This window comes from Paenibacillus chibensis (assembly GCF_004001045.1).
GTDB classification, from domain to species: Bacteria; Bacillota; Bacilli; order Paenibacillales; family Paenibacillaceae; genus Paenibacillus_AQ; species Paenibacillus_AQ chibensis.
Genome location: NZ_BIMK01000043.1, coordinates 1 through 57,671 on the forward strand (window position 1 = coordinate 1; position 57,671 = coordinate 57,671).

Annotated in this window: 53 protein-coding genes and 1 riboswitch; of the genes, 11 read left to right on the forward strand and 42 right to left on the reverse strand. The window is 54.4% G+C overall.

Going from position 1 to position 57,671, the window contains the following annotated elements; genetic code table 11:
• Window positions 1-550 precede the first annotated feature (550 nt).
• Window positions 551-1,042, forward strand: a complete 492-nt coding sequence (locus PCH05_RS24595) for a hypothetical protein (RefSeq protein WP_164766792.1) — start codon at window positions 551-553, stop codon at window positions 1,040-1,042.
• Window positions 1,043-1,259: 217 nt separating this feature from the next.
• On the opposite strand, the gene PCH05_RS24600 is transcribed toward PCH05_RS24595, so the two are convergent.
• From PCH05_RS24600 to PCH05_RS24630, 7 genes are all read right to left on the reverse strand, one after another.
• The gene (locus PCH05_RS24600; protein ID WP_127606908.1) at window positions 1,260-1,613 is read right to left on the reverse strand and encodes a hypothetical protein; all 354 of its coding nucleotides are present in this window, start codon (window positions 1,611-1,613) and stop codon (window positions 1,260-1,262) included.
• Window positions 1,614-1,847: 234 nt separating this feature from the next.
• Complete coding sequence (locus PCH05_RS24605; protein ID WP_127606910.1) at window positions 1,848-2,261, reverse strand: NUDIX hydrolase; 414 nt, start codon at window positions 2,259-2,261, stop codon at window positions 1,848-1,850.
• Between the two features lie 516 nt (window positions 2,262-2,777).
• Window positions 2,778-3,383, reverse strand: a complete 606-nt coding sequence (locus PCH05_RS24610; protein WP_127606912.1) for a tyrosine-type recombinase/integrase — start codon at window positions 3,381-3,383, stop codon at window positions 2,778-2,780.
• Window positions 3,343-3,732, reverse strand: coding sequence for a hypothetical protein (locus tag PCH05_RS24615; RefSeq protein WP_127606914.1), 390 nt, complete (start codon window positions 3,730-3,732; stop codon window positions 3,343-3,345). Before PCH05_RS24615 ends, PCH05_RS24610 begins: the two co-directional genes overlap by 41 nt.
• 247 nt (window positions 3,733-3,979) lie before the next feature.
• On the reverse strand, window positions 3,980-5,518 hold the full coding sequence (locus PCH05_RS24620; protein ID WP_164766793.1) for a copper amine oxidase N-terminal domain-containing protein: 1,539 nt from the start codon (window positions 5,516-5,518) through the stop codon (window positions 3,980-3,982).
• 265 nt (window positions 5,519-5,783) lie between these two features.
• Window positions 5,784-6,299, reverse strand: coding sequence for a GNAT family N-acetyltransferase (locus tag PCH05_RS24625; RefSeq protein ID WP_127606918.1), 516 nt, complete (start codon window positions 6,297-6,299; stop codon window positions 5,784-5,786).
• Between the two features lie 175 nt (window positions 6,300-6,474).
• A complete protein-coding gene (locus tag PCH05_RS24630) occupies window positions 6,475-7,332 on the reverse strand; it encodes an SDR family oxidoreductase (RefSeq protein WP_127606920.1) in 858 nt (285 codons plus the stop codon).
• A 218-nt stretch (window positions 7,333-7,550) separates the two neighbouring features.
• Here PCH05_RS24630 and PCH05_RS24635 point away from each other — a divergent pair, with 218 nt between their 5' ends.
• From PCH05_RS24635 to PCH05_RS24645, 3 genes are all read left to right on the forward strand, one after another.
• Window positions 7,551-7,994 carry a DUF2231 domain-containing protein gene (locus PCH05_RS24635; protein WP_127606922.1) on the forward strand — a complete coding sequence of 148 codons (444 nt, stop codon included), beginning with the start codon at window positions 7,551-7,553 and terminating at the stop codon, window positions 7,992-7,994.
• Between the two features lie 179 nt (window positions 7,995-8,173).
• Window positions 8,174-8,908, forward strand: a complete 735-nt coding sequence (locus PCH05_RS24640) for an MBL fold metallo-hydrolase (protein ID WP_127606924.1) — start codon at window positions 8,174-8,176, stop codon at window positions 8,906-8,908.
• Window positions 8,909-9,051: 143 nt separating this feature from the next.
• Entirely contained in the window at window positions 9,052-10,143 is a 1,092-nt protein-coding gene (locus PCH05_RS24645; RefSeq protein ID WP_127606926.1) for a M24 family metallopeptidase, read from the forward strand.
• Window positions 10,144-10,250: 107 nt separating this feature from the next.
• Here the strand turns inward: PCH05_RS24645 and PCH05_RS24650 are convergent, their stop codons facing one another.
• From PCH05_RS24650 to PCH05_RS24710, 13 genes are all read right to left on the reverse strand, one after another.
• A complete protein-coding gene (locus PCH05_RS24650; RefSeq protein WP_127606928.1) occupies window positions 10,251-10,952 on the reverse strand; it encodes a queuosine precursor transporter in 702 nt (233 codons plus the stop codon).
• A 222-nt stretch (window positions 10,953-11,174) separates the two neighbouring features.
• On the reverse strand, window positions 11,175-12,569 hold the full coding sequence (locus PCH05_RS24655; RefSeq protein ID WP_127606930.1) for an L-cystine transporter: 1,395 nt from the start codon (window positions 12,567-12,569) through the stop codon (window positions 11,175-11,177).
• A gap of 323 nt (window positions 12,570-12,892) precedes the next feature.
• Window positions 12,893-14,485, reverse strand: a complete 1,593-nt coding sequence (locus PCH05_RS24660) for a cobyric acid synthase (RefSeq protein ID WP_246049940.1) — start codon at window positions 14,483-14,485, stop codon at window positions 12,893-12,895.
• Window positions 14,486-14,578: 93 nt separating this feature from the next.
• Window positions 14,579-15,388: an adenosylcobinamide-GDP ribazoletransferase gene (gene cobS, locus PCH05_RS24665; protein WP_127606932.1), complete on the reverse strand. Its 810-nt coding sequence runs from the start codon at window positions 15,386-15,388 to the stop codon at window positions 14,579-14,581.
• Window positions 15,385-15,942, reverse strand: a complete 558-nt coding sequence (gene cobU / locus PCH05_RS24670) for a bifunctional adenosylcobinamide kinase/adenosylcobinamide-phosphate guanylyltransferase (protein WP_127606934.1) — start codon at window positions 15,940-15,942, stop codon at window positions 15,385-15,387. The genes cobS and cobU overlap by 4 nt, the downstream gene beginning before the upstream one ends.
• Entirely contained in the window at window positions 15,939-17,009 is a 1,071-nt protein-coding gene (cobT, locus tag PCH05_RS24675; RefSeq protein WP_127606936.1) for a nicotinate-nucleotide--dimethylbenzimidazole phosphoribosyltransferase, read from the reverse strand. Before cobT ends, cobU begins: the two co-directional genes overlap by 4 nt.
• A gap of 38 nt (window positions 17,010-17,047) precedes the next feature.
• Entirely contained in the window at window positions 17,048-17,791 is a 744-nt protein-coding gene (locus PCH05_RS24680) for an ABC transporter ATP-binding protein (protein WP_127607009.1), read from the reverse strand.
• Between the two features lie 35 nt (window positions 17,792-17,826).
• On the reverse strand, window positions 17,827-18,873 hold the full coding sequence (locus PCH05_RS24685) for a FecCD family ABC transporter permease (RefSeq protein ID WP_127606938.1): 1,047 nt from the start codon (window positions 18,871-18,873) through the stop codon (window positions 17,827-17,829).
• Window positions 18,873-19,880, reverse strand: a complete 1,008-nt coding sequence (locus PCH05_RS24690; protein ID WP_127606941.1) for an ABC transporter substrate-binding protein — start codon at window positions 19,878-19,880, stop codon at window positions 18,873-18,875. Before PCH05_RS24690 ends, PCH05_RS24685 begins: the two co-directional genes overlap by 1 nt.
• Before the next feature lie 296 nt (window positions 19,881-20,176).
• Window positions 20,177-20,391: riboswitch (cobalamin riboswitch) on the reverse strand.
• A 143-nt stretch (window positions 20,392-20,534) separates the two neighbouring features.
• A complete protein-coding gene (locus PCH05_RS24695) occupies window positions 20,535-21,161 on the reverse strand; it encodes a histidine phosphatase family protein (RefSeq protein ID WP_164766794.1) in 627 nt (208 codons plus the stop codon).
• Complete coding sequence (cbiB, locus tag PCH05_RS24700) at window positions 21,152-22,117, reverse strand: adenosylcobinamide-phosphate synthase CbiB (protein ID WP_127607011.1); 966 nt, start codon at window positions 22,115-22,117, stop codon at window positions 21,152-21,154. Before cbiB ends, PCH05_RS24695 begins: the two co-directional genes overlap by 10 nt.
• Complete coding sequence (locus PCH05_RS24705) at window positions 22,114-22,836, reverse strand: adenosylcobinamide amidohydrolase (protein WP_246049941.1); 723 nt, start codon at window positions 22,834-22,836, stop codon at window positions 22,114-22,116. The genes cbiB and PCH05_RS24705 overlap by 4 nt, the downstream gene beginning before the upstream one ends.
• Before the next feature lie 61 nt (window positions 22,837-22,897).
• Window positions 22,898-24,001, reverse strand: coding sequence for a pyridoxal phosphate-dependent aminotransferase (locus PCH05_RS24710; RefSeq protein WP_127606945.1), 1,104 nt, complete (start codon window positions 23,999-24,001; stop codon window positions 22,898-22,900).
• Window positions 24,002-24,181: 180 nt separating this feature from the next.
• On the opposite strand from PCH05_RS24710, the gene lplA reads away from it, so the two are divergent.
• On the forward strand, window positions 24,182-25,186 hold the full coding sequence (gene lplA, locus PCH05_RS24715; protein ID WP_127606947.1) for a lipoate--protein ligase: 1,005 nt from the start codon (window positions 24,182-24,184) through the stop codon (window positions 25,184-25,186).
• 185 nt (window positions 25,187-25,371) lie between these two features.
• Complete coding sequence (locus tag PCH05_RS24720; protein WP_127606949.1) at window positions 25,372-26,316, forward strand: hypothetical protein; 945 nt, start codon at window positions 25,372-25,374, stop codon at window positions 26,314-26,316.
• 153 nt (window positions 26,317-26,469) lie between these two features.
• Here the strand turns inward: PCH05_RS24720 and PCH05_RS24725 are convergent, their stop codons facing one another.
• Window positions 26,470-26,730, reverse strand: coding sequence for a YqkE family protein (locus tag PCH05_RS24725; protein ID WP_127606951.1), 261 nt, complete (start codon window positions 26,728-26,730; stop codon window positions 26,470-26,472).
• A 137-nt stretch (window positions 26,731-26,867) separates the two neighbouring features.
• Here PCH05_RS24725 and PCH05_RS24730 point away from each other — a divergent pair, with 137 nt between their 5' ends.
• Both PCH05_RS24730 and PCH05_RS24735 read left to right on the forward strand, forming a co-directional pair.
• Entirely contained in the window at window positions 26,868-27,770 is a 903-nt protein-coding gene (locus PCH05_RS24730) for a DMT family transporter (RefSeq protein ID WP_127606953.1), read from the forward strand.
• 41 nt (window positions 27,771-27,811) lie between these two features.
• Window positions 27,812-28,609: a Cof-type HAD-IIB family hydrolase gene (locus tag PCH05_RS24735; protein ID WP_127606955.1), complete on the forward strand. Its 798-nt coding sequence runs from the start codon at window positions 27,812-27,814 to the stop codon at window positions 28,607-28,609.
• 68 nt (window positions 28,610-28,677) lie between these two features.
• Here the strand turns inward: PCH05_RS24735 and PCH05_RS24740 are convergent, their stop codons facing one another.
• The 7 genes from PCH05_RS24740 to cysT all read right to left on the reverse strand — a co-directional run bounded on the left by PCH05_RS24740 (window position 28,678) and on the right by cysT (window position 36,125).
• Window positions 28,678-30,186 (reverse strand): alpha-glucosidase/alpha-galactosidase, encoded by a 1,509-nt coding sequence (locus PCH05_RS24740; protein WP_127606957.1) that lies wholly within the window; start codon window positions 30,184-30,186, stop codon window positions 28,678-28,680.
• A gap of 123 nt (window positions 30,187-30,309) precedes the next feature.
• The gene (locus PCH05_RS24745; RefSeq protein WP_246049942.1) at window positions 30,310-31,272 is read right to left on the reverse strand and encodes an AraC family transcriptional regulator; all 963 of its coding nucleotides are present in this window, start codon (window positions 31,270-31,272) and stop codon (window positions 30,310-30,312) included.
• A gap of 29 nt (window positions 31,273-31,301) precedes the next feature.
• Window positions 31,302-32,072 (reverse strand): MBL fold metallo-hydrolase, encoded by a 771-nt coding sequence (locus PCH05_RS24750; protein ID WP_127606959.1) that lies wholly within the window; start codon window positions 32,070-32,072, stop codon window positions 31,302-31,304.
• A 274-nt stretch (window positions 32,073-32,346) separates the two neighbouring features.
• Window positions 32,347-33,414: a sulfate ABC transporter substrate-binding protein gene (locus tag PCH05_RS24755; RefSeq protein ID WP_127606961.1), complete on the reverse strand. Its 1,068-nt coding sequence runs from the start codon at window positions 33,412-33,414 to the stop codon at window positions 32,347-32,349.
• A gap of 34 nt (window positions 33,415-33,448) precedes the next feature.
• On the reverse strand, window positions 33,449-34,513 hold the full coding sequence (locus PCH05_RS24760; protein WP_127606963.1) for a sulfate/molybdate ABC transporter ATP-binding protein: 1,065 nt from the start codon (window positions 34,511-34,513) through the stop codon (window positions 33,449-33,451).
• A 2-nt stretch (window positions 34,514-34,515) separates the two neighbouring features.
• Entirely contained in the window at window positions 34,516-35,313 is a 798-nt protein-coding gene (locus tag PCH05_RS24765; protein WP_127606965.1) for a sulfate ABC transporter permease subunit, read from the reverse strand.
• The gene (cysT, locus tag PCH05_RS24770) at window positions 35,310-36,125 is read right to left on the reverse strand and encodes a sulfate ABC transporter permease subunit CysT (protein ID WP_127606967.1); all 816 of its coding nucleotides are present in this window, start codon (window positions 36,123-36,125) and stop codon (window positions 35,310-35,312) included. Before cysT ends, PCH05_RS24765 begins: the two co-directional genes overlap by 4 nt.
• Before the next feature lie 343 nt (window positions 36,126-36,468).
• Between cysT and PCH05_RS24775 the strand changes: the two genes are divergently transcribed.
• The gene (locus PCH05_RS24775; protein WP_127606969.1) at window positions 36,469-36,870 is read left to right on the forward strand and encodes a secondary thiamine-phosphate synthase enzyme YjbQ; all 402 of its coding nucleotides are present in this window, start codon (window positions 36,469-36,471) and stop codon (window positions 36,868-36,870) included.
• Window positions 36,871-37,023: 153 nt separating this feature from the next.
• Here the strand turns inward: PCH05_RS24775 and PCH05_RS24780 are convergent, their stop codons facing one another.
• From PCH05_RS24780 to PCH05_RS24790, 3 genes are all read right to left on the reverse strand, one after another.
• Window positions 37,024-37,608, reverse strand: coding sequence for a TetR/AcrR family transcriptional regulator (locus tag PCH05_RS24780; protein ID WP_127606971.1), 585 nt, complete (start codon window positions 37,606-37,608; stop codon window positions 37,024-37,026).
• A 5-nt stretch (window positions 37,609-37,613) separates the two neighbouring features.
• Entirely contained in the window at window positions 37,614-38,246 is a 633-nt protein-coding gene (locus PCH05_RS24785; protein WP_127606973.1) for a YigZ family protein, read from the reverse strand.
• Between the two features lie 101 nt (window positions 38,247-38,347).
• Complete coding sequence (locus PCH05_RS24790; protein ID WP_127606975.1) at window positions 38,348-39,703, reverse strand: glucose-6-phosphate isomerase; 1,356 nt, start codon at window positions 39,701-39,703, stop codon at window positions 38,348-38,350.
• 355 nt (window positions 39,704-40,058) lie between these two features.
• Here PCH05_RS24790 and PCH05_RS24795 point away from each other — a divergent pair, with 355 nt between their 5' ends.
• Window positions 40,059-40,958, forward strand: a complete 900-nt coding sequence (locus PCH05_RS24795) for an NAD(P)-dependent oxidoreductase (protein ID WP_127606977.1) — start codon at window positions 40,059-40,061, stop codon at window positions 40,956-40,958.
• Between the two features lie 195 nt (window positions 40,959-41,153).
• Here the strand turns inward: PCH05_RS24795 and ppnP are convergent, their stop codons facing one another.
• From ppnP to PCH05_RS24810, 3 genes are all read right to left on the reverse strand, one after another.
• Entirely contained in the window at window positions 41,154-41,471 is a 318-nt protein-coding gene (gene ppnP, locus PCH05_RS24800) for a pyrimidine/purine nucleoside phosphorylase (RefSeq protein ID WP_127606979.1), read from the reverse strand.
• Between the two features lie 54 nt (window positions 41,472-41,525).
• Window positions 41,526-43,568: a transketolase gene (gene tkt / locus PCH05_RS24805; RefSeq protein ID WP_127606981.1), complete on the reverse strand. Its 2,043-nt coding sequence runs from the start codon at window positions 43,566-43,568 to the stop codon at window positions 41,526-41,528.
• Window positions 43,569-43,727: 159 nt separating this feature from the next.
• Entirely contained in the window at window positions 43,728-43,922 is a 195-nt protein-coding gene (locus tag PCH05_RS24810) for a hypothetical protein (protein ID WP_127606983.1), read from the reverse strand.
• A 23-nt stretch (window positions 43,923-43,945) separates the two neighbouring features.
• On the opposite strand from PCH05_RS24810, the gene PCH05_RS24815 reads away from it, so the two are divergent.
• Complete coding sequence (locus PCH05_RS24815) at window positions 43,946-44,428, forward strand: hypothetical protein (RefSeq protein WP_127606985.1); 483 nt, start codon at window positions 43,946-43,948, stop codon at window positions 44,426-44,428.
• Between the two features lie 179 nt (window positions 44,429-44,607).
• On the opposite strand, the gene PCH05_RS24820 is transcribed toward PCH05_RS24815, so the two are convergent.
• The 8 genes from PCH05_RS24820 to PCH05_RS24855 form a co-directional block, all read right to left on the reverse strand.
• The gene (locus tag PCH05_RS24820) at window positions 44,608-47,544 is read right to left on the reverse strand and encodes a VWA domain-containing protein (protein ID WP_127606987.1); all 2,937 of its coding nucleotides are present in this window, start codon (window positions 47,542-47,544) and stop codon (window positions 44,608-44,610) included.
• Window positions 47,528-49,495 carry a vWA domain-containing protein gene (locus PCH05_RS24825; protein ID WP_127606989.1) on the reverse strand — a complete coding sequence of 656 codons (1,968 nt, stop codon included), beginning with the start codon at window positions 49,493-49,495 and terminating at the stop codon, window positions 47,528-47,530. Before PCH05_RS24825 ends, PCH05_RS24820 begins: the two co-directional genes overlap by 17 nt.
• 35 nt (window positions 49,496-49,530) lie before the next feature.
• Window positions 49,531-50,463, reverse strand: a complete 933-nt coding sequence (locus tag PCH05_RS24830; RefSeq protein WP_127606991.1) for a DUF58 domain-containing protein — start codon at window positions 50,461-50,463, stop codon at window positions 49,531-49,533.
• Window positions 50,460-51,449 (reverse strand): AAA family ATPase, encoded by a 990-nt coding sequence (locus tag PCH05_RS24835; RefSeq protein ID WP_127606993.1) that lies wholly within the window; start codon window positions 51,447-51,449, stop codon window positions 50,460-50,462. The genes PCH05_RS24830 and PCH05_RS24835 overlap by 4 nt, the downstream gene beginning before the upstream one ends.
• A 41-nt stretch (window positions 51,450-51,490) precedes the next feature.
• Window positions 51,491-53,164 carry a DUF8809 domain-containing protein gene (locus PCH05_RS24840; protein WP_127606995.1) on the reverse strand — a complete coding sequence of 558 codons (1,674 nt, stop codon included), beginning with the start codon at window positions 53,162-53,164 and terminating at the stop codon, window positions 51,491-51,493.
• A gap of 88 nt (window positions 53,165-53,252) precedes the next feature.
• Window positions 53,253-54,194, reverse strand: coding sequence for an ABC transporter permease (locus PCH05_RS24845; protein ID WP_127606998.1), 942 nt, complete (start codon window positions 54,192-54,194; stop codon window positions 53,253-53,255).
• Window positions 54,191-55,120, reverse strand: a complete 930-nt coding sequence (locus PCH05_RS24850; protein WP_127607000.1) for an ABC transporter ATP-binding protein — start codon at window positions 55,118-55,120, stop codon at window positions 54,191-54,193. The genes PCH05_RS24845 and PCH05_RS24850 overlap by 4 nt, the downstream gene beginning before the upstream one ends.
• Window positions 55,117-57,516: a DUF8725 domain-containing protein gene (locus PCH05_RS24855; protein WP_127607002.1), complete on the reverse strand. Its 2,400-nt coding sequence runs from the start codon at window positions 57,514-57,516 to the stop codon at window positions 55,117-55,119. The genes PCH05_RS24850 and PCH05_RS24855 overlap by 4 nt, the downstream gene beginning before the upstream one ends.
• Window positions 57,517-57,671 lie beyond the last annotated feature (155 nt).

Below are 57,671 nucleotides of genomic sequence, written 5' to 3' on the forward strand. Positions count from 1 at the left end.
ATAAAAATATTTGTCCCAAAGCATGATATGACTGATAACATCTTTCAATGACCATTTCCCTTCTGAAATGGGACTATTCCAATGTTCCTCATCTATAGTCTTTAACTCTTGTACAAAATCAATAAAGGTTTTGAATTCTTCTACCATTTCCAAAGAGGTCTTCGCCATGTACATTACTCCTTTGAGTTGTTTTTTATATCCTTTGCCCCAATTTCTTATAACGTTTCTTGTATCTACGAACCCGAGAGGCTTAAGGCGTGCACACGCCGGGTCCGACGGACTTAGCCACGCAGAGTTGTGAGCTGAATTCACTTCTTGCCTATTCCTCCTGCGAACCAAGAGCCGAACGGCTCGCAGTGTAGATATGTTGTTAAGCGAAGTTACTGACTTCATTGAATCACCAAGTATCTAATTCCTAGTTCAACATTATACATACTAATAGTGATATAATTATAAAAAAATCTTCGAGGATGATACCATGCCTATATCGATGTCAATAAAACTCCCTTATAAAAAAATCAACAAGAAAACCATAAATAAATTTTATCAATTGGCTACAAATTTAATGACTTTGCATGGAATCGATGATTACAATCAGATAATACAACAAGTAAGTATCAATAATGATAAGAGTATAATTTTTGATTTCAGTTCTTTCGATGATCTGAATAAGGAAATTTTATTGAAAGAAAGAATCACCTCTATTATCTACACATTCTATACAGCTAGAAATGATTCAATCATAAACAAACTAACATTTAGTCACTTTATAAATGAATTTACATTACTTGAGGTAGAAACTCATGAAAAATCCTTTGCTGAACAAATTTTACTTGAATTTAAAAATCAATTTAAAAATAATCATCAACTAGTTCAAGGCAAAAATAGTATTAGTAATGTAAGTATTTCACCTACTCACAATATGAAAGTTCTCGATACCAATAATAATTCAAAAACTAAATCTTCTAAATGGTTTCTAATAATCTCAACAACTATTACATTACTTGCAGGAATAGCTACTATCATCGAGTTGTTCTTATAATTTTTTTCATTATTTTCAGTAATTTCGCTTAACGTCTCTCGTATTCACGAACCCGAGAACCTTAAGGTCACGAAGTGACCGGCCGCGATGCGGTTAGGTTCGCAGGGTTGTCCGCTTGATTCAGCTTCCTCGAAAATGTCTCGGGCGGACCGAGCAGCCGCAAGGCTGCGATGCGTGAATACGATGTTATATGAAGTTACTGTCTCCTTCGGAATACTCACAAATGCTTCTTCAATTCAATGAAATCTCTATACTTATCATGGAGTTGAATTTTATTCATAATTGATTCTTTAGTGTTTTTATCAATTAGATCCGCCTCAAAGTTTAAGTTTTTATATCCATCAAGCATTTCTAGGATTGAGTAAATTACCTCTTCGATTATTTCAGTTTGTATTGATCGAAACTTCGATGCGCTGAATACTTCCCCGAGTTCTTCATAAGCCTCTTTATGTTCTGTCCATGTCATTTTTGAGTTTTTATCTAAGCTTGAAGTACTTAGGTCGACATAAGTTTCTTTGATATCTTCTAATTCTTGAAATAAGCTATTTAATTTGTCATTTATAACCGTCATAAGATCTCCCTATCTTGTCTTTCTTTATCAGCAGTAATTTCATATAACGTTCTTGTATTCACGACGTCCATTCCCCTTAGATAGCTCTTATCTTAGGGGAATGGATGTATCTGCCAGAATCTTCTTCTTCGATAATACTTCTTGGCAGATCTAGGGCCGAATGGCCCGCAGCGTGAATACTGTGTTATATGAAGTCTGAGCCTTCCATGATATGCCTCACAAAATATCTATACCTTAGTTATTAAATTCTATTAAAAATGGTTCTTGTTGGTTTATACAATATTCAATTTGTTCTTTAAAGCTCCTCCAAGTTATCTTTTTCAATGCAACTTCTATTGAAAAATAACCAATTTCATGACTTTCTTCCGAGGTTCTGAATTCACCACCGACGGGTCTTCCCAAAAATAAGGTGTTACAAACAGATGACTTAACATCCTGAAACATCCCACAAAATTTAATAATTTCAATATCTATTCCAGTTTCTTCTTTGGTCTCTCTTATAGCTGCAGAGGATATTGATTCGCCTTCCTCAACACGCCCCCCAGGAATCTCCCATCCTCTCTTGGGCCCATTTATCAATAAAATTTCATTATTATCGTTCAAAACAACCGCGGCAGCGGTCACTATATGCTTCGGAGAATTATCCATTTACTTTGCTCCCTTTCTTTAATAGATTTGCTCAGATTTCATATAACGTTTCTGTATTCACGACATCCGACAAAGTCGGATATGTCCGGCTGATTCATCTCCGGGGCTTCATAACTTCGGCCGGACCAAGGGCCGCAAGGCCCGACGCTTGAATATTATGTTCTCCGATGCTGCTGACTTCTTCGGACTACTCCCATTTACAGATTAAAAGGACCTTCTTGGAGATTACTTCGTTCATATTCGTTTTTTCATCAACGGAAGACATCCTCGAATTTGCTTCGTTCATATCGCTCTTCGTCAACGTAAGACATCCCCGAATCACTTCGTTCATATCGCTCTTCGTCAACAGAAGACATCCCGAATTTGCTTCATCCCTCTTGTTCAGCTTATTTAAATATTGTCTACAGCAGTTTCGGAGAACTCCCAATCCACGAATGTCGCAAATCCCACCCTTTCTCGGTAAAATGCGACATTCGTTTTTGTCTCTTACAGAGTATGTTATGCGAAGTTTCCATTTTATTCAATATCCTTCATCTCTTTCAATCGATCCAATGGGCTCTGGATTCGGCGGATATCTCTGATGCTCACATGTGTGTAGATCTCTGTCGTTTTGGAACTGGCATGGCCGAGCAGTTCCTGAATGTAGCGGATATCTGTTCCCGCTTCCAGCAGATGCGTTGCAAAGGAATGCCTCAGGGTATGCACCGTCGCCGGTTTTTGAATCCCCGCATGCTGCTTGGCTTTTTCAAACACGTGCTGAATGCTTCTCACGGTGATGGGCCTTCCGTCCGTTCCTCCTGGTAACAGCCATTCTCGGGGGCGCTCTGTCTGGATATACTCCTCCAGAAGCTTATATGCGGTTTGTGACAGCAGCGTGTACCGGTCCTTTCTCCCCTTGGCCTGGCGAACATGGATGATACCCCGCTCTGTATCCAGGTCCTGCACTCTCAATCGCACAACCTCACTGATCCGAAGACCCGCAGAGTAAATCAGTGTTAACGCTGCTCGATGCTTGATGTTCGTGACACTGCCGAGCAGCAGCGATACCTCGGAGGCCGAAAGAACGGCAGGGAGCTTTTTCTCACGTTTTGGCCTTGCCCACTCTTTTGGAAAATCGCAAATAGTCCCTTACATCCGGCATCAGCATGTTGTCGATATGTACTCCGGTGAGATGCATGCATCTTTCCAAATGTCCTACATATGCTTTTTCCGTACTTCCGCGGTACCCTTTCAATTTCAACGCATCCGTACATTTTTTCCGCCAGCGTCCGCCCTGAGGCGAGCACCTGCGCAGCTGCGGAAACTGCTCCTGCACGCAAGAATCCCTCCCAACCGGTAAGTCCACAAACCTTCTTACGAACGTATCGATGGTTCCCTCTGTTACCGGAATGCTCCACTGTTTGACGTCCGGATGCCACTTTCGCCCCTGAACGCTGCGCATATGCTCCACCCAATCCTTCTCAGGGGGCATAGTTACCCATAGCCTGCCCTCTGACGCTGTCCTTACTTTAATCTGTTTTCCGTCTATAATTCCTCTCCTTTTTTGAGCTGGAAGGTTAAACACATCTACATAGAATCTGACTAGAATGGTCACGATGCTCCTTCAACTTCGATTCCTAGAACATAGAGATCATATATTTGAGCTCCATGCCCACAAAAAAAAGAGACGGTTTCTCAACCGTCTCCAATACCTTCGGAAACATCACATGCCCTATTCATTAATCTCTTTCGATTGTTACGATTTGCTCTTTGGCATCCCAATTTCCTTGCGCTCCCAGGGCTTTTGTAATAAAGCGCATCGGCACGTAGGCGTAGCCGTCCAGATTTTGCACCGGCTGGCTGAGGGTCTCGGTAACGCCGTCGATGGACGCCTGATTGGAGCCCATTTTCAAGACGATTTTGGAGCCTGTCAGATCGTCGATCAGCGTTATGGATTTCGTCTTCGCGTCCCACAGCAGCTGAGCGTCGAGCTCATCGGCCACATATTTGACCGGCACCATCATGACGTTCTTCACGATGACCGGCTCATAGCCTGGATCATACAGCACGGTTGGATCTTCGTCCGTGTACATATAGAAGGATTTGCTCGTAATGTTCAGGTCATCCTTCAGCAAATGGTACAGATCGGATTGGCGGTCCAGGTGGCGCAGCACCTCGCCTGGTGTCGCCTCGCTTGCGCTGACATCCCACACGCCTTTGGACGTGTCTACGTTATGGATAGTCACCGGCTCGTTAATCTTCCAGGTCTCGGCTTCGGAATGCACCTTCACCTGCTTGATCGGCAGATCCTCGCTAGCCGGAAGCTGTACGGTCAGGTCCATGTTTTGCTTGCGGATGTTGAGCTTGCTGTCGAGCATGAAATCCATGGACAGCACGGTGTTTTTACTCAGCATGTCGCTCAGCTCAGGGGCTTCCCCGAGCAGTTCATCCACGTTCTTGTCATAATCCGGCAGGATTTCATCCAGCGCAGCCATCAGCTCATCCACGGCTTCATTGATGTTCTTTTCCTTTTCGGCTTGACTCGGCGCGGCGGTCTCTTCCTCAGGCGCTCCGGCATAAGCGGCAAACAGCGGATAGTACGCGTCATACAGACGGGTCACCAGTTGCTTTACCCCTTCCTTATCCTTGGAGAGACTTGTCAGGAAGCCTTTTGCCATGCCAACCAGCTCATCCCCGCGGATATCGATATGCAGCTTTTGCAGGGAAAGCGTCTCGCCGTTCACCTTTTCCGACACCGGACTGACCGAGATGGAAGAAGGATTCGGCGTATGCTTCAGCAGGAAGCCGAGCACGTCCTTGTACGTTTGAATCATGCTTTCGTTGTTCATATCGAGACCTGGCATCATCATGCCCAGATCCATGTTTTCCAGCTCCAGCGGCACGGATATCGGCTGCGTCATGCCATCGACCGCCAGGGTCATTGCCTTCTTGTCCATCGCCAGATGGAAAGGCAGCTTCTTGCCCTTCACCTGGACCGATCCTTCAAGCGATGCCGTGTTGGCATCCTGCATGGCGGCCTGATCGATCGTAAGAGACAATGAGTTCAGCAGCTCGATCGCCTTCTGGTCGTCTTCATTCAATTTCCCGTCTACCGGGACCAACTGCAGAGACAGCGTCTGCTTCGACATGGATGATTTGACATCCAGCGTGCTCAGCGCAGCTTTGCTGACATCCACGCCGCCAACGGCTTGACAGCCTGCAAGCAGCACCAGCAGCAGAGGCAGCACCGCGGTGATCCCCCATTTGAAACGCTTCATCATTATGTTCCTCCTTATGTATCCATGATGATTCATGGCTTTTCCATATCCCGGTAAAATATCCGGTTGAATATAGTATGCCAGTGCTTATCCGCTCATGTAAATACAATATTTAATAAATCTATATTTTCTGATAACCTGTGCTTTCCGCGCAAAAAAAAGCCTCCCCCGGCGCTGCTGCGGCAGTTCGCCTGGAGAGGGCTTGATTCCATGATATGCTGAGAGCTTCGGCATTTTTTCGTATAACCGATGGAGCAAAAATTTCTTATGCGGATGCCTCCACCCTTTTGCCAACGATGACCAGATCCCGCTCGATTCCATCCAGCTCGGCCACGCCGGGCAGAAAGCCCCAATCCTCAAATCCGTACTTTCGCAGCAGCTTCAGACTCGGATCATTATGTCCGAAAACAAAGCCGACAAGGCGCTTAATGCCCAGCTCCGGGCAGGCTGCAAATGCCTTTTCCAGCAAAATCCCGCCTACACCCTTGCCGCGGCAGGCTTCCGATACATAAATGCTGATCTCAGCCGTCGCGTTATACGCGGCCCGTCCGTAAAAGGACTGGAAGCTGAGCCAAGCCAGCGTCTCGCCTTCCGACTTCATGACCCACAGCGGCCGATGATGGCTGTTATGCTCATTGAACCAGCGCTGCCGGCTCTCCACCGTCACAGGCTCCAGGTCCGCGGTCACTTTTCTACCGTCAATCGTGGAGTTATAAATGGCTACAATGGCGGGCAAATCCTCCGTTTGTGCATCTTCGATCGTATAGCTGTCCAGTTTCATGATGCGTTCATTCCCCCTGCGGTGATCCGAATGGTTTTGTCTCTATTTTATCGAAAGAACGCCGGATGCGCTATCGGTCCTTGGCTCCACAGAAGGAAAAGTCCAAATATTATGTATAATCATCCTGCTGCAATAGCTCTCTGAAGCTTCCTTTCTCATTCGCTCACGCACCCGGTCACCTCAAAGAAAGACGATCCTCGATCCCTACCTGCTCGCAGCTCCACGACCATAACCGCTTGGCGTTCTCCTTGCTTTCGGCTTTAGCGGTGAGCTTTTGAGGTTTCTTCTTGTAAAAATACTGCCCGGTGACTCGCTCCATCTCGGGCGCCGTTGCCAGATAAACAGCCGTGTCCGCCCCCTGTTCTGGTGTCAAAAAGAACGGCTTCAGCATCGCCAGCACCGTTTTGCCGAATCCGGTATCGCGGTTGACGCCGATCTGGGTGCCGACAGCCCCCGGATGTACGCAGTTGGCCGTGACATTCGTGCCTGAGAGGCGAGCCGCCAGCTCCTTCGTGAACAGGATGTTCGCCAGCTTCGATTGGGCGTAGGCTTTGGCCGGATTGAATCCCCGCATCAGGAACGGATCGTCAAAATGGATGTTCCCTGCCTTATAGGCGCCCGAGGCGACGGTCACGACTCTACCTTGGGGAGAAGCAATCAGCGTATCCAGCAGCAGGTTCGTCAGCAGAAAATGCCCCAGATGATTGACCCCAAGGTCCATCTCGAAGCCATCGGCCGTTTCTTGCCGCTTGATCATCACGACGCCCGCATTGTTGAGAAGCACGTCCAGCCTGGAATAGCGCTCCTTAAAGGCATGCGCAAAATTCCGGATACTGGACAACTTGCCTAAATCGCAGAGCATCAGCCGGATCTGGTCCGATCCGCTTTGCCGGATGGCCTCCGCCAGCGCCGCTTGTCCTCGCTGTTCATGGCGGCATACCATGATCACCTCTGCACCCTGCTTGGCCAAAGCGACCGTTGAAGCAAGCCCCATCCCTGAATTGGCTCCTGTTACGACCACAACCTTCGACATCCTTATTCCTCCCGTCCCATATTCCATTTAAGGGTTCTACATGTAATTAAACATGTCCGTGTTACCAAATCAATTGTTTTATTTTTCAACATCATCTCCATATTTATCTTCATCTTTATGTTTATCTTCATCTTTATGTTTTCACAGCGAATTTTAATCTCGGACCCTTATGATCAGTTTCAAGAATCCGTTTCTTTTCAATCTTAGGAGGAATTTGAATGAGTATGCCCCTTCATCCCTTGATCGTCCATTTTCCCATTGCGTTATTGTTTCTGGCCGCGGTGGTACAGATTCTTGCCCTATGGCGCCCACGACTTTTTGACTGGCCGGCGGATGCTCTGCTGGGACTGGGGTTTATCAGCGGAATCATAGCCTACATGACAGGAGACGGCGGAGAAGATTATGCCAGATCCGTCTTTGGCGCAACCGGAGCCATGATTCACAAGCATGAAAGCATGGCTTTCGATGCCCTGGTGGTCTTCGGAGTGCTGCTTGCCCTCAAAGTACTGATGCGGCTGCCATGGGTGAAGAAGCGCTTTGACAAAGCACTGCGCTGGGTGGCTCCTCTGCTGCTGGTCATTTCATTGGCGGGGCTCGTACTCATTTATTTGACCGGACACTACGGCGGAGAGATCGTCTATCACGGCGGCACTGCGCAATAGGGCATGTTCTATTTAAAATGTTCAGCTGGCTTCTCCTTGTATTCCATATGAAACGCTAAACACCTGTCTGCACGTCGATGCAGTCAGGTGTTTTTATTTTTGCAGCCCGCGGCTTTATAATAGGTAAGAATAGAAATCCGAACCAGAGGAGGTGCACCGGATCTTCATCCGGATACCCTATGAAACTTGGACAACGAATCGCTTCGATTGAACTATATGCGCAGCCCGGTGCTGCCGAGCCTGCTTATCAGCCTGTGCTGCTGTGGGATGACAACGGCGCCACGCTGGTGGACACAGGCAATGTCGGTCAAATGGATCAGCTTACCCGGGCCGTGCAGGATGCCGGGCTTCAGCTATCTGATATTAAACGGATTATTATCACGCATCAGGATATTGACCATGTCGGCAATTTGGCCGCTTTAACGAAGGCCTTCCCGGAGATTGAGGTCTGGGCACATCCGGACGACATCCCCTATATCACGGGCGCAAAACGCATCATCAAAATGACGGACGAGCGATTGTCCCGCATGCCGGAAGAGGCAAGGAACCCGATCCTCGCACTGTTCGACCAGCTTCCCTCCATTCGCATCTCCCGGGAACTCCGGGACGGTGAAACGCTCGATATCCATGGAGGCATGCAAGTGATCCATACGCCGGGACACACGCCGGGACATATCTGCCTGTACCTGCCAGAGGACAAGCTCCTGCTTGCCGCAGATGAGCTGCGTGTGGTGGACGGCGAGCTCGTCGGCCCGGCAGAAGCCTTCACGCCGGATATGAAGGAAGCCGTACGAAGCATGCATAAGCTGGCCGGCCTTCCGCTCGACGAAGTATTCTGCTATCACGGCGGCCTATATGACAAGCATCCTGCCGCGCGGATCGCCGAGCTCATTCAAAGTCTGGAGCAGCAGTGAAATATGAAATGGACCCTTCAGGCATATGAAGCTTGGGTGGTATAATAGGATCTATCGATGTATTTCCGCCAGCGACGACAACGCCTTTGGTGGAAGTTTGACCCTTGAACGAACAACCTTGGTTTGGAAAGGAAGACCTGAATATGAGCAGCCGTATTGAACAATTGGAACAATCGATGAATGACCAGGGACTGGACAGCCTGCTGGTGACCGACCCCAAACATGTGTATTACCTGACCGGATTCGCAAGCGATCCGCATGAGCGTTTTCTTGGCCTCCTGCTGTCGCGCGGAGAAGAGCCGCTGCTGATCGTGCCCGCACTGGACGCCGAAGCTGCGAATGCAGCCTCCAGCGTTACAAAAATCGTTACGCACAGCGATACCGACAACCCTTACCAGCTGCTGCAGCAGCAGTTTAAAGGCAGCGTGGGAACACTTGGCATCGAAAAGGAGCAGCTCACCGTTGCACGCTACGAAGAGCTGTCCGCATCCGTATCGGCTGGGCAGTTTGCCGATATCGGGCCGCTGCTCCGCAGCATGCGCGTCAACAAATCCCCTGAAGAAATCAAACGCATGAAGCATGCGATGGAGCTCATCGAGGAAGTGCTCCGCCAAGGACTGAAAAGCGTGAAAACCGGCGTCACCGAAATCGAGATCGTGGCCGAGCTCGAGTATCTGATGAAGAAACTCGGCGCGCAGGGTCCATCCTTCGACACGATGGTGCTGTCAGGTCCAAAGACCGCGCTGCCGCACGGCACACCGGGCGACCGCAAGATCCAGCATGGCGACCTGCTCATGTTCGACATGGGCGTCTACGCGGATGGCTATGCCTCCGATATTACCCGCACCTTTGCGGTAGGTGAGATTTCACCCGAACAGAAGAACATTTACAACGCGGTGCTCGAAGCCAATTTGCAGGGCATTCAGGCGATCAAGCCCGGCGTAACCCTGGCATCGGTCGATCAGGCAGCCCGCGCAGCGATCGAAAAAGCCGGCTACGGTCCTTATTTCCTCCATCGCCTGGGTCATGGCCTCGGCATGGACGTGCATGAATATCCTTCCGTTCACGGCAACAATACCGACCTGGTTCAGCCGGGCATGGTATTTACCGTTGAGCCGGGGGTCTACGTGGCGGGACTTGGCGGCGTACGGATCGAGGACGATATTTTCGTCACGGACAACGGCGTCGAGGTGCTGACCTCCTACCCCAAAGAGCTGATCACGCTCGAAGGCTGATCGTCGCCTTGACGGCCTGAATCATCAAAAAACCGGAAGCTTCATCCCGTGCGGGGATGCTGCCTCCGGTTTTTTGTTGCAGTCTTATGATGAATGAGTCAAACCCTCTATTCCTTATCCTCATCGGCAAATTTGAAATCGCGGGCAATGTAGAGAAATGGCGTTCCCACGGCTGTAAGCACGAACTTGATGATATACGTCGTCAGGAATACCTCCAGCCAGATCGTCCAGGTAAACCCTTCTCGTCCGGCAAAAGCGATCACGCAGAAAATGAGCGTGTCCACGAGCGAACTGATCATCGTGCTGCCGTTGTTCCGGATCCAGAACTGATGACGCTTGCCGTAAAATTTGCGGATCCAGGTGTACAGCTTCACGTCGAGGAACTGGCTTACGAAATACGCCGTCAGACTTCCCAGCGCAAGCCGCGGCATCAGGCCGAAAATGCTTTGCAGCGCTTTTTGCATCTCGTCGTCACTTCCGCCGAGCGGCGAGAAGTACAAAGCCATCTGCATGAGCACCGTGGTCATGATCAGGGTGAAAAAGCCGAACCAGACCGCCTTTTGCGCTTCCTTCCTGCCGTACTTTTCGTTCAGCAGATCGCTTGTCATATACAAGCTGACGTACATCGTATTGCCGAGCGTCATGGCAATGCCGAAAATATCGATCGTTTTGGTCACCTGAATGTTGGCTACCACGGTCGCAACACCGATCCAGGCGTATAAGCCCTTTTTGCCGAACAGACGGTAACACAGTAAATACAGCGAAAAATTAACGAGTACGTAAACGATACCCCATAGCAAGTTAAACATGGTGCTTCCTCCTAGTTTTGATTACGCGGGATGGTTACGAACCGCGGTTTTTAAGCCCGGCGTGTCACCGGACAAAAACATGTTCTAATGTAACATAATCTCGCCTTCGTGGCTACGATTATTTTAGGGGATGCCGCGAATGAAGACAAACCGCTGTCCTCGTAACAAAAAAAGAGCCCCGGCTTTCAGCCGGGACTCTGCTCTTAGGTTTGAAATTCAGATTTAAGCTTGAACGGCGTTATCGAGATCCACATGATTGTTGAAGACGTCATGATCGTTCTCTTTCAGCACCTTGCTGGATACGAGCCCTGCCACCATCGAGTCGTTGACGTTCAGCGCCGTACGGCCCATGTCAATCAGCGGCTCAACCGAGATCAGCAGACCCGCCAGCGCGACCGGCAGGTTCATCGTCGACAGCACGATCAGGGAAGCGAAGGTTGCACCGCCGCCTACACCCGCCACGCCGAAGGAACTGATGACCACGATCAGAATCAGCTTCACGATGAAGCTCCAGCTCAGCGGATCAATGCCGACCGTCGGTGCGATCATGCAGGCGAGCATGGCCGGATAGATGCCGGCACAGCCATTCTGGCCGATCGTTGCGCCAAACGTCGCGGACAGGTTCGCAATCCCTTCGGATACGCCCAGTCTCTTCGTTTGGGTCTCCACGTTCAGCGGAATCGTCGCCGCGCTAGAGCGGGACGTGAACGCGAATGTCAACGTAGGCAGCACTTTTCTGACATATTGGATCGGATTGAATCCGAACAGCGCGATGATGATCAGGTGAATGATGAACATAATCGCCAAAGCGACGTAAGAAGCACCCACAAATTTGATCAGCTTGAGGATTTCGTCGACGTTGGTGGTCGCCACCGTCTTCGTAATCAAGGCCAGGATGCCGTATGGCGTCAGCCTCAGCACGAGCGTAACGATCCTCAGCACGACGGCGTAAACGGCTTCAACCAATTTCCGGAATGTTGCGGCCTGCTCCGGCTTTTTGCGGTCAATGCCGAGTACCGCCACTCCGATGAATGCGGAGAAAATAACGACGGCCAGCGTGGAAGAGCGGCGGGCGCCCGTCATATCGGCAAACGGATTCGTCGGTACGAATTCCAGAATCTGCTGCGGAATGGTTTTATCCTGTACATCGCCGAGCTTCTGCTCCAGCTTTTGGCCCTGCGCATTTTCGCGGTCACCCGCTTTAATGTCAATGGCTTTCAGGTTGAAGCTCAGGCTGACCGCAATACTGACGGCCGCTGCGATCGCAACGGTAACCAGCAGCACGGCGATGATCGATCCGCTCATTTTGCCGAGGTTCTGTCTGCCCTTCAGATTCATGATCGCGGAAATGATCGAGACCATGATCAGCGGCACAACCACCATTTGCAGCAGGCCGACATAACCGTAACCCGCCAGGTTGAACCAATCGGTCGATTTCGCAATGACGGCGGAATCAACGCCGAAGATCAGCTGCAAAACAACGCCGAACACGACCCCAAGACCAAGTCCGGTAAACACGCGTTTCGTGAACGAGACATGCTTCTTCTGCATCCAGAGCAATAGTCCGATGAGAGCCAGCATGACGATCACATTGACAATAACCCATAGTGTATTCATCTTCTTATCTGCACCCCTTTATCGTAAGGCCTTGAGTGAATCACCCATCCGCACATGGATGTCCACATGACCTGATTAAAAAATTGTATGTTGGCGGACATGGATTTAAACTTTGCGAAAAGTCAAGTTTTAAGCCTCCAGTCCGAAACTGTTTTTTATATTAGCACAATTCATAGTATTTGGATAGGATTAATTTTAGAAAATGTATAAAGCTTTCTCTTCCAAAAAAAGAAGCCATCCCATGAATGAATCTGGATGACTTCTTACTTCCTTTTTACCCAATTCTATAAAAAATAACCTGAAATGCCCGCGCGCAGCTCCTGCTAAATGCTTTTTCCAAGCAAACCGTAAATTTCGTCCATGCGTAGATGCGCCCGCACCGTTGCGGCGATTCGATCGAATTCTTGTTCCTTAAGCTCCTTTACCGCAACCGTGGTTCCTGTCTGCGCAAGACCCTTAACCGCCCGTATGCCGTTCAGCCAACCGCTGCGGAAGGCGTCATTATGGAACACCCCATGCAGGTAGGTTCCCCAGACCCTGCCGCTGCCCGCGCCGCACCCTTCCGGCTTGCTTACACCGTTCGCTTCTTGAATCTCAAACAAGGGAAATACCTGTTCATCCGGATGATCGAGCGTCTGCGTGGTTCCCATATGGATTTCATATCCTTCGATCGGCAGCGATGCTTCAGGGCTCCCGGCTTCAATCCTCACCGGGCACTCCGCCAGAAGCGTGCCGCTCACGCGTACGGTTCGTTTGTCTCCGGCAAATACCGTCGCAAGCGGCAGGTACCCGAGTCCTTCCGCTTCCGCTGCTTCGGTGCTCTCCACGCCATTCGGGTCGGAAAGCGTTCTGCCCAGCATCTGGTATCCGCCGCAAATGCCGACAAGCTGCGCTTCGCCGTTACACATCACATGCGCGATCGCTGTCTCAAAGCCCTGTTCGCGCAAGAAACCGAGGTCTCCGATCGTATTTTTCGTTCCCGGCAGAATGATCACGTCCGGCATTCCAAGCTCTTCGGCACGGCTGACAAAACGGACTGAAACTCCGGCTTCCGCCATGAGCGGGTCCACATCGGTAAAATTCGATATGCGGGGGCTGCGGATGACGGCAATATCGATATCCGGTGCGATAGAAGCCAATCCCGCCCGGGTCCGGCTTTCGAGAACGACGGAATCCTCCGCCTCCAGCCTCATATCGGGAATGTAAGGCAGCACCCCCAGGACGGGAATGCCCGTCCGCTCTTCCAGCCAATCCAGGCCCGGCTGAAGCAGTGACAGGTCGCCGCGGAACTTGTTGATGATAAACCCTTTGACCCGTTTACGTTCGTGAGGTTCGAGCAGCTCCAGCGTACCGACCAGAAAGGCAAACACGCCGCCGCGATCAATATCGGCCACCAGCAGCACCGGCGCATCCGCCCATCCCGCCAGGTTCATGTTGACGATGTCCCGGTCCTTGAGATTAATTTCAGCCGGACTCCCCGCTCCTTCCATCACAACAATGTCATATTGGGAGCGAAGGCGTCCCAGCGCTTCCATGACCGTTTCTTTGGCGGTCGGCAAATATTTGCTGCGGTAATCCGAAGCGCTCATGTTCGACAGCGGGCGTCCATGAACCACAATCTGGGAATGCATATCGCCCGTCGGCTTGATCAGGATCGGGTTCATGTCGGTCGTTGCGACGATCCCGCAGGCTTCGGCCTGCATGCCTTGAGCCCGTCCGATTTCTTTGCCGTCCTCCGTAACGTAGGAATTCAGCGCCATATTTTGCGATTTGAAGGGAGCCGTACGGAAGCCGTCCTGCATGAAAACACGGCAAAGCGCGGCTGTAATGACGCTTTTGCCTACATCGGATGCGGTTCCCTGCAGCATCAGCACAGCCGCGCTTCCGCCGCTTCCTTCCTGTAAAGCATGCCTCATATTGGCTGTTCCTCCTTCGGTATTCAAGAACAAAGGCGGCTGCTTCACGATATAAGCACGCCGCCTTTCTCTTTTAGAATGTATTATGTACGACTATAAACGATATTGAATGATCACGAGCACAAGCAGCAGCACCGTTTCGATGCCCTCGTTCAGCGCGCCGTAGGTATCGCCGGTCAGTCCGCCGAGCTTGCCGGTCATTCGGCGCGCCGCCCAGGTTCCGATCCCCCAGGCTGCAAGCGGCAGCAGCAGCCATGACAGACCGGCCTGCAGCAGGCTGAAGTCTCCAATGCCAAGCAGCGGGAACACTGCCGCTGCCGCTGCCGTCCAGATCGCAGCACCCGGCACTGCTGCCAGACTGTGGCGCTTCTGCATACCGTTAAAGTTCTGCCCGGCCAGACCTTCTTTGCCCCTGGCCATCGGCCAGGAGGCCATGGCGTGCACCATGAACCAGCGGCTCCAGATCGGCGGCAGCAGTAGTAGCAGAGGCGGCCAGCCGCCGGTCAGCAGGGAGTATATCAGCGACAGCTTCAGCAGCAGAAGAAGCACGCAGGCCAGCACGCCCATGGCGCCCACACGGCTGTCCTTCATGATCTCCAGCATCTTCTCCCTCGATCTGTAGCTAAGCAGCCCATCTGCGGTATCCATCCATCCGTCCAGATGCAGGCCGCCTGTCAAAGCGACCCACAGCGCAAGAATCAGCGCCGCCGCCGGCAGCGGCGGCAGCAGGTACGACGCTGCGGCGGCAAAGCACCATACCGCGGCGCCTATGGCCGCGCCTACCAGCGGATAGAAGCGCGTGCTCCGCCGGAACAGCTCCGGCGAGTAATCCAGCTGCACCTTGACGGGAAAACGCGATAAAAATTGAAAGGCGGCGGCAACCGACTGCATGCGCGGATTCATAGCTTATACTCCCTGCTCTTCAGCTCGATGGGGATGCCCGCAGTCACGAGAAACACCTGGCTGCTCACGCGCGCCACCGCTTGGTTCAGAATCCCGGCGTAATCACGGAACAGCCGCCCGAGCGCATACTCCGGCACGATGCCGTCGCCGACCTCATTGGTCACGAGCACTAGCGTGCCCGAATATTGCTGTATTTGCTCCACCAGGGAATCGATCGCTTCGCGGATGCGCTGCTCCCGGTCCGGCTCGCCTTCCACCATCAATATCACATTGGACAGCCATAAGGTCAGACAGTCCACCAGCACCGCAGGCGCTTCCGGCTCGGCATGCCAGGACGCCAGCAGCTCCGCGAGTTCCACCGGCTCTTCAACCGTTCGCCAGGCGAAATCCGCCCGGCTTCGCTGCTCCCGATGCAGGGCGATCCGCTCCTTCATCTCCTGGTCGAAAGCCTGCGCTGTCGCCACGTACACGGCATGCTTCGCATGGGCCATGATCCACCGCTCCGCGAAGGAGCTCTTTCCGCTTCTGGCTCCGCCCGTAACGAGGATGCTCATGGCTGCTCCGCTGCTCCGCTTCCGGAGATGCCTGCGCTCTCGAACGTCGCCATCTCGCTGACGATGCGGCAAGCCGCATCCACCAGCGTCAGGCCGAGCACGCCGCCGGTGCCCTCGCCGATGCGCATGTCCAAATCCAGACCCGGACGCAGGTCCAGCACCTGCAGCAGCTGCCGGTGGCCCTGCTCATGGGACGCATGGGACGCGATCATAAACGCCGCCGCTTCAGGCGAAATGGCCCGCGCCAGCAGCGCCGCCGCGCTTGAAATAAATCCGTCGATCATCACCGGGCAGCGGTTTGCCGCGGCACCCAGAATGACGCCTGTCAAGCCGCCGATTTCAAGTCCTCCGACCTTCGCGAGCACATCGATTGGATCGGACGCATCCGGCGCGTTTAATTCCAGTGCCCGTTCGATAACGGAAACTTTATGCTTCAACCGCTCGTCATCCAGTCCCGTCCCCCGACCTGCCGCATCCCGCGGCTCCGTGTTGGTCAGGGCGCACATGACGGCCGCGCTCGCGGTCGTATTCCCGATGCCCATCTCCCCTGTGACGAATATGCTTACGCCGCGCTGCACCGCTTCCTCTACGATTCGGATGCCGGTCTCGATAGAGAGCTCCGCTTCTTCGCGCGTCATGGCTGGACCCTTGGCCATATTTGCCGTGCCGCAGCGGATCTTGCGGGAGAGCAAGCTGGGATGCGCAAGGTCGTTATTCACGCCGATATCCACGCACACCACTTCGGCTCCGGCCTGCCGTGCCAGCACGTTAACCGCCGCGCCGCCGGACAGGAAATTATAGATCATTTGCGTCGTCACTTCCTGCGGAAAGGCGCTGACGCCTTCCTCGCAGACCCCGTGGTCTGCGGCCATGACGATGACTTCTCTTTTCGGAAAAGAAGGCTTGAGGTCCCCCGTGATCCCCGCCAGCTGCACGGCCAGCGATTCCAGCTTCCCAAGCGCGCCGGGAGGAACCGTCAGATTGCCGATATGCGAAGCTTCCGCGCGGGAAGCCTCGATGTCGAGCCCGGTGATGCGTTCAACGTATTGTTCCAAAAATGAATTCATAATCTTCCTCCCTAGTTCGATGCATTCTATCAATCCTATTATAACGGCTTCCTTGATAAAAGCACCTGCGGCACGCCGCTTGCGGGATGCGGCACCACGACCGGCTCCACCTCGTATACGAGCCGGATGCGCTCCGCCGTCAGCATTTCCTGCGGCGTGCCCATGCCGACCGCCCGCCCGTCCCGGAGGACGAGGAGCTTGTCGCAGTACTGGGCTGCCAGATTCAGATCATGAAGGACGGCGATGACCGTAATTCCCGCCTCCCTCCGCCAGTCCGCCACCAGCTCCATAAACTGCTGCTGGTAGCGGATGTCGAGAAACGTGGTCGGTTCATCCAGCAGCAAAATTTGTGGCTCCTGGGCCATGACTTGCCCCAGCGCCACCCGCTGCCGCTGTCCCCCGCTCAGCTCGTCGAGCGGGCGATCGGCTAGCTCCTGCAGTTCCAGCTTCTCCATGATGCCGTCGATCAATGTGTCGGCATCGTCCTTGGCGTCCCGCCCGAGCCAGTCCAGATAAGGATAGCGCCCCATCTCAAGCACTTCCCGGACCGGATAATGAATAGGCGCAATGCCTTCCTGCTGCAGCACCGCCATCATACGCGAGAGCTCTTTGCGGCTGTAGGCAGTGACATGTTTGCCGCTGATGGTAATCGTCCCCGAGCTCGCAGACTCGACGCCGGACAAGAGACGCATCAGCGTTGACTTGCCGCTGCCGTTCGGCCCGATGATCCCCCACCACTCGCCTTCCCCAATGGTCCAGTTCAGACGGCTCAAGGCCGTCATGCCATGAAACTGCTTGGATGCATCCGATACCTCGATCACGAGATTCTCCCTCCCCGCTGTTTCTTGCTGCGGTACAGCAGATAGCCGAAGAACGGCGCGCCGACGAATGCGGTCACGACGCCCAGCGGAATTTCGGTCGGAGCGAGCACGGACCGCGCAAGCGTGTCCGCCCATACCATGAAGATGCCGCCGCCGATCGCCGAGAGCGGTACGATATACCGGTAATCAGGACCGGTGATCAGCCGGATGACATGCGGGATTACGAGTCCCACGAAACCGATAACGCCGGCCATCGACACCGCCGCCGCCGTGAGCAGCGTGCTGACCAGAAGCACCGTAATTTTGAGTCCTTCCACGTTCACGCCCAGATGCGCCGCCTGCCGCTCCCCTAGAGACAGCAGGTTTAAAGAACGGGCCCGGCTCCAAATGATTGCGAATCCCACCAGAAAATACGGCAAAAGGATGGCCGTATACGACCATCCACGCAGGCTTAAGCTGCCCATTGTCCAGTATAAAATTTCGTTGACCGTCCGCTTGGACATCGCCGTCAGGAACGAGACGACCGCCCCGAGAAACGACTGCATCACGACGCCCGAAAGAATCAGGCTGTTCGTCGGGATTTTGCCCCGCTCGCGGGCCAGCGCCATCACGCCCCATAGCGTCAATGAACCGGTCACAAAAGCGAGCGCAGGCAGCGTCCATGCTCCTAGCAGAGAATACTGCAGCCCGTAATAGATGAGCATCGACGCGCCGACCGCCGACCCGGAGGATACGCCGAGCGTGAACGGATCGGCGAGCGGATTGCGCAGCACGCCTTGAAACCCGGAGCCGGCGACCGCAAGCGACGCGCCGACCAGCATGCCCAGCAGCACGCGGGGCAGCCGTACTTTGATGATGATTTGTTCAAAGGAAGGATTCCATGTCGGATGAATCGCATCCCCGATCCATGGCAGCCGGTGCAGCACGATCAAGGCAATATCCTTGACCGGCAGCGCGACCGAGCCGATCCCCAGACAGATCAGCAGGGTCAGCACCAGCAGCACGATGCCGATCCCTCCGTAACCTGCCAGCTTTTTGCTCATTATTTGAACAGGTCCGGATAAATCGCTTTGGCGACTTCCTGAAGTCCTTGCGTGACGCGCGGACCCGGACGGCTCAGCAGATTGTCATCCAATCCGATGACCGCTCCGTTCTTCACGGCTGTAATCTGGTCCCAGCCGCTGCGGCCTTTGATGATGTCGCCCAGGCCTTTTTTGGTTTTGTCGTCAATGACGCTCTTTGCATACAAGATCACGTCAGGGTTATCCTTGATGATCTTCTCTTCGCTGATTTCGCTCCAACCCTGCGTATCGGATGCCACGTTGATGCCGCCGGCGAGGCTGATGAGCTCATCCATGAACTCGCCTTTGCCTACGGTCCAGCCTGGGGAGAACTCGATATATACTTTTTTCTTCTGATCGTCGCTTAAGGATTTGACCGCTTCCACGACCGCGCTTTCCTCTGCTTTCATTTGGTCGACAACTTTTTTCGCTTCAGCCTGGTGATCCGTGATTTGCCCGTAAGTTTCGATGTTTTTGATAACATCGTCCACGTTCTTCGGATCGGTCTTGAAAATCGGAATGCTGAGCTCGCGCAGCTTCTTCACCGCTTCTTCGCTCATGGAGATGCCCGTGAATACAACGTCAGGCTGCGCCGCGATGATGGCTTCCTCGTTCGGCTTCATGATCCCGCCCATTTTCGGCTTGGACTTGGCCGTTTCCGGGTAGTCGTCATAGTCGGATACGCCTACGATTTCATTATCCAGCCCGATGGCGAAGAGGGCTTCCGTCTCTGCCGGAGACACGGATACGATATGCTTAGGCGCTTCCTTAAACGTAAAGGATTGTCCGGTCGCATCCTGCAGCGTTAACGGGTATGTTGTTTTCAGGCTCTCTGCCGCAGCCGGCTGCGTGTTCTCCTGTTTCGATGTCTCCGGCTGCGTTGCCGCCGAATTATCTTTGGTATTGTTGCCGCAAGCCGCAAGCGATAACGCGAGCAACAGCGCCGCAATTCCGGTGGACCATCTTTTTACTGGCGATTTCAAGTTCATTTTCTCGTTCTCTCCTCTTTTTGTCTCGTTTTCTGTTACGTAAAAGAGGCCTGGCGAATGGGTTCTACATGAATATGGCTTGACGGAAGACATCAAGGGATAACCAAACGACTATAATGAAAGGCCATAGCACGTCTTTTTCCCAATAAAAAACCCCGGTTCTTGAAAAAAGAACCAGGGATTACGTCTGCTCGGACCTTGGCGGCAGCAAACCGCGGACAGGCCGGCGCCGAATCTCGCGTTGAATCACGCTGCATACAACAAGGCGCTAGAACGTAATCCTTTCCTCGAAGGACCGTCAGTATTCTCATGAGGCAGGTCTCCTGACTTACAGGCTTGGGCCATATCACCCCGGCCTTCCCATTCTGCCTTTAAGGCGGAACAGTGGCTTATCGGGGCATACCTGTTTTACAGTGGCGGGACCGTGCCGGATTTGCACCGGCTTCCCTTTTCACCCGGATTCAACAATACGGCAGCAGCCGTATCCGGGACCTCATCAGTATCATTATTCACTTATTTTCCAGGCAATGCATCTCTAGCTCTTGATTATAGGTGAAAATATCATTCCTTACAATGATATCTTTCCCGGATAAAAAGAAAGAGAGGAGCATGCGCATCCGCTCCCCGTGCATCCGGAGGATCTATTTCATGGCCTTACAGGATGCGCAGCTCCGCACCGGTCCAGCTTTCTTCCCGCTGCTCCAACGTCAACCCGAGCAATTGCCCCGGCCCCGCCTCGATCTCCCAGAAGGCCAAGCCTGACACGAGCTGAGTCGCGATCTGGCGGATGACGCCGCCATGGGCTACCGCCAGTACGTTCGTTGAAAAAGAAGGCGGTTCCGGTTGAGTAACCTCCGATGATGGCAGCATCCGCCCGAGAAAAGCCGCGATTCTTCCTTCAAAGGAAGCCCATGCCTCTCCTTCCGGCGGCGTCACCTGCTGCGGATCGTCAAGCCATTGCCTGTATAAAGCTGTATCCTTCAGCTGGTCATAGGTATGCCCTTCCCAGGCTCCGAAATCCATCTCACGCAGTGCCCTGTCATAGATAGCCCCAGCTGCAAGATCCGGTCGTACGGCATTCAGGCTTTCGCGGCAGCGCGCTAGATCGCTGCAATACACGCGGTCGAAATTCATGCCGATCAGCTTGGCCTGAGCCGATGTCAGTTCCTCTCGCCCTCGCGGACTCAGACTCAAATCCGTGTGTCCCAAATATCGCTTCTGCTCGTTCCAGAGCGTGGAGCCGTGTCTCATAAGGACAAGGTTCATCCGCCTTATGTCCATAGCGTACCCCCCGCTCCCCATATCGCCAGCAGCGAAAGAACAACGAACATGACCGAGACTGTATACAGCAGCCGGTTCGTGAGCCGGATATCCCGGGCTTCCATCGGTCTCTTCGCGTCGCCCATGTAGGCTCTGAAGGATGAAACGCCATGGTATACATTGGTACCGCCGAGGCGGATCCCCAGCGCTCCGGCGACCGCCGATTCCGGAAAGCCGCTGTTCGGGCTTGGATGCTTCCTCGCGTCACGCCGCACCATGCGGAAGGCGCTGCGGTAATCCAGGCCCAGAAGCAGAGCGGATAGCATGAGCAGGAGCGCCGTCAGCCGTGCCGGAATCCAGTTGGCGATATCGTCCAGACGGGCTGATGCCCAGCCCAGATGAATATATTTGTCGTTTTTGTAGCCGACCATGGAGTCGAGCGTGTTCACTGCCCGGTACGCCATCGCGAGGGGCGCTCCTCCGATAAGCGCATACAGAAGCGGGGAGATCACCGCATCGACGATATTTTCGGCTACCGTTTCCACGGTTCCCCGGACCACCTCCGGCTCATCCAGATGCGACGTTTCCCTTCCGACAATCATACCGAGGCCGCTCCGGGCAGCCGGAAGATCGCCTTGAACCAGATGCCGGTACACCTCAAGCCCGGCGTCCTTCAAGCCCTTGACGGCGATCGTCGTCGCGATGAGCACCGCTTCGGCGCCCCAGGCGAGCCACGGGTGAATCCAGCCGAGAAGCAGGAGCAGCAGCCACGTAAGGATGAAGGAGCCACCAGCTACCAGCACCGGCAGCAGAACGCCCGCTTTCTTCAAGCTTTCAGGCTGAAAGCGGCGGCGGATCCATGCCTCCAGCCTTTTGATTGCTTTCCCCATGCCGATGACCGGATGCGGAATCCAGCGCGGATCGCCGATCAGCAGGTCGATAACGAAGGCCGCCGCCAGAATGAGGATAGCTGTCAGCTGCGCTCCGCCCATGCCGCAAGCAGTCCCTCCTTCACCGCGCCATACACGGTCCGGCCGATCATGGCGCCCAGATGGGTTGCCGTTCCTGCGTATTGATGCTCCACCGGATAAGCGCTGCTCTGGCTTACGCCCAACATGATCGCGTCCGATGTGGTGCCCGTTGCCAGAAGTCCGTTCTCCGCGTCGCGCACGTTGAGATCGGCAAGCGCGGCCGCCTTGGCCTCCACCGCCGTCATCAACGCATTCACCATCGCCGCCTTCGTCAGCTTGGCATCGATCAGGAGCATGATGTTCACCGTGCCAGGGCTATAGGCCGGATATGACGTACGCTCCGATCCTGCCCTTGCCGCATTGGAGGTTCCGGAGGTAACGCAGCAGAACACCGCCGCTTCCGCATTTTTCTCCTCCATGACCGACGCATGCCGCAGCTGCACCGCCGTCAGCAGCCCGGCTGTCGTATCGATCGGATATCTCCATTCCCGCAGCCACTCGATAACGTCGCGCACGGGATCGGAGCAGTCGTAAGTCCGGTCCACGTAAATGTTCGTCATCCGCCGCAGGCGTGTTACCCCGCCGCCGTGAACGGCGCTTCCCATGGCTTCCACCATCGATGGCATTTGCAGCAGCAGATGCCGCTCTCCATGCTTCAATACAAGGCCGGGCCAAACTTCAGACTGATAATCTGCCGTCTGCCCGTCCAAAAAAGGCGTTGCCACTTTATTTTCCCCCTTTAATATCCCATGAACTGGTTCTATACTCTTCGTTATCATATTGAATTCATCTATCGGCCAGCTCATCCGCCTGATCTCGCATAACATCAGCCATCGCCAAGACCAGCTGCTCATTCGCCTCCGGCCCTTTGACCGCGACCCGTATGTGCTCCGCTCCAAGTCCCGGATACATCGCACAGCTGCGGATCAGCACGCCCCTTGCGCCCAGTTCGGACTGCATGCGTGCCGCCGTCCACGGCGCCGGAAGAGCCGCCAGCAGAAAATTCGCTTCCCCTTCGTCTACCTCACACCCCAGCTTGCGCATTTCCGCCATAAGCCATTGCCTCTGCTCCGTAATCAGCGTGATCGTGGCATTCTCATAATCGTCACCGCTCTGCAGGCAGGCCTCTCCTGCCAAAAGCGCCAACCCGTTGACGCTCCAGGTCACCTGCTTCCCGGTCATCGCCTGGATCACATCGGGATGGGCGGCCGCATACCCGAGCCGAAGGCCCGGAATGGCATAAAATTTCGTCATTGAGCGGACGAGGATCAAACGCCGATAACGATGCAGCACCTTCACCAGCGTCTGCCTTTGCTCTTCGGGGATGAAATCGATAAACGCCTCGTCCACCATCAGATATGTACCGCAGCGCTCGGCTTCGTCCGCCAGGCTTCGCACAAGCTTCGCGTCGTATTGAACGCCATTCGGATTATTGGGCTGTCCGAGAAACAATAAATCCACCGACCGCATCAGGCCGGCGATTGCTTCCGGATCCGCTCTCCATCCGCTGTTACGGTTTCCGAATACGGACAACACCTGCGCGCCGAACTGCTCGGAGAGCTGCCTGTATTCCGAGAAGCAGGGCTCCACGATCCCGACCCTGCGGGGTTGAAGACCGAGCAATATCAAGGCCATGCACTCTGCCGCCCCGTTGCCTATGCACAGCTGTTCAGGCTGCAGGCCCAATCGGCCGCCGAGCAGCGCCTTTAGCGCGCGGTGTCCCGGATCCGGGTAGCGGATGACCGACGGCAGCGACTCCCGAAGCCGCTCCATTACACCGGGAGGCGGCCCCAGCGGATTAATGTTGGCGCTAAAATCCAAAAAGCCGCTTCGCCCGTAAGCTTCGGCAGCACTTTCCAAATCTCCGCCATGACCGTATCGTTCCAGCATTCGTGAGGTTCCTCCTGTCTTCCTCCGGCCTGTTCACAGCCAAAGTCGTGATAGAATCCATTATTGCGCCAATTTTTCGGCCCCGTCAATGCAAATTCTTTTTTGTTTCTTGCAATCGGTTGGTTTACAATAGAAGCTGTTGAGACTATTAAACAGGCCTTTAAACGGAGGAATCAAGCCATGCTGTTTATCGATAACCAAGGCATTACAGATCCGGCCATCAACCTGGCCATCGAGGAATTCACGCTGAAGCATCTGCCGATGGAGGAGGACAGCTACCTGCTGTTCTACATTAACCGCCCGTCGATCATTATCGGCAAGCATCAGAATACTATCGAAGAGATCAACCAGGAATACGTCAAAGATCACCATATACAAATCGTGCGCCGTCTTTCGGGCGGCGGAGCGGTCTACCACGACCTCGGCAATCTTAACTTCAGCTTTATTACGAAGGATGACGGCCAGTCGTTCCATAACTTCCTGAAGTTCACCCAGCCGGTCATTGACGCGCTGCGCTGCATGGGCGTGAACGCCGAGCTGAGCGGACGCAACGACCTGCAGGTCGGCGAGCAGAAAATTTCCGGAAACGCGCAGTTTGCGACCCGCGGACGGATGTTCAGCCATGGTACGCTCATGTTCAACCTGAACTTGGATGATGTACAAGCGTCCCTGAACGCTAACCCGGAGAAATTCAAATCCAAGAGCACCAAGTCCGTGCGCAGCCGGGTAGCGAATATCAGCGACCTGATGGATGGCAGCATGACGATCGAGGAGTTCCGCTCCGAGCTGCTCCGCGCCATTTTCAAGATGGATCCGCAAGACGTGCCGCAGTACCATCTGACGGAAGCCGATTGGGAGAAAATCCATGAAATTTCCAAGGAACGCTACCAGAACTGGGAATGGAACTACGGCCAATCGCCGGAATCCAACGTCAAGCATACCAAACGTTTTCCTGTCGGTATCATCGACATCCGCATGGATATCAAGGACGCGCGCATTCAGGACATTAAAATTTACGGCGACTTCTTCGGCGTAGGCGATGTGGCGGATATCGAGGACAAGCTGCGCGGCAAGCGCTACGAAGAGTCCGAGGTCCGTGAAGCGCTGGCTGAGGTCGATATCAAGCATTACTTCGGCAACATCGAGATGGACGACTTTATCGGACTGGTATTTTTGGAAGAGTAGCCGTTCCGGTATGCCCCGCTGCACCAAGAGAGGCCATGAATAACATGGACCTCTCTTTTTTGTCTCGAAATGAAACTTCTTTCGCCTTACATCCATTTTTAACAAAAAATGTTCTTCGCGATGTAACCTATCCCTCTCTGCTTCCGTCTAACCATTAACTACATTTAAAGCAGAGGAGCCATATCATGAAACGAATCGTAAGCATGTCGGTTCTGCTTGTCCTGATGATGTCATTGGCGGCATGCGGAGGCGGGGACAAGTCCGGTTCAGATCCAGCCGCGAATACCAATAAGCCCGATACGGCAGCAAACGGCAGTACTTCAGGTAACAACGAGAATAAATCGGACCAAGACGATAAAGAAGCAGCAGTGGATAACACGAAAGGTAGCGAAGAGAGCAGCTCCGCGGACGAAGCAGATCCCATGGATTTGTCCCAATACTCCGTGAGCGATAAACCCATCGAAAAGGAAGACGATAAAAGCCATATATTATGGAAACAGGGCAGCGTCACGCTGAAAGCCACCCTCGGTAAACCGACCGCACAGGAAAGGCCGGAGACTTCGCAGGTCGTAACCTCCTTGTCAGTGGACCAGAACGACCGGCATATTGACATCAAGCTGGAGCCCCGCCCATACAGCATTCCTAATGCGGAGCTGTCCGCGGATGAGTCGTATCTGGCTTTGAGCGCCACTTATCTTGAGACCAGCACCCTCGTCATCGTGGATTTAAGGAATGGAACGTATACGACCCTGAATCAGCAGCTCGAAAAAAACGGCAAGACCAAACTTGAGGTTCTCCAGACCTTTTCCTGGTCGCCTCAAAGCCATGTACTGGCGTTCAGTTACGGTCTTATATCAGAGCTCTCATTAGGACTTTATGATGCAGATCAGCAGACGCTTACTTTTATCGGGGCTGCAGAAGGCGTTCCCCATTATATCAGCACCTCTTATATTTTGTGGGGCAAGGATGGCGGTTCCGTCAGTTTTATCGCTGAACATCCCTCCGATCAGATGAAGCTCTATCGTTTCGGCCTTGCCGATCCCTCCAAAGTCAACGCCCTCAAGGATTTGACACGTGACGAATTCGACAAGTTCCGAAAGTTCAGCAACTATATTCCCAAGCTGCCGTAAGCACGCATGTGATACGAATTACGAATTACGAAATACGAAATACGAAATACGAAAAAACCGCCGTCTGCCTATACAGGTCAAACCGCGGTTTCTTTCTTATGGATGACAAGCCGGCAGCCAAATGCCGCCTTACGGCAGCTTCGGACATAGGGCTTATTTATATTTTTTCCAGTCCATGCTGCTGTTCTCGAGCAGATATTCGAAGTCGTTGTCCCGCCGCTTTTGCTCGGCTTTGCGTTCTTCCTCCGCCTTTTTCAGCTGCGCTTCCTTCTTCTGCTGCTCCTCCGCCTTCAGCTCTACCGACTGCTGCTTCAGCTTGTTCAGAACATCGCTACTCAGAAGATCCTTCAGGGTTGCCGGCTTGTCAGCCGCCTGCGGCTTCACGGCCGCGTCCTGTTTTCTTTTCTTGGCCATATGATCAACTCCGTTTCACCCACATTATAACAGGTTTGACGCCTTGCGTCAGGTGCCTTGGCATCATATTTCCTTGTCCGCTTTTCGGATATGCGATACAATTTGGTGACTTGCTTACAAGGAAAGGAATGACCTCATTGAACCGCTCACGTCTTGCCGATCTCAGCCTGCTTATCGTCGCTATGATGTGGGGATGCACGTTCCTCATCGTACAGCATGCGGTAAGAGTGCTCCCACCGCTTGCTTTTAACGGCATCCGCTTTCTTGGGGCGGCAATTTTGCTCGCTTTGATCATCACCGTTTTTTACCGGAATCAATGGCGGACCATCAACCGCCGGATGCTGATGCACTCCTGCCTGCTGGGCCTTTTTTTGTTTATGGGCTATGCGTTTCAAACGGTTGGACTCTTGTATACGACAACATCGAATGCCGGCTTTATTACGGGCTTATCGGTAGTGCTTGTCCCCTTTTTGGCGCTCCTCCTGCTCAAGCATCCGATTTCCAGATTCACCTGGCTCAGCGCCGTGCTTGCGGCTTGCGGACTGTACTTGCTGGCCTTTGCCGGCTCCGCTTTGATGTTTAACCGCGGGGATTTTCTCGTCTTCCTGTGCGCAGTCGCCTTCGCGCTCCACATCGCGTATACCGGAATTTTTGCCCCGAAGCATGCGGCTCTGCCGCTGGCTGCGCTCCAAATGGCCGTGGTCGGCATCCTCAGCTTCATCACCTCGCTGCTGTTTGAGGATATGGGACCGATTGCCCAAACGGTGGAGCGGCTTTCACAGCCCGAGGTGCTGTGGGCGCTGCTCGTTTCCATCGGACCGACCAGTGCCTTTGCCTTCTGGATTCAGACCGTCTGCCAAAAATACACCAGCCCCTCCCGGGTAGCCGTTATTTTCGCCATGGAACCGGTCTTCGCTGCGCTTACCGGCATGTGGTTCGGCGGAGAAAAGCTGGGTATCGCCGCAGGGCTCGGCTGCTTATGCATTTTTAGCGGCATGATTCTGGCCGAATTGAAATCTGCGCCCCGTACGGTACAATAGAAGGAACATCCGATAGAGAAAAACAAGGGAGAGAGACTGCCATGTACAAACTGATTGCCATTGACATCGACGACACGCTGATCAACGACGACAAGGAAGTCACGCCGGCCACGCAGCAGGCGCTTGAGCAAGCCGTAGCCAAAGACGTGGTCGTGACGCTGGCCACCGGCCGCGCGTACGCTTCCGCCCAGGCGATTGCCCGCCAGACCCGCCTGAACGTTCCGATCATTACGTATCAAGGGTCGCTGATCAAAAACCTGATGGACGAAAAGGTGCTCTACGAGCGTTATGTACCGAAGGACGCCGCCCGCAAGCTTTTTGAATACTGCATCGCGCATGATCTTCACCTGCAGGTTTATATCGATGACAAGTTGTATGCCCGTGAAGAGAATCAAAAGCTGATCGACTACTGCAACCTGAACCGTACTCCGTATTATATCGAGCCTGACTTCGAAAAGCTGATCGAGCAGAAAACGCCGAAAATGCTCATCATCGACGATCCGGATTATCTCGACACGCTGATTCCGGTCTTCCGCGAGCTGCTTGGCAGCGAGGTGCACATCACCAAGTCCAAGCCTCATTTTCTGGAAATCATGCATCACGAGGGCACCAAGGGCGACGCCCTGACCTTCCTGGCGAAGCATTTTGGCGTCGATATGTCCGAAACGATGGCGATCGGCGACTCCTGGAACGACCATGAGATGCTGGAAGCCGCGGGACTCGGCGTCGCCATGGGCAACGCCATTCAAGGGCTGAAGGATATCGCGGACTTCGTGACGCTCAGCAATAATGAGGACGGTGTGAAAGCTGCCATCGATCAATTTATATTGAATGCTTAAACGAAAAAGACAGCCCGGCCATTACAGGACCTATCCCTGAATGTGCCCGCTGTCTTTTGTTTATCGGGTTATTTTACAGCCTTCGCCCGGTCCTTTCCTTTGTCGGATTCGCCGGCGTTTTTGGTGGCCGCCTCCCGGTCAAGCTGCATCTCTTCAACGGTCTTGACCTTCAGACGCGCCGCGCCCTGATAGCCTTCTCTCGTCGGAATCAGATGACCTGCAGCCAGCCGAACGGAGGCTTCGGCAATGGCTTCCCCGTACTGAGGCAGCCACTGTGCCTGCGCGACAAGCATTTCGTCGACCATCTGCCAGATTTCCCGCGGGTTGCAGACGGCGCCCACCAGCGGATCCATCATAAACGCCTGCCGCAGCAATTGGTCATTCCCCTGAACCGCTGCCTCGACCGCCAGTCGCTGTACCGAAATGCTCGCATTGCATACGGCTGCCGGTCCCAAAGGAAGCTCTCCCACGACTGGCATGGAAATTCCGTTGCGGTCCACATATCCGGGGGCTTCAATCACAGCATCGTTCGGAAGATTCGTAATGATCCCGTTATTCACCATATTAAAATGGCCGCGGTAGACGCGCCCGGTCTCGAGCCCTTCAATAATGTATGACCCGTGTTCATGGCTGCGTTCTTCCTGTTGATACGTGAAGGGTTTATCCTTCATCCAGTTGGGAAAATCGGTTTCAAACCAGTTGCGTCCTTCCGTGCATACCCGCAAATATCCTCCGGTTTCCCCGTTGATCCAGCTCCCCAGATCGATCCAGTCGCCAATTTCGTCTGCCCGCTTGCGGTACCACGGTACATACTCGCTTAGATGTCCGTTGGACTCCGTGCTGTAGTAGCCGAAACGGCGCAGCATATCGATCCGCACCTTTTCGGTCCGGCTGAATTCGGGATGCTTCTCAAAAGCCTCCAGCAGCTTGCCGGTCAAATCCTCCCCATTGTGGCAGATCTGGATATACCAGGTCTGGTGGTTGATACCCGCGCAAATAATATCGACTTCTTCCTGCTTCAGACCGAACGCCTCGGCGATTTGCCAATGTCCGCCTTGAACACCATGACAGAGCCCGACGGTACGGACGCCTCCATACTTATTGCATGCCCATGTCAGCATCGCCATCGGGTTCGCGTAATTGAGCAGCAGCACGTCTTGGGAAGCCATCTCCCGGATATCCCGGCAAATGTTCAGCATCTCCGCGATACCGCGCTGGCCGTACATGATGCCTCCTGCGCAAAGAGTATCGCCGACGCATTGATCCACGCCGTATTTCAGAGGGATGTCCACATCTGTCGCAAACGCTTCAAGTCCGCCGACGCGAATCGTGCAAATCACATATTTGGCATCCTTCAGCGCTTCTCTCCGGTCTGTCGTTGCTTGTATGGTAATATTCAAGCCATTTTCCCGAATGTCTCTCTGACACAGCTCGGTAACCATCTGCAGATTATGCGGATGGATATCCGTAAAAGCAACTTCCACATCTTGAAATTCGGGAACGGACAACAGATCGCGCAGCAAGCCACGGGTAAATCCGATGCTTCCGGCTCCGATAAAAGTAATTTTGAATGGCACGGCAAAGCAGCCTCCTTCTAGATAAGTTGCCGGGAACACCCCGCATAGGGACATTGTAGCAACCTATCTTAGGTAAGCGTTATCAAATTCCTGACCACTTTGTTTGCCAAGTGTCAACGATTCTCACTTTTTTCCTTCATCAAAAGAACCTGCTATTCGGGAAGCCTTTCGGTACTCCACGGGCGTCCTGCCTGTATGCTTCTTAAACAGCATGTGCAGATACTGCCTGCTGCCGATGCCTACATAATCAGCGATATCCGCGACCGGAATCTCGGTTTGGCGCAGCAGCATCGCCGTTTTTTCCATCCGGTAATCCTTCAGATATTCCATTATGGAAAATCCCGTCTTTTGCTTGAAGACCCGCTGCAGGTAGCCCGGGTGAAGCCGGACATGCTCGGCGACATCCTTCACCTGAATGCCCCGATCATAGTTTTGGTACAAAAATTCGATGCATTGCCGGACATACGTGCTCAGAGCATCGGATCCGGCTTCCGCAAGCTCCTGATGCAGTCTGGCGACACGAATCAGAAGCTGGGCCAGCATGAGCTGCGGCATAAGCCTCAGACCTGTTCCTGCCTCATCCAGTTCAATGACGAGGCTTTTCAGCAGCTGATGCAGGTCATGAAATTCCCGGAACACCACGAACGGGGCCGGATTCCGGAAAAGAGACGCCAGCGCGATCTCACGTCCGGCCAGTTCCCTCATCGCGGGAAGCACGCCCTCCCGTTCCACAAACCGGAATTCGATATTCAGCATCCGGCAGGCATCCGGCACGAGCAGACGGTGTGGAACGGTCCCGTCGAGCAAAATAAAACCGCCTTTCGCGAGCCGGACCACCGCTTCCTGTTCACCGGAAGGCAGCAGTCCGACAGAACATTTCCCGTCAATCACGTACATGATTTCCGAGGAATCATGCGTATGAAAAGGCATATCAAACCCGTTCCATTCTTTGAAATAATAGGCGCTGACCTCCGGACAGCAGTCCAGAAGCATCACCTTGTCAGGGAACAAACCGCCGCTAGGCATGACGTATCCTCCTTCACCGAAAAGCATGCGTGGCCCTTGTTCTTCTCCTTCGTGTTCCATCTTCAGCCCCCTGCGCAGCAGCCAAACGACTAACGCAGTCCCACCCTAAAACCGGTGCGTGCAAGCAGGACATTCGGCGGCAGTGTATAATCGGCGTTCACGTCGACGTCGTGGGACATATGGGTATAGACCGCTTTGACCGGGCTCACCTCGGCGAGCAGTTCTGCCGCCTCCTGCATGTCATACACGGAGCGCGACGAATATTCGGCGGTTTCGTGGTAAAAGCTTGTGCCGAGCACCAGCAGATCGAGGTCATGCAGCGGCTTCTTCTCCTCCTCGTTCAAACCGATGGAATCGGAACAATAAACCCAGCGGAAGCCGTTCTTCTCCAGGCGGTAAGCATAGGAGTACCCGTTGGCTCCATGGCACACCTTCCAGCCGTGAATTTTCCAGCCTCCCAGCTCGATTCCCGCATCGACCGCGATCGTCTTCATATGCTTCGCAAGCCAGGGAAACTGTTTCAGGATCGTATCGATGACTTCCTGCGGTGCGTACAGCTCTCCTTTTCGCCCAAGCCAGCGGCAGGCATCCGCCCATTCGGGCAGTCCGCCGATATGATCAAAATGGGCATGCGTGACCAGTATTTTTTCAGCAAAACGAAGGCCCTGCATCTCCATCTGGCTGCGCCAATCCGGGCCGCAGTCGATCAGGAAATCGCCGTCCTGCCCTTGAATCATGACCAACGAACGCAGGCGCCGGTTGCTTCCCGTCATTCTCGCTTCCATGCAAACTTCGCACTCACAGTAGACCCGGGGCACGCCCATCGCATCGCCGGTTCCCAGGAAAACCAGGGTATCCATACTCTCATCTCCTCATCCGTTCATCACTTAACTTCTCTGTTGATTTTACCATCGGATCGTTGATGAGTGAAACCCCGCTAAGGGAGGACTATTCGTATTTCCGTCAAATCAACAACTATAAGGATTATCACTTCATACCCTAGTAAATGCACCTTTTATTAGGAATCTTCGAGTTGGGATAAATGCAGACAAAAAAAGAAACCCATAGTCCGTTAAAAGGACGGGTTTCTCCACTGGTCTGTTAATCTTTTGCTGCTCGCACCTTACCGCTTGGTTACAACCCTGCGAGCACCTGGTACCAAACGCCTTTTTTGGAATACAGCGTTTTGCGCACCTGATCCCAGCCGCCAAGATAGGAAATATCGAACTGTCCCGCCGGTACCTTGAAGCGGCCCGCGTTCGCTTGCAGCACCTCATCATTGACCGGCCGGAAGCCGTAATCCGCAAAGACCGTTTGCGCCTCGGTTCCCCGGAGATACTCGACAAAAGCCTCGGCAACCTTGCGCGTGCCATGGGCATCGGCATATTTGTCAACGACCGCTGCGGGATTTTCAATCTTGATGGTGTATTCAGGAATCACGATATCATACTTCTTGCCCTGCTTGATGCGGGCCAGCAGTTCATTCTCATAGGTGACCACCACATCGCCCACGCCGTATTCAAAAGCGGCCATCGAAGCTCTTCCGCTTTTATCCAGCGACTCGACGTTGTGATGCACCTTCTCCAAAAACGCCTTGGCGTAAGCCGGGTCCTTGGCTCCCTGCTTTTCCGACAGCTTCAGGCCCGCGCCATAGATCGCGTTGATATCCCACTGCGCTCCGCCTGAGGTCTGCGGATTCGGATACAGCACCTTGACGCCCGGCTTGGTCAAATCCGCGAAGTCGCGGATGCCCAGCGGATTCCCTTCCCGGGTTCCCAGCACGACGATGGAGCGCGTGATCATGCCCTGATCGGGTGCCTCGCGCCACTGCTTGCTGACAAGGCCGGCTTTGACGAGCTTGTCGACGTCTCCTTCCATCGCTAGCAGCGTCACGTCCGCTTCGAAGCCGCCGATGATCGCCCGGGCCTGGGTGCCGGAGGCTTCGTACGACTCCTGAAATTTGACCGTTTGCCCGGTCTTGGCCTTCCATTCCTGCTGAAACTTCGGCAAAATATCGGCCAGCGCGTCTTTGGCGATGCTGTACGCCCCGATAACCAGCGTGACCTCTTTGCTGCCGGAAGCCGCAGCCGACGCCTCCTTGGCAGGCTCTCCGCCGCAGCCCGTGAGGACAACCGACAGCAGCAGAAGGAAGCTGACCATACTTGCCATATATAAGTTCAACCGGCCTCGGGATCGTTTCATATGCGCTTCCTCCTGTTAACGAATACTTGAGTCCCTATATCATCACCGGCATTGGATCGACCTTCAGCCGGTTTTCCTCCATCCAGCTTCGTTCATTGTTGAACAGGTACGCCCGGTGCACCAGCACGCGTACCTCCTGTCCCGGCGTCAGCGCCGGCTTCTCCAGCGAACGGTAGGTCATCAGCTTATGACGCCCGACCTCCACTTCGACCATCCATTCGCTGCCGCGGAAATGCAGCCGATGCACGGTGCCTTCCTCCGTGGCGGACAGCATGCTGAATTCATGCGCATCGCCCACCTCGATATATTCCGGCCGGATCAAGGCGCGCGTCTCCTGGCCCTCACCGCCTTCTTCGAAGCCCTTCAGCTCGGAGACATCGTCAATCATCGTGGATTCGCCGATAAACGAGGCCACGAACGGCGTCTTCGGCTCCTTGTAAATGTCCCAAGGCGTGCCCTTCTGCTCCAGGCGTCCCTGATTCATGATCATGATTTCGTCGGCGACCTCGATTGCCTCATCCTGGTCATGGGTGACGAAAATCGAAGTAATGCCCACACGCTCGATCAGTTCGCGCAGCCAGGAGCGCAGCTCCTGCCTGATTTTGGCGTCGATCGCCGCAAACGGCTCATCGAGCAGCAGCAGCTGCGGCTCCGGCGCAAGCGCCCGTGCAAACGCGACACGCAACCGCTGACCGCCGGATAGCTGGTGCGGGTAACGCTTTTCAAAGCCCTTAAGCCCGGTTAGCTCTACCAGCTCCATGACGCGTTCCTTCAAAGCCGGCTTCGCGACCTTCTTCACCTTGAGCCCGAATGCGATATTATCGTATACGGTCATATGCTTGAACAGCGCGTAGTTCTGAAATACGAAGCCGATCCCGCGTTCCTGGGGCAGCAGCTGATTGACCAGATCGCCATGGAAACGGATCTCGCCCGCATCCGGCTGCTCCAGTCCCGCAAGCATGCGCAGCACGGAGGTTTTACCGCCTCCGCTTGGGCCGAGCAGTCCGATCAAATGGCCCTTCGCAATCTCGAAGCTGACGTCCTTGACGGCATGAAAATCGCCAAAATGTTTGTTTAAACCGCGAACCTCAATATGCATTGTCAGTGCACTCCCCTTCTTTTTTTCGCCCATTCCATCATCAGCATGAGTCCTATGGAGAACGCCGCGAGTACCAGAGCAGCCCCATTCGCCGAAGTGACGTTGAAATTTTCGACATCCTGATAGATCAGCGTCGTTGCGGTTTGGGTCCGGTTAATAATGTTGCCCGACACGACCAGCACCGCGCCGAATTCGCCGAGCGCGCGAGCGATCGTTAATACCACGCCGTAAATGACCGCCCAGCGGATCGAAGGCCAGGTGACCTTCCAGAACGTCGTCCAGCTATACGCCCCGAGCGTGGAAGCCGCCTCCTCCTGCTGGGTGCCGATTTCCTGCAGTACCGGCATCACCTCGCGCACCATCAGCGGAAACGTCACGAACAGCGTCGCAATCACCATTCCCGGAAACGCATATACGATTTTGAAGCCCATCGAATCAAAAAACGTCCCCGCCGCGCTTCCCGGTCCCAGCAGCAGCACGATCATCAAGCCGCCGATGACAGGGGATACCGCATAAGGCAGGTCTACAATGCTGTTCAGCAGGCGTCTGATGCCCCGGCTCATCCAGGTGCCGCGCACCAGATAAACCGCCGTCATCATGCCAAGCAGCGTATTGAGCAGCGTTACCGTCACCACGACAAGCGCAGTCATCATAAAGGCATGCAGCGCTTCAGGCCGGGACAGGGCTGACCCCAGTTCGCCGAGGCCGCCGCTGAACGCGGCTATCGTCATTTTGCCAAGCGGGATGATCAGAAGCACGGTAAATACGGCATAGGTTAGCGTGATCCACAGCTTGTTCATTGGCGGCTCCCCCGTGTCTGCACCCAGTTCACAACCCACAGGATGACAAAGGATAGCGTCAACAGCAGCACGGATACCGCCGCCGCCCCCGCCGTATTATCGCTTTCGACCTGGCCGTATATATAGACGGATGCGACCAGCGTCCGCCCCGGAATATTCCCGGCTACGAGCACCACCGCGCCGAATTCCGCCAGCGCCCGGGAGAACGCGAGCATCCCCCCGCTGAGAATTCCCGGCAGCATGGACGGAAGCACCACTTGAAAGAACACTTTCGTGCCGGAAGCTCCGAGCGTCCGCGCCGCTTCTTCCTCGGAGGAATCGATTTCCTCCAGCAGCGGCTGCACCGCACGGATGACGAACGGAAAGGTGACGAACACCATCGCGATCACGATCGCCGGCGGATGAAAAACGATATCAAATCCTAAGGCGCCGGCGGCTTTGCCGACCCAACTGACCGGTCCGAGCAGCAGCAGAATCATCAGCCCTCCGACCGCGGTAGGCAGCGCAAACGGCAAATCCACCAAACTATTCAGCAGCGATCTACCCGGAAACCGGCAGCGCACCAACACCCATCCGATCATCGTTCCAATGAGTACATTAATGACCGCAGCCGTCAGCGCCAGACGTACGGTCAACAGCACCGCCTTCCACGCGATCGGATCCGTGACGTTCTCGGCGAACAGGCGCCAGCCTTCCGAGAAGGAATGAACATATACCCCCAGCAGGGGAAGAATCACGAGCAGCAAAAAGTAAAGCAGCAGCGTGCTGCGGAATCCCCAAGTCCAGCCTTTGTGTCGAAGCAGCGTATTCATACGGTTCTCTCCCTGCCTTCCCGAGTCCAGTCGCAAGCAAATCTATCATTGCCAAATCCGATATTTGCTTTTACAATTAATTTAATTCCTATTTGTATACTTGGTTTTTACTTAAGAGATACTTTACCAAAAACTGTATGACATCGTCAATATGGAAATTCGGGAAAATGAAGCGAATTATTTTGACATTGCGAAGGAAGCCCGGCATTGGGGTATACATATAAAAGCAAGTCTTTTTCAAGAAAACCGCGTCGACAGACATATGTTCATGGAATTTGAAAAAAGGTATGCTTATCACCGAGAATGGTAAAAAACGGATATCGCGAAAGGGGAATTTTGCTTTATGCTGCACACGCTTGATCTGGCCACGACCGGCCGTGACGAAATGAGGGATATTACGCGGGAGATTTTGGCTCTCGTTCATAAAAGCGGAGTGAAGGAAGGCACGGTGCTGATCTATTGTCCGCACACGACAGCCGGTATCGCCATAAACGAAAACGCCGATCCGGATGTCAAAAAGGATGTGCTGATGCGGCTGGATGAGGTCTATCCGTGGAAGCATCCCAAATACCGGCATGCCGAAGGGAACACGGCTTCCCATTTAAAATCCATCACCTGCGGTCCATCCCAAACGGTCATCATTACCGGAGGCGAGCTGCTGCTGGGACGCTGGCAGGGCATTTATTTCTGCGAGTTCGACGGTCCCCGGCGCAGACAATATCATGTCAAAATCATGCAGGGATAGAGACCATCTCTTCAAGACTGCTGGAGAGCTTGGCAAAACAAATCAGGCGTTGGGGTGTTAGGCAAAACCTGCCTATCCCCTTCACCATCCAAGCGGCATGCTTTTACGCAATACCAATTCAACGCTATAAAGTGCCTATCTAAATCGAAAAAGCTACCTCAGGCATTCGCAGCATATTTTCACATGCGTAATGGCCGCAGGTTTGATTTCCTCAAACGTAACCCGATCCTGTATGTAGTAGGATATGAAGCCGTGCATCGATAAAAACAGCGTCAGCGGAAGGTTCCGGCAGAACTCCGCGCCATGCTTTTCTTCATTCATGTAACGGCGCACGATGGATGAAAACAGCTCCAAACAGCGTCCCTGCTCCGTCCTGCAGTAAGAGAGCAGCTCCTCGTCCCGGATCATGAACATAATTTCATACTGGTACGGATGATCCAATCCGAATCGGATAAACTCGATCATCAGATGCTCCACCTTGGTCAAATCCTGCATGGGAGAAGCTTTGATGACCTTATTCAGCTGGACCGCAAGATTATTGAAATCCTCCACGACAATGGCGTAAAATAGCTCCGCCTTTTCCTTGAAATGATAATACAAGGAACCATGACTATAACCCAAATGCTGACCTATACTGCGCATGGAGATGGCCCTGTAGCCTTTTGTGACGAACAAATGCCTGGCTGCTTCCAGAATCCTCTCCCTGGATAACTCCTGTTCCACTGCTCTTCTTGCCATAGACCTTATTCCCCTTCAATAAAATAAAGCTGCTCACCCTCCGTAATCAAGGATTGCCCTTGAGTCAGATCCACCATCCACGACATGAACTCCTGAGTCTCCGTTTCCAGCGGCAGGCATTCCAGCGTCACCTTGTCGGTAAAGCGCGTTTCCCCCATGCGTACCTCCCGGCTGCGGAGCTCGTTCTCAACCTTACCTAACCATGTATATTCTAATTCTACAAAAATTTGACGATGAAGTATACGGGTAATCGCTTCCCCGGCTTCAATCGCTGCCACGGCGCCATCTGTATACGCACGAATCAGGCCGCCTGCACCCAGCATAATCCCTCCGAAATAACGCGTCACCACGATCGCCACATTTTTGAGACCCTGATTGCGGATGACCTCAAGTATCGGTTTGCCTGCGGTACCGCTCGGCTCGCCGTCATCGGACTGCTTCTGGATGTCATCACGTTCGCCGATCATATAGGCAAAACAGTTATGCGTCGCGTTCCAGTGCTTTTTTCGGATGTCTTCGATAAAAGCGTTTGCATCTTCTTCGTTCTCGACCGGCATGATATGGCCGATGAATCTGGATTTTTTAATTACGATTTCCTTCTCCCCGCTCTTGCGAACGGTACGATAACGTTCAATCATGGCGCAACCCTTCCCCTGATTGGCAAGAAAGCAGTCCCCCGTTGCAACTGCGACCGGTGAACTGCTTCCTTCTGCCTTATGTCTGTTCTTAAGAAGTTGTTTTATTCAGAAAGTCTGGCTTCCAGATCAGCCTTTTCCTTTTCATAGCCTGGCTTGCCAAGCAACGCGAACATATTTTTCTTGTACGCTTCAACGCCCGGCTGGTCGAATGGGTTCACGCCAGACAGATAGCCGCTGATGCCGCAAGCTTTTTCAAAGAAGTATACCAGATATCCGAAAGAATATGGCGTCAAGTCCGGCACGGTTACGATCAGGTTCGGAACCTGTCCGTCGGTATGTGCCAGCATCGTCCCTTGGAAAGCCTTCTTGTTGACGAAGTCCATCGTCTTGCCTGCCAGGAAGTTCAGGCCGTCAAGATCATCCGGATCGCTTTCGATCGTGATTTCATGAGGAACCTTCTCCACCTGAATCACGGTCTCGAAAATGTTGCGGCTGCCTTCCTGAATGAATTGTCCCATGGAATGCAGATCGGTCGAGAAATCGACGGATGCAGGATAAATACCTTTATAGTCCTTGCCTTCGCTTTCGCCGAAGAGCTGCTTCCACCATTCGGATACATAGTGCAGGGAAGGCTCGTAGTTAACGAGAATTTCAATCGCTTTGCCCTTGCGGTACAGCGCATTGCGGACAGCCGCATATTGGTAAGCCTGGTTCTCGGCAACGTCCGGGTTGCTGAATTCCTTCGCAGCGTCGGCTGCGCCTTTCATCATGTCTTCGATGTTGATGCCTGCCGTTGCGATTGGCAACAGGCCTACAGCCGTCAGCACGGAATAACGTCCGCCTACATCGTCCGGAATCACAAAGGATTCATAGCCTTCTTCGGTCGCCAGCTTCTTCAGGGCGCCTCTTTCTTTATCGGTCGTAGCGTAGATGCGTTTCTTCGCTTCTTCCTTGCCGTATTTCTTCTCCAGGGCTGCGCGGAAAATGCGGAATGCGATCGCAGGCTCTGTGGTTGTGCCGGATTTGGAGATGACGTTCACGGAGAAGTCCTTGCCTTCCACCAGATCAAGCAGATGGGTTACATACGTTGAACTGATGTTGTTTCCGGCAAAATAAACTTCAGGCGTTTTACGCTTGTCCTTCGGCAGGGTGTTATAGAAGGAATGCGACAGGGCTTCGATGGCCGCGCGTGCGCCAAGGTAGGAACCGCCGATACCGATGACGATCAGAACGTCGGAGTCGCTTTGGATCTTCGCCGCAGCTTTTTGAATCCGTGCAAACTCTTCCTTGTCGTAAGCCGTTGGCAGGTCGATCCAGCCAAGATAGTCGGAGCCTGTGCCGGTTTGGTTATGCAGCTGCTCATGAGCCAGCTTGATCGGTGCCGCAAAATAATCCACTTCATGCTGGTTGACGAATTGAAGGGCTTTACTGTAATCGAATTTCAATGGGTTTGACATTTGTCGTTACCTCCTGGTTTCTCTCTACTCTACGCTCCGATAAAACAGCTTTAGAATAGGATACTGTAATTTCTTGCTACTAGCAAGCACGCCTGGATTTCTCGAAGCAACCTTCGATGAAGGACAGCGGAAGGCCGCCCGGTTCACTCAAAATATTTTACCCGGCTTACTTTCTCAGAAAACGGATCGATTTCAGCCGAAGTTTGCTGACCATATCAGATTGCATTTCCCAAGACGTGATACTTTCTGATATCTTAAAAGAAACGAAGCTTCTTATCTTCGGGATTCACACTGCCTCCGATTAGACAAGAGCGCTGTGAACGATCCTCACTATATTTCAAGAAAAGGTGATCACATGAAAAAAATAGGTTTTATCGGACTGGGAACCATGGGAGCGCCGATGGCCTCCATCCTCCTCAAGCAAGGCCATGAAGTGACCGTATACAACCGCACGGCTTCCAAATGCGAGCCGCTTGTCGCGGAAGGAGCCGCATCCGCCGCTACTCCGCGCGAAGCCGCAGCTGGCCGCGATGCGGTAATCACCATGGTCAGCAATGACGACTCCATCCGTGAAGTGTTTTACGGCGAAAACGGAATTCTGCAATCGCTCGAAAGCGGCATGACCGTCATCGATTCCAGCACCATTTCCCCGGCACTCGTCAAAGAACTTGCGGCTTCCGTCCATGAGAAGGGCGGCCATTTCCTCGACGCTCCGGTCACCGGCAGCAAGCCGGCGGCGGAAGACGGAACCCTCGTGTTCATGGTCGGAGGCGAGGCTTCCGTTCTGGAAAACGCCGCCGAGCTTTTTGACGCTATGGGTAAAAAGGTGATTCATATGGGACCAAACGGCAGCGGCTCCGTCGCCAAGCTCGCACATAATACGATGGTCGGTATCAACAATCTGGCTCTGGCTGAGGGCTTCGCTATTGCCACGAAATCCGGCATTCCCGCAGACAGCTTCCTCGAGCTGGTGCAGCTCGGTTCTGCAGGCAGCAAGGCCGCCGAGCTCAAAGGCCGCAAAATCATCGAAGCGGATTTCAGCAATCAGTTCTCGCTTGCCCTGATGCTGAAGGATCTGAAGCTAGCAGCTTCCATGACCGACAGCGCCGGCATCCCGACGCCGCTGCTCAACCTGACCAAGAACCTCTTTCAAGCTGGCCAAACTCAAGGGTATGGCGAGGAAGATCTCTCGGCCGTCGTGAAGTGCTATGAAGCCTGGATCGGGCAAACAATCGGCGGTAAGCCGCTGCAATAGTGTGACGTTCATCCCTTCCATATATGCATGATCCGTTCAATCTCAAACGAGCTGCATGGATATCAAGAAGGAAGAAGGGTAAGATTGCCGGATCGGCAGTCTTACCCTTTTTGTATGGCTTCAGTTGCACGGAATAACCCGTGAAGCGACCGCCGAGCGAAGAAGGCTACGGCTTGACGCTTCACGGAACACGCGTCATTCCGCAGGATAGGAGCAGCAATAATCCGTAACGCTGAACACTTCCAGAGCAAATTTGGAACGGGCTGGCACATGGAAAGTGGCCGATCCGTTGATTTCCTGCCAGGTGTCTTCACCTGGGAGAAGCACTTTAAGCTGGCCGGAAAGAATCTCCATAATTTCCGGGCCGTCCGTACCGAATTCATAAGTGCCGGGAAGCATAATGCCAAGGGTGACCTTGCTTCCGTCTTCCTGGATGACGGTCCGGCTCGTTACCTGACCGTCATAATAAATATTGGCTGCTTTCACAATGGTTGCATTCTTCAATTGCGACATGAATACTCACTGCTCCTCGTCTTCTGGAACTTGATCTATGCAGGGGCGAACGCCTTACAGCAGCGCTTTGACGCGGCTGACAACGTTCTCCACCGTAAATCCGTATTCTTTGATCACGGTGTCGCCAGGAGCGGATGCACCGAAGGTCGTGATGCCGAGAATGTCGCCTTTGTCGCCGACATAACGTTCCCAGCCGAAGGTTTGAGCCATTTCCACCGCAAGGCGGGCTTTCACTTCAGGCAGGATGACGGAATCCTTGTAAGCCTGGTCTTGTTTCTCGAACAGATCCCAGCTTGGCATGCTGATCACGCGCACTTCGATGCCTTCTTGGGCGAGAGCTTCCTGCGCTTTGACAGCCAGCTGCACCTCGGAGCCCGTAGCGATAATTTGCGCGACCGGTTTGCCATTTTTCGCATCAGATACCACGTATGCGCCACGCTTGATGCCTTCTTTAGCCCCGTCAACAGTTCCGGCCAGAATCGGCAGGTTTTGACGAGTAAGCACAAGGGCAACCGGGTTTTCTTTGTTTTCTACCGCATATGCCCATGCTGCGGAGGTCTCATTGCCGTCAGCCGGACGAATGACGGTCAAGCCCGGAATGATACGCAGGGAAGCAAGCTGCTCGATCGGCTCATGGGTTGGGCCGTCTTCGCCGACAGCAATACTGTCATGCGTCAGAACATAAGTTACCGGCAGCTTCATGATCGATGCCAGGCGAACCGCAGGGCGCAGGTAATCGGTAAATACGAAGAACGTACCGCCGTACACTTTTACGCCGCCATGGAGCATCATGCCGTTCATCGCTGCAGCCATGCCGAATTCACGGACGCCGAAGTAAATGTTGCGGCCGTCGCGGGTTTCCGGTGTAAAGTTGCCGATGCCTTTCAGATGCGTCATTGTGGAGCTTTCCAGGTCGGCAGATCCGCCTGTCAGCTGCGGCACGTTGTTCACGAGTCCGTTCAATGCGTTACCGGAAGCCACGCGCGTAGATACCGCTTTGTCTTCGGTCGAATATTTCGGAAGATCCTTATCCCATCCTTCCGCAAGGTCGCCTGCAACGGCCTTGTTGAATTGAGCGGCAAGCTCAGGATAAGCTTTTTGATAAGCAGCGAACTGCTCGTTCCATGCTTTGTTTACTTGGATGCCATGCTCTTTCACTTTGGCGAAATGCTCGCGCACTTCTTCCGGTACATAGAAGTCTTCCTCGTAAACCCAGTTGTAGGCTTCCTTGGTCAGCTTGGCTTCGTCGGCACCCAGTGGAGATCCGTGCGTACCGCCATGGCCGCCTTTGCCCTGCTTGTTCGGGCTGCCGTAACCGATGATCGTTTTGACTTCGATCAGGGTTGGTTTTTCTGTTTCGCCCTGCGCTTCGGCAATCGCCTTTTCGATGGCAGGAAGATCGTTTCCGTCCTCGACGCGCAGCACTTGCCAGCCGTAAGCTTCAAAGCGTTTTTGCACATTTTCGGAGAAGGAGAGATTCAGTGCTCCATCCAGGGAAATGTCGTTGGAATCATAAAGAACGACCAATTTGCCGAGCTTCAGATGGCCTGCAAGGGAAGCGGCTTCCGAAGAAATGCCTTCCATCAGGTCGCCGTCGCCGCAAATGGCGTATGTGTAGTGGTCAACCACTTTGAATTGGTCTTTGTTATAAGTTGCGCCCAGCTGCGCTTCGGCCATCGCCATACCCACAGCCATGGCAATTCCCTGACCCAGAGGTCCGGTTGTTGCGTCAACGCCGGCGGTATGTCCGAATTCAGGGTGACCCGGAGTCAAGCTTCCCCATTGACGGAATTGCTTCAGTTCCTCCATCGGAAGATCATAACCGCTCAGGTGCAGCAAGCTGTACAGCAGCATGGAGCCGTGACCAGCGGACAATACGAACCGGTCGCGGTTGATCCAAGTCGGATTTTCCGGATTGTGGTTCATCGTTTTGGCGAACAATTGGTAGCCCATCGGCGCGGAACCCATTGGCATCCCCGGATGTCCGGAATTTGCTTTTTCAATGGCATCGATCGCCAAAGTACGGATGGTCGTGATCGAAAGATTGTCGATGGTCGAGTTCTCTTTTTTGTCGATCGCTTGATTCTTGTCAGTCATGTTTATCCTCCTCAGTCACTCTGGGAAATTTAAAAGCGGCAGGAATCCTGCTTCATAATCCTGGTTAAATCAACTACAATGATACCAAAAAGAAAGCGTCAAAAGCCTTCTCCCGCTTGCGGATTATGAAGAAGCTCTGCTTGAATGTTTCATTTTGACTTATTGTAACACTTGGCAGTCTTCTTTTCCATATCCTTTATCACCATTCCCTGCCGTGAGGGTCATTATGCGGCAGGATTTTACAGAATCCAAAAGCGGCTCAAATCTGAATGCACCGCGGGTTAAAGCGGTCACACTTTCCTTCCCCCGTGCTAATTTCTCTACATAATTTGTCACAATTTTTTCTGTCATCATTCCTTATTGTGAGAGGTGTTCTTATGAATAACCCTGGCAGGCAGATCGCCGCTTCCGCCGCTTTCTGGATGAAAGGACTTTCCTGCGGCCTTACCGGAGGTATTGTTCTCGCCTTCTTTCTGAAGCTTGCCGAGCTTGGCTCCGGGCATAAAGTGTACCGGCTGCTGCTGAACGTGGATTTTATAAGCTTGATGCCGCCTCGCCTGCCCGAGTGGTTCGAGCTAACGCTCCATCTGATCGTATCCCTCGCCATCGGGCTTGTCTACGCCGCCTGGATCATGTTCCGCTCAAAGCCGGCTCCGCTTGCAAGCGCCCTCTGGATCGGCTTCTTGTCCTCGCTCCTGTACTTTCCTCTGGCTTCGTTGTCCGATCGGGTCCCGGCCCCTGGCGACATGAAATCTTTCGGCTGGTGGCTTGCCGGTCATCTCCTCTTCGGCATGGTGCTGTTTGGCTCCAACCGAATGTTGAACCCCCTGATAGGAACAAACGGATCCCCTAAGGCATAATCCTTATTCATTACCCGCATCCGGGGGAAAACATGCAGCGCGAACAAAAAAATCATGGAAAACGGCTGGTGAACATGCTGGAATCCACACAAAGAGACCCGCGACACGATGCTCGTTGCGGGTCTCTTGTTATGGTTATGGCATATAGGCGAAGCTCATGGCCTCAAAGTTAGTCCGGGCTAGCGCGAGTTGCGCTTTCGCGCGGCCAGCAGGCGGTCCATCGCTGCGGACCGCTGCTCCTCCTGCGGCGGCTTGTCCGATGCCGCCGCCTTAAGACCCGGCCCTGCCGCGGGCGGCCGGTCTGCGGGCGTTCCCTGCGGCTGCACGCTTGCCGCCGCAGGGCCTGAAGCCGGACGCTCTGCTCCGGCTTCCTGCGGGCTGCGCCCGCCGGCGCCAGCCGGGCCGCCCTCCGCGCGCGCCTGCGGCGCCGGGGCGGACGGCGGCTTGGCTGCGCCGCCGTAAAAGGCGGCCGCGCGTTCCTTGCGCGCGGCGAGCCTGCCGAGGCCGGCGTCCGGGGCCGAAGCCCCGCCGGCCGGCTGCGGCCGCCTCCGGATCGCGGCGGCCACGGATGCGCCGATCCGGTCCCATGGGAGGGCCAGGCGGCGCACCGCGATATCCGCGACCCAGAGCAGCAGGGCCAAGATAAGCAGCGCGTAGCCGAGATCATGAGGCTCGCGGCTTGGGCGCGGAGCAGCGGCGAACACCTGCTCCGGCTGATCCCAGGACAGGACGCGCCCGCCGGTCATCTCGGCCAGCCGCTCCAGCTCCTGCTGCGCGTCTCCGGTCTCGATCCGGTATTCCGGTGAATACGGGACAATCAGTCCGCTTGGCGGCGCCACACTCTGGCCTGATCCATCCTGCAGCGACATCAGAAAGGAGCCCGGCTCATCCACATGAATTTCCCCGCTGTAGCTGCCCGGCGATTCCTGTACCAGATCCACCGGAGTCGGCTTCAGTTGATCCCCGGTTACGATAGCCTGCAGCTGTTCCGGTCCGTTTCCGCCGGGGGCGCTCACTTCAAACCGGACCTTGCTGCCCTCCACCTGCGTGTTCACTTGATACGAAGAAGACGCAAACTGCGGGAAGGTCCATTTCACCATCTGCGTCAGCACGTTGGAAAAGGCGGGCCACGATACCCAATCCTTGGACCATTTGCCCATCATGTCACTCGTCCAGGCGACGGTACGGCCAGAACCGTACTGCCAACGGGCCAGGAGCGGATCGGGCTCCGGACTCGACAGCACCGTCTGGGCAGCCGGCTTTGCCGTCGTCGCCACATAGCCGTAAATTTCCGGCGCCCCGTTCCCGAATAAGGCTTTCCAGTCTCCCGGATCCTGCAGAGCCGGTACGAACGGCTTGTCCACAATATATGATTTCGAGATCATAGCCGCCTCGCGGCTGAATATCGCGGGAATCGTCGATTCGTCCTGGGCGAAGTAAAACCGCCCCTTGGCACCGTCCGCAAGGGTTTGCAGCAGGTTGACGTCCGCATCGCTGCCCACCGCCACGGTCGACATCGTGATGCTTTCATCCACCATCTTGGCCAGCAGGTCACCATAGCCCCCGTTTCCGGCCGACTGTCCGTCCGTCATCAGAATGATGTGCTTGCGCTGGGCTTGAACCTTGAGCATTTCCTCCACGGCCGAGGCTGCGGCAGGATAAATGTCTGTTCCGCCGTCGCTCTGGATCGACTGAATCTTTTGAATGACCTCCTGCTTTTTATCGTTCAGCTGCATCGGTGGCACGACCCACCAATTGCTGGAATCGAAAGCTAGCACGCCCACGGTATCCTTCGCCCGCAGCATTTCGACGGTGCGGACGGCCGCTTCCTTGGCCATCTCCATTTTATCGCCGGACATGCTGCCCGAGCGGTCGATGACAAGGATCAGACCGAGCGACGGAATTTGCCGCTTGCCCTCCAGGTCCATGGATACCGGCAAAGCACGCTCGATCGGCGTTTTGAAGTATCCGCCCATGCCATAGCTGTTTTCGCCGCCCACCATCATAAAGCCGATGCCGTAGCTTTTCACCGCCTGCTCAATCATTTCCATGCGCCGCTCGCCCACCTGGTCGCCGGACACGTTGTTGAAAATAATCGAATCATATTCCGCATATTTGGCCATCTCGCTTGGCAGCAGCGCCGGGCTCGGCATCACCTCAAACTGCACGAGACCGGATGACAAGGCGGATGTAATATTCGCAGACGTCCCTTTTTTGCCTTCGACGATCAGAACCTTCGGCGGGCCGTCTACCCGCGTAAACGCATATCCGGCATTGTTCGCCGACTGCTGGTCACCGTTCATGAACACTTCCGCACGATATCGGTGAAGGCCCGGCGTTTTGGCGAGCGCTTTGACCGCATACCGGTTGTCGCCTGATGCGATGTCCACGCTCTCCCTGCCGATTTCGCGGCTGTCCTCATATAACCTGAGCTCTCCCTGGCCCTTAAATGTGCTTCGCACGAGAACTTCAATCGAGAAGGACTCCGCTTGGTATAGCTTTTGCGGCACACTGACCTCCTCGACCGATACATCCTGCAGCTGCCGCGAAGGCGAAGGCAGAACATCGACGGGAATGCCCTGATTTTTCAGCATCCGTCCGGCAGCGAGCATGCTGCCGACGTTTTCTTTGCCGTCGCTGATCAGCACGATCCGCGAATCAGCGCGTCCGTCCAGCAGATTTCCCGCCAGCATCAGTCCAGATTCCAGATTGCTGAAATCCGGATTCTGCGCTGCATTCAGCGTCAGGCTGCGCGGCATCTGCTTCAGCAGCTTCTGTTCGTATGCGGACTGCAGGGAAGAGGAAACGATGCCGATAGCATCATCCTCCTTTTTGCCCCCTGCCGACTGCAGCATCCAAGCTTCCGCCTGGCCTTCCTGCGGCATGCTCGCGGACCTGTCCACCACGTATACGATTTTTTTCTGCTGCAGAACGGTATAGGACTGCATACCGGAAATGGCCAGCACAAGCAGCAGCAGAACGGCGGAGCGAAGGAGGACGGCTCCGGTTTTCCGTGCGCCGTTTAATCGGAAATCCGATTTGTAGGCGTACAGCATGACTCCCGCCAGAGGGACCAGGAGCAGCAGCAGCCAGGGGTGGCTAAATTGAACGCCCACGCTGATACACCCCCCATTCCGCTAAAATAACAAGCAGGACCAAAACCGCAAGCGGCGTTGTCAGCGGTACCTTGCTTCGGTTGCCTTCTCGGTCATCTGAAGCTGATGCCTGCGTCGCCGCCCCGGCGGCTTCCCCGGCGTTATCGCCTTTCCCGATCTCCGCCAGCTTGCCGGAATCTTTGCTCCACTGCGATTCATACGGGTCCGCAGCCGATTCGGCAAGATATTCGAGCTTCTTGCCCGCAGCGTTCACCTGCTCAAATGCATACAAGCCCGGCACCGGAGGCACCTGCTGCAATACGCTGATCCCCTTCTCTCCGGCTTCCGCTTCGAGATCAGGTACCTTCCTCTCCTTAGCCATGCCGTCTTTGGCAACCCAACGGGCCGAAACCACATCGGCGGCAAGCGGAATTTCAATTCGCGTACCTGCCGTATAACGGCCCAGGCTCTTGCCGCCGCTTCCGGTCAACCAGGAAACGGCATCATGCACCGCAATCGGAAATTCCGAAGAGAGCGGAAAGTCCGTTTCCTGCAGATCAAACAAATAAGATAGCCGCGGCTCCCCGTTGGCGCTTCCTGCGATCACCGCAGGGTGATCTTCGATGCTCACGATCGGCGAAGCCCACTCGGGCAGCTTTCGGTCGATGACGCTGCCGATATAGATGCCGTTGTAGCTCATGTACTGGTTGGCCGGATGGCTGGCCAGCTTTGGCTGCGCGCCGTTCACGGCAACCTTCTTGCCCTCTCCTCCAAGCGTCCACACCGGGGTGCTGTCAAGAAGCTTTTTCCATTCCCCCTGGGAAGCAAAGGACGGGACCGTTCCGTCGATCACCACCAGATCCGGCTTTTTCTCCGGCAGCGGCGCCGTGCTTAACGAATTCGCAGCCGCGCCTTCCGCCGTTTCGGGAATGCTCATTTTAACGACCTCGGCGCCCGTCAGCTGAAGTCCTTTTTCCAGAAATAAATTCCCGCGGGTCATGAGCAAAATCCGGGCGGTATCCGCCCGCCGCGAAAAAGCGTATGCCGAGTTGTCGGCCATGTAATCGTCTTTGCCGTCCAGCTCTGCCTTGTACACTCCGGCTTCCGGCAAGCCCTTGAACGTTAACGTTGCCGAAGCACCCGCCTTCATCTCGGCGGATGCCGTTTTGAGCAGCTTGCCGTCACCGTATATATTGACTTCCGCGGGCTTTCCCGCCTCGCTGTTGTTTTTTACAACCGCTACGGCGGTCATGCCGCTCGGCTCCTCTTTGACGCCAAACTGCTGCACGGAAAGGTTCATTCCCTTTGCCGATTCCAGCGATATTACCCGCACGGTGGCACGAAACGGGATGGACGAGGGATTGCCTCTCCACTGGCCGTCGGTAAACACGACCACTTCCGCGCCTTGATCGTCGCGGGTGAAGGCTGAAGCCAGCGACAGCGTCTCGTCATAGGCGGCTTTGCCAAAATAAGCTTCCAACGAATCGATGGCCTCATTAACGCGGCTGCGGTCTTTTTCCCGGGAAATGATCACATTTGGCTCCGCGTTCATGCTTAACACCGTGATTTCGCTGTTCTTCGCTTCCCGCTTCATATAATCTTTCATCTGCTGCTTGATCTGCTCCAGCCTGTCAGCGGAGGAACTGCCTGCTTCCGCTCCGTTCAGCGTACTCATGCTCCCCGAAGTGTCTGCCAAGAGCACGACATGCTCTTTCCCTCCGTCCGCCGCCCACCAGAAGGGCTTCATCAGCGCCAACACAAGCAGTGCAGCGGCCAGCAGCTGGAGCCACAGGAGGAGCCGGTTGCGCAGCTTTTGCCACGGACGGTTGGCCTCCAGGTTTTTCAGGACTCGCTGCCACAACAAATGGCTCGGCACCCGGGTGTCAATAAACTTCCGTTTCAGCAGATACATTGCCAGTATGGCCGGTAAGCTAAGACCGAACCACAACCCGAGCCATGAACCGATTCCCACTTGATCCCCTCCTTTCCTTACGACGCCTGAGCAGGTCAGACACGGACAAGGCCGGCCCCGGCAAAAGCCCCGAACACCGCTTCCTGCAGCGTCATGCCGCTTGAAAGCGCGACATACGATATGCCCCGCTCCGATGCCATTTGCCGGAGCTCGTTCTGGTAATGCACCAGCTCCTCGCGGTATCTCTGCAGCACGCGTCCGGTAAAGGCAACCTCCTTGCCGGTATTCAGCTCGCTGTCGATGAGCCGCAGGTCGCCGCTAAGCTCCGGATCGATCTCTTCCGGCGATAGCACCTGCACGAGCACGACCTCCTGACCGGCACCTGCGAGCCGGGAAAGGACGCTCCCGAGCGACGACTCTGCCTCGCCCAGCCAAAAATCGGAGAAAATCCAGGTCATACCGGACAAACGCGGTACGGCTCCCGGCTCCCTGAGCGCTGTTGACAGGCTGCCCTCGGCTCCTGGGGGCATATCCTGCAAAAACTGGAACAATCTCATCGCTGCCCCCCGTCCCCGCAGAACCGGCAGCCTGCCCTGAATGCGGTCGCTGTAGCAGCTGGCCCCCACCCGCTCATAGGAACACAAGGCGATATAACCGATGCTTGCTGCCAGCCTTTTTGCGAATAGAAGCTTGTTTTCGCCTTTTCCTCCACCTTTATCGCTCTCCGGTGAAGAACCCCCAAAATCCATGGAAGCCGAGCAATCTACATAAAGGCTGACCATCAGCTCCTGCTCATCCATAAACTGGCGGACAAACGGCTTCCCGGTGCGGGAATACACGCCCCAGTCAAAGCGGCGGATGTCGTCACCGGGCGCATAGGAACGATAGTCGGCGAATTCCAGCGAAGAGCCCAGCCTGCTGGACCGGCGCTTCCCCTGGAGAGTACCTGCGACGCGCCTGCCCGAGCCGAGCGCCAGTCTTTCCAGCCGTGCCATCCAGTCGGTCGTCAGCAGATGGGAAGGGCTCATGGCCGTCCTCCAAGCGCCTGCAGCATCTCCTTAATGACCTGATCGGTTGTAATGCCCAGGGCTTGTCCTTCGAAATTCAAGAAAATGCGATGCCGAAGTGCGGGAACGGCCACGGCGTTGATGTCGCTTTGGGACAAATGCATCCTGCCTTGGCATACCGCCCGAACCTTCCCTGCCGAAATGATCGACTGAATGCCGCGCGGTCCGGAACCGAAACGCACGTACTTCTTCACGCCTTCCGGAGCCGTCCCCTCTTCCGGATGGGACATCATCAGCAGCCTTGCCGCGTAATCCAGCACCTCGTCCGCTACGAGGACCTCCCTGGCCCCATGCTGGATTTCCAGAAGCTCTTCCGGACCCGCCTGCTTCACGATGGTGGGCGCATGGTTGGACGTCGTCCGTCTCACGATTTCCTTAAGCTCGTCGGCGCTTGGGTACGGCACGAGTATTTTCAGAAGAAATCGGTCCAGCTGCGCTTCCGGCAGCGGATAGGTTCCCTCGTTCTCAAGCGGGTTTTGCGTTGCGAGCACGAAAAACGGGCTCGGCAGCCGATGCGTTTCATTGCCGACCGTCACCGTTTTTTCCTGCATGGCTTCCAGCAGTGCGCTTTGGGTTTTGGGCGTTGCCCGGTTGATTTCATCCGCCAGCACGATGCTGCTGAATAACGGCCCGCTTTGGAACGTCATCCCGGTCTCGCCCTGTCTGCCGAATGACAAAATTTGCGTCCCTGTAATATCGCTCGGCATCAGGTCAGGCGTAAACTGGATGCGAGAGAAGGACAGGTCCAGCGTGTCTGCGATCGTGCGGACGAGCATCGTTTTCCCCAGCCCCGGAATCCCCTCCAGCAGCGCATGCCCGCCGGCAAAGATGCACCAGAGCATCTGCTCGACAACCTCCTGCTGGCCGACAATGATTTCGCCGATCTGTCCGCGTACGCGAGAGATCGTTTCTTTCCAGGCCTCAGGCTGGATTACGGTTTCCTGCATGTTGTTGTCCTCCCGATTCCTCGAATATTGGTGAGTATGATTCAGGGACTCGGATTAATCCCCGTAAAATAGTTCTCGACCAGGCTTTGCATCTGCTGCGGCAGTTCCTGCCGCCCCAGCGATTTTTTCGCCTCAGCCGCATATTCCTTGTACACTTCCTCGTACGGACGGCTGGCTCCGTCCACGGCCGGGGCGGTTCCGCCCTTCTGGATCGTGCCGCCCTGCCCTTTCAGCGGCCCTTTGTCGTTTTGCTTATTGCCGGAGCCTTCAAATTTACGCGGCGTCATGATCAAATCACGCCCGCCAGCTCCGAGGCCAGCCCCGGAGCCTCCGGACCCCGAACCGCCTGAACCGCGGCCGTTGCCCGAACCATTCTCGGAACCAGCGCCCGAGCCGCTTCCAGAGCCGTTACCGGAACCAGCGCCTGACCCTTGCGTTCCACTGCTGCCTGGGGAGGATGAAGGATCGCCATCCGGCTCGGCTCCTCCGGCTTCCTCACCCAATGCAAGCTCTTCCGCGCTGCCCCCGCTGCTCCACGTATCGGAGACCGGCATGCCGGCCGCCGCCATTTGCGTAGAGAGGCCGAGCCCTTGCGAGGCTAGCTTGGAGCTCATCGCGGATGCCGCTGCGGATTGGCTGGATGCGGCCGCCCGGGCCGCAAGCGCTTTGGCAAGCGCCGATTCCAGGTCATTCAGCGCCTCTTCCTTTTCTTGATCTCCGGTTCCTTCGGTCAGCGCTTTTTGCGTTTTTTTCAAAGCATCCGCCAGTTCCTTGGTCTCCGGTTGTTTGCCGGCTTCCTCTGCCAGCTTATCCAGCGCTTCGCGCAGCTTCTGCTTTTGCTCAGGCGTCAGCTGCTTCACCTGCTTCTTGAACGACTCCATGGCCTTTTTCAAGTCCTCAGGCTTTCCTTCGGCCAGACTTTTGCCCAGCGATGCCATCTGAGGGGCATTCTGCATTTTTTTGCCCAGCTCGGACAGGTTTTGAACGGCGGCATCCTGCTTCGCGGCCATTTTCTCCATGTCCTTCATCGTTTTCTCCAGCTCGGCCAGCGCTTTCTCGGGATCCTTCTCGGCTGCCAGTTTTTTTTGCAGCGTCTTGAGCGAGTCCTCCAGCGGCTTATTTACCACCGGGTCCAGCTTCTGAGCCTGCAGCTGCGAAACCAGCTGCTCCGTTTGCTGCTTCTGATCCTGAACCCACTCTTTGTGACGCTTGGCTTCCGCCAGCTTCTCATCCGCGGGATTGGGAAGCACGGACAACACGCCTGCTGCGACGAGCAGAACCGCGGCCGTTGCCGCTATTTTTTTGTAACTCGGGTAAGGAAGCCTTTTCTTCAGCTGAGCGGCGAAGCTGTTTCCATATGCCTCGGCCTGGGTTCGCTGCCACCTTGCTGCCGCGCTGTCCTCCCCGGCAAAAGCCAGCGCCGTCACCATCATGTCGCTCCGCTCGGCTCCGCCTGTCGCCGTGTCCATGGCCTGCGCAGCCTCCTGCTCCTTTACCCGGTGCAGAGCGCCCCAGAGCGCACCTCCAAGCAGGCCGGCTCCAATGGTCCCCAGCGCAAGAAAGCGATACCCCGCAATCGGCCACAGCCGGGCCGCGAGCAGCAGCACAATCGCACACCCCAGCCCGGCGGCAATCCCGCAGCAGGCAAAGCGGATCAGCCTGAACATCTGCAGCCGTGACCGCGCCTTTGCGACCGCACTCCAAATGGCGTCCATCAGCTCTCCTCCTTTTTGCGTCCCTGTTTATCGTTAATGCCCCATCATGCTTTTCTTGATTAAGCCGTCTTCACTTACACGCTCCTTGTCAGGAAGGATCGTTCCCGCCTGTATCCATGGAAAGAGCCTGAGTCCCGCGCTTCTTGAATTTGCGTCCTGCATCCGGTCGAATCCGGCGGATGCTGATCCATATTGCGGCGATGATAACCACCGTGTATACCAATAGAAACTCCTGCCACAGCTGAATCGGCGCATCGGAGTTCAGATTGCCGTTTCGCAGCAGGAAGGCCGATTTCGAAAAGCTCGGTTCAAACAAGCTGATCAGCGCTCCCGCAGGGTTCAAGCCGAGAATGTATCCGACCCAGGAGTATGTGGTCCCCGTTCCGGGCTGCAAGGCATACTGATGCCGCTGAACGATGCTCATGGCGAACAAATAAATCAGCCCCGTCATCAGAAAAATACAGAGCCCGACGCCGTAGGTCACGATAACCGAGATCATCGTCCGCTTAAATAGCGTCGAGAACAGAACGCCAAGCGCTCCGAGCAGCAGCATCACGAACAGATAAAATAAAAAGATGAAGATCATCTGCTTCAGCGAAATGCCGCCGTACAGGAAGACGATGCTGTAAATCGGCATCGTTGCCACAATGATCAGCGTCATGAAGCTCAGCGAGGAAAACAGCTTGCTCAAAATAATGGTGGCCGAGCTTTGCTGCGTCGTCAGCAGCATGCTCAGCGTCTGCTTCTCCCGTTCGCCGCTGATTACGCCCGCCGTCAGGGCTGGCGCCATAAAAGCAATCAAGACCAGCTGCGCAAAGCTCAGCACATAGAACATCATGCGTCCGGCGCTGGAATTGAACGGCTGATTGCCGTTATTCCCCAGGTACAGGGTGACGTAGATAAATCCAAGCGCGATCAATCCAAGCACCAAAATGTAGGCCAGCAGGGAAATCGCCGATCGGGGCGTCCGCATTCTCAGGCGGAATTCCTTGTCCAGTACCGGGTTTATCCATTTACGGCTCCAGTTCATATGACAGCCCCTCCCTTTGTGATTTCGAGGAACACGTCCTCCAGATTGGTTTGCGCTTCATGGAAGGAAACAACCCCATAGCCCCATGCAATCATCTTCTGCAGCAGCTGCACCTGTTCCAGGTCTCCGCCTCCAAAATGGACATGAATGCCTGTATTGTCCGAAAGCACGGCGGATACGAGCGGTTCGTCCTGCAGGCGGGCGGAGAGCTCGTCTTCGCGCTCCAATACACGGATATGAAGCACTTTTTTGACGCGAAGACGGGCCTGAATATCCGCAACCCTGCCTTGCGCCACCATCTGACCATGCTCGATGACGCCGATCTCGTCCACCATCTCTGCCAGCTCCGGCAAAATATGCGAGGAAATAATGATCGTCTTGCCCATCTGCTTGAGCTCTTTCAAAATTTCCCGCATCTCGATTCTTGCCCGCGGGTCCAGACCCGATGCCGGCTCATCCAGAATCAGCACTTTCGGATCATGAATCAGACAGCGCGCCAGGCATAAACGCTGCTTCATTCCGCGCGAGAGGCCATCCACGTACACATCGCTTTTGTCGCTCAGGTTCACCAGCTCCAGCAGCTGCGGAATGAGCTGATCGCGTTCAGCGCGCGGGATATTGTAGCTCGCCCCGTAGAAATGAAGATACTCCGTCGTTTTCAGCTGGTCATATACGCCGAAGAAATCCGGCATATATCCGATTCTTTTGCGCACTTCCTTCGGATGCTGCGTCACGTCGAAGCCATCGACCTTGGCCACGCCCGAGGTCGGAAGCATCAAGGTGGCGAGAATGGACATCGTCGTCGATTTGCCGGCGCCGTTCGGGCCTACGAATCCGAAGACCGTACCCTCCGGAATAAATAGATTAATATCTTTTAACGCATCGAAATTGCCGTAACGCTTGCTCAAATGCTGAATGTCGATCATGGCTTTACTGCCCCCTTTACTGCAAGCTCAGGCAGCATAAGGTCCGTCGCCGCTTTGGCCGTCACTTTGACACGGATGCGTCCCTGCGATGCATACTGCTCATTCGGATTGGCCGCGCTCCACTGCTTGGAGGCATCCCACTTCATCGGCTCCCAGTCCTGCTTATGATCATTAAAAATATAATATTCCGTTTGTTTCCCGGGATTCGTGCCCTGAAGCTTCAGCGTGCCGCCCGTCATGCTTTTCATGTCCGGAACGTCATAATCAAAGGTGACACTGCCCTGTTCCATATGGCTCATGCCGTTTGGCTCCTGATACCAGTTCGGTGAAGAAATCTGGTTAACGATCGGCATGATAAAACCGAAAGGAATGTTCAACTGACCGTTTTGAACCCAGCTGATTTGCACCGGCTGCAGCCACAGGTTCAGCTGATCGCTTTCCATGTCGCGGCCGTCGCTGCGGTAATTAAGCAGCTTATCCTTGCTGAACGCCAAAATATAGGCATCTCTTCCTGACCAATCCGAATTCTGGAGATAGTTATCGAGCATCCCCTTCTCCCTGATGTAAGGATCTTTATTGCCCCCGGTATTCGGGAATAAAGACATGCTGATGCTCCCGCCCCGGTAGGACTGCGTCTGCTTCACCGCTGCCAGGGATACGGATTTGCCGGGTTCAAGGCTTCCCAGCGAGTAGATTTTCCCGCCGACGACAAGTCCGGCATCCTTCAGGCTTTTCGTCGTCGAATTTACGACCTTCCCGTCAATATCGCCCTTGGCGTTAATCATGAGACTGACGTCCAGCTGGCCCATATTTTCATTTTGCTTGCGCTGCTCGACCCACAGCTTGGCCAGGGACCACTGCGGCATGTCCAGCAGCTCGACGCCCGTTTCCTTCGGACCGGTCTCCACCAGATTCCGGCTGTCCCCGCCGCCCGAGAACGATCCTTCCCGTTGAACGGTCACATAGGAATTGGCAGGCAGCTCCAAATGATAGTTTCCGCTTCCCGGCGAGAAGAACGCCGTCGCGCTTTTGAACTTTCCTTGGCCCTTGCCGTCCAGTTCCACGACATTCAGCGTATGGGCCAATTCTTTCGTTTTATCCGAGGCTCCGATGGCATACACCGTTCCGCTCGCGATCAACGCAACCAGCGGAATGATCCACCACGACCATTCGCGCTTGTCCATTCTCTTCAGAATCAGGTACAGCAACGGCGCAACGAGAATGGCATACACGACCAGCAGCCAGGCAAGCACCTGGAACGACGGCATGTTCAAAGATGGAAAAAAGTTCAATATGTAGTTCAGATTCATCATCGGATTGAAATTTCCGCGGCTCGTTTTTTGGTTATCCGCCTGAAGCTCGCTGCCAAGCAGGGCCGACCATACGGATGAATTTCCGGCCCATGAGGCCATCGGCTCCTGGGCAAGGTCGTATGCGGCATAGAGCACCTTGCCGTTCTCGACCTGCCGGCTCGCGAACAGCGGCTTGCCCCCGGCGGAATACAGCAGGTTGGCATCCGGGACAAGCTGGGCATCGGATAACGTAAGCTCGCCGCCCAAATTGAGCTTGGTGCCGCCTTTGCCGCTTCCCTGCTTCGATGCCCCAAGCTGCTCCAGCTCGGGCAGCTCCGTGACGCTGAAGGTGCCTTGATAGGCAACCGGCGAGATGGAAGCAAACGGAGCGGAAGTTTTCGGATAAGCGGCTCCTCCTCCGAGAATCAGCTGACCTCCGGTTTTGACCCATTGCTCAATCGATGTCACCTGCGCAGGCGAGAGCGTGTCCGATGCAAACCGGTCCAACACCATTACATCAATGCCGTCCATCAGCATCGGATCCGCCGGGATCTCCGGCTGCTTCATATGCATGACGTTAATCTTGGAATTTCCGCTCTGGATCAACGCCAGGAAGTTCATCGCGTCAGGATCATCCGACAAGACGGCGACATTCATGGAATTAATGACAAAGCCGTTGACATAGCCTTGGCCGGAAGAAAAGCTGATCAGCTTCCCCTTCTGCACACTGCCTTCGTAAAAACGGATGGCGTTATTGGCTTCGTAATACTGCTGTCCCGGAATGGGGATTACAACCTCCTTCGGCGTATCCTTCGGCAGCTCGACATGCTGCACGTAAGAAGTCGGACTGTTGCCGAATTGGTCCTGAATGACCTGAAACACAATATCTCCCGATAAATCCTGATTGCTCGTCAGAGTAAGCTTCAGCGGATTCCATGTTCCGTTTTTCATCATTCCGTTATAGCCTGCTTCGCTTTTCACGGCAATGGAAGGCTTATCCTCCGCATGGGCAACGCCGGCGCCAAATCCTAGCAGCAGCAGCAACAGCGCGAGTGCCCATAACGGCAGCCTTGTCCATGCGGGATCTTTTTTTATCAAAGACAACTTCTCTCCCCCTCTCTATTCGTTGCTTGATTTGATCTTACAATATTAAAGACGTTCCGTTTCTTAAGTTCACTTCATGATTTCATAAAATTTTATAAAGAAAAATTTCGGCGAATCGCTTTACAATAATTAGTACATGTGCTAAAAATATGTTT

Bases quoted from the DNA above. Each gene is read 5' to 3' on its own strand.
- PCH05_RS24780 (WP_127606971.1), bottom strand. From the start codon at position 37,608: ATGGCAAGAAGAGCAGTGGAACAGGAGTTATCCAGGGAGAGGATTCTG.
- PCH05_RS24835 (WP_127606993.1), bottom strand. From the start codon at position 51,449: ATGCAGGAAACCGTAATCCAGCCTGAGGCCTGGAAAGAAACGATCTCT.
- PCH05_RS24725 (WP_127606951.1), bottom strand. From the start codon at position 26,730: ATGGCCAAGAAAAGAAAACAGGACGCGGCCGTGAAGCCGCAGGCGGCT.
- cobS (WP_127606932.1), bottom strand. From the start codon at position 15,388: ATGAATCCGCGCATGCAGTCGGTTGCCGCCGCCTTTCAATTTTTATCG.
- PCH05_RS24720 (WP_127606949.1), top strand. From the start codon at position 25,372: ATGAAACGAATCGTAAGCATGTCGGTTCTGCTTGTCCTGATGATGTCA.
- PCH05_RS24660 (WP_246049940.1), bottom strand. From the start codon at position 14,485: ATGAGGCATGCTTTACAGGAAGGAAGCGGCGGAAGCGCGGCTGTGCTG.
- PCH05_RS24745 (WP_246049942.1), bottom strand. From the start codon at position 31,272: ATGGAACACGAAGGAGAAGAACAAGGGCCACGCATGCTTTTCGGTGAA.
- lplA (WP_127606947.1), top strand. From the start codon at position 24,182: ATGCTGTTTATCGATAACCAAGGCATTACAGATCCGGCCATCAACCTG.
- PCH05_RS24830 (WP_127606991.1), bottom strand. From the start codon at position 50,463: ATGAGCCCTTCCCATCTGCTGACGACCGACTGGATGGCACGGCTGGAA.
- PCH05_RS24655 (WP_127606930.1), bottom strand. From the start codon at position 12,569: ATGAATACACTATGGGTTATTGTCAATGTGATCGTCATGCTGGCTCTC.
- PCH05_RS24765 (WP_127606965.1), bottom strand. From the start codon at position 35,313: ATGAACAAGCTGTGGATCACGCTAACCTATGCCGTATTTACCGTGCTT.
- PCH05_RS24620 (WP_164766793.1), bottom strand. From the start codon at position 5,518: ATGAAGCGTTTCAAATGGGGGATCACCGCGGTGCTGCCTCTGCTGCTG.
- PCH05_RS24625 (WP_127606918.1), bottom strand. From the start codon at position 6,299: ATGAAACTGGACAGCTATACGATCGAAGATGCACAAACGGAGGATTTG.
- PCH05_RS24600 (WP_127606908.1), bottom strand. From the start codon at position 1,613: ATGACGGTTATAAATGACAAATTAAATAGCTTATTTCAAGAATTAGAA.
- PCH05_RS24760 (WP_127606963.1), bottom strand. From the start codon at position 34,513: ATGCATATTGAGGTTCGCGGTTTAAACAAACATTTTGGCGATTTTCAT.
- PCH05_RS24810 (WP_127606983.1), bottom strand. From the start codon at position 43,922: ATGATGACAGAAAAAATTGTGACAAATTATGTAGAGAAATTAGCACGG.
- PCH05_RS24645 (WP_127606926.1), top strand. From the start codon at position 9,052: ATGAGCAGCCGTATTGAACAATTGGAACAATCGATGAATGACCAGGGA.
- cobT (WP_127606936.1), bottom strand. From the start codon at position 17,009: ATGAATTCATTTTTGGAACAATACGTTGAACGCATCACCGGGCTCGAC.
- PCH05_RS24840 (WP_127606995.1), bottom strand. From the start codon at position 53,164: ATGGACGCCATTTGGAGTGCGGTCGCAAAGGCGCGGTCACGGCTGCAG.
- PCH05_RS24685 (WP_127606938.1), bottom strand. From the start codon at position 18,873: ATGAGCAAAAAGCTGGCAGGTTACGGAGGGATCGGCATCGTGCTGCTG.
- PCH05_RS24630 (WP_127606920.1), bottom strand. From the start codon at position 7,332: ATGTCGAAGGTTGTGGTCGTAACAGGAGCCAATTCAGGGATGGGGCTT.
- PCH05_RS24795 (WP_127606977.1), top strand. From the start codon at position 40,059: ATGAAAAAAATAGGTTTTATCGGACTGGGAACCATGGGAGCGCCGATG.
- ppnP (WP_127606979.1), bottom strand. From the start codon at position 41,471: ATGTCGCAATTGAAGAATGCAACCATTGTGAAAGCAGCCAATATTTAT.
- PCH05_RS24735 (WP_127606955.1), top strand. From the start codon at position 27,812: ATGTACAAACTGATTGCCATTGACATCGACGACACGCTGATCAACGAC.
- PCH05_RS24750 (WP_127606959.1), bottom strand. From the start codon at position 32,072: ATGGATACCCTGGTTTTCCTGGGAACCGGCGATGCGATGGGCGTGCCC.
- PCH05_RS24690 (WP_127606941.1), bottom strand. From the start codon at position 19,880: ATGAACTTGAAATCGCCAGTAAAAAGATGGTCCACCGGAATTGCGGCG.
- PCH05_RS24790 (WP_127606975.1), bottom strand. From the start codon at position 39,703: ATGTCAAACCCATTGAAATTCGATTACAGTAAAGCCCTTCAATTCGTC.
- PCH05_RS24755 (WP_127606961.1), bottom strand. From the start codon at position 33,414: ATGAAACGATCCCGAGGCCGGTTGAACTTATATATGGCAAGTATGGTC.
- PCH05_RS24850 (WP_127607000.1), bottom strand. From the start codon at position 55,120: ATGATCGACATTCAGCATTTGAGCAAGCGTTACGGCAATTTCGATGCG.
- PCH05_RS24635 (WP_127606922.1), top strand. From the start codon at position 7,551: ATGAGTATGCCCCTTCATCCCTTGATCGTCCATTTTCCCATTGCGTTA.
- PCH05_RS24845 (WP_127606998.1), bottom strand. From the start codon at position 54,194: ATGAACTGGAGCCGTAAATGGATAAACCCGGTACTGGACAAGGAATTC.
- PCH05_RS24785 (WP_127606973.1), bottom strand. From the start codon at position 38,246: ATGATTGAACGTTATCGTACCGTTCGCAAGAGCGGGGAGAAGGAAATC.
- PCH05_RS24640 (WP_127606924.1), top strand. From the start codon at position 8,174: ATGAAACTTGGACAACGAATCGCTTCGATTGAACTATATGCGCAGCCC.
- PCH05_RS24680 (WP_127607009.1), bottom strand. From the start codon at position 17,791: ATGACGGCCTTGAGCCGTCTGAACTGGACCATTGGGGAAGGCGAGTGG.
- PCH05_RS24695 (WP_164766794.1), bottom strand. From the start codon at position 21,161: ATGGACATAAGGCGGATGAACCTTGTCCTTATGAGACACGGCTCCACG.
- tkt (WP_127606981.1), bottom strand. From the start codon at position 43,568: ATGACTGACAAGAATCAAGCGATCGACAAAAAAGAGAACTCGACCATC.
- PCH05_RS24815 (WP_127606985.1), top strand. From the start codon at position 43,946: ATGAATAACCCTGGCAGGCAGATCGCCGCTTCCGCCGCTTTCTGGATG.
- PCH05_RS24605 (WP_127606910.1), bottom strand. From the start codon at position 2,261: ATGGATAATTCTCCGAAGCATATAGTGACCGCTGCCGCGGTTGTTTTG.
- PCH05_RS24615 (WP_127606914.1), bottom strand. From the start codon at position 3,732: ATGCCCCCTGAGAAGGATTGGGTGGAGCATATGCGCAGCGTTCAGGGG.
- cobU (WP_127606934.1), bottom strand. From the start codon at position 15,942: ATGAGCATCCTCGTTACGGGCGGAGCCAGAAGCGGAAAGAGCTCCTTC.
- PCH05_RS24650 (WP_127606928.1), bottom strand. From the start codon at position 10,952: ATGTTTAACTTGCTATGGGGTATCGTTTACGTACTCGTTAATTTTTCG.
- PCH05_RS24710 (WP_127606945.1), bottom strand. From the start codon at position 24,001: ATGCTGGAACGATACGGTCATGGCGGAGATTTGGAAAGTGCTGCCGAA.
- cysT (WP_127606967.1), bottom strand. From the start codon at position 36,125: ATGAATACGCTGCTTCGACACAAAGGCTGGACTTGGGGATTCCGCAGC.
- PCH05_RS24775 (WP_127606969.1), top strand. From the start codon at position 36,469: ATGCTGCACACGCTTGATCTGGCCACGACCGGCCGTGACGAAATGAGG.